The 56,274-nt window shown below is 59.7% G+C and carries 55 protein-coding genes (1 of these 55 only partly in view); 31 read left to right on the forward strand and 24 right to left on the reverse strand.

The features are described from left to right. Positions 1-503 precede the first annotated feature (503 nt). The 4 genes from ACTNBZ_RS07555 to ACTNBZ_RS07570 form a co-directional block, all read right to left on the reverse strand. Positions 504-719, reverse strand: coding sequence for a hypothetical protein (locus ACTNBZ_RS07555; RefSeq protein WP_441209059.1), 216 nt, complete (start codon positions 717-719; stop codon positions 504-506). A 659-nt stretch (positions 720-1,378) separates the two neighbouring features. Beyond that, positions 1,379-1,762, reverse strand: coding sequence for a rhodanese-like domain-containing protein (locus ACTNBZ_RS07560; protein WP_441209060.1), 384 nt, complete (start codon positions 1,760-1,762; stop codon positions 1,379-1,381). Then, on the reverse strand, positions 1,759-2,292 hold the full coding sequence (locus tag ACTNBZ_RS07565) for a GDSL-type esterase/lipase family protein (RefSeq protein ID WP_441209061.1): 534 nt from the start codon (positions 2,290-2,292) through the stop codon (positions 1,759-1,761). The genes ACTNBZ_RS07560 and ACTNBZ_RS07565 overlap by 4 nt, the downstream gene beginning before the upstream one ends. Positions 2,293-2,341: 49 nt before the next feature. Beyond that, positions 2,342-5,071 carry an AAA domain-containing protein gene (locus tag ACTNBZ_RS07570; RefSeq protein ID WP_441209062.1) on the reverse strand — a complete coding sequence of 910 codons (2,730 nt, stop codon included), beginning with the start codon at positions 5,069-5,071 and terminating at the stop codon, positions 2,342-2,344. A 104-nt stretch (positions 5,072-5,175) separates the two neighbouring features. On the opposite strand from ACTNBZ_RS07570, the gene ACTNBZ_RS07575 reads away from it, so the two are divergent. Further along, positions 5,176-7,047 (forward strand): S-layer homology domain-containing protein, encoded by a 1,872-nt coding sequence (locus ACTNBZ_RS07575; RefSeq protein WP_441209063.1) that lies wholly within the window; start codon positions 5,176-5,178, stop codon positions 7,045-7,047. 670 nt (positions 7,048-7,717) lie between these two features. On the opposite strand, the gene ACTNBZ_RS07580 is transcribed toward ACTNBZ_RS07575, so the two are convergent. The 3 genes from ACTNBZ_RS07580 to ACTNBZ_RS07590 are packed head-to-tail and all read right to left on the reverse strand — an operon-like array spanning position 7,718 to position 9,758. Then, on the reverse strand, positions 7,718-8,587 hold the full coding sequence (locus ACTNBZ_RS07580; RefSeq protein ID WP_441209064.1) for an SIR2 family NAD-dependent protein deacylase: 870 nt from the start codon (positions 8,585-8,587) through the stop codon (positions 7,718-7,720). Then, entirely contained in the window at positions 8,517-9,311 is a 795-nt protein-coding gene (locus ACTNBZ_RS07585) for a protein-ADP-ribose hydrolase (protein ID WP_441209065.1), read from the reverse strand. Before ACTNBZ_RS07585 ends, ACTNBZ_RS07580 begins: the two co-directional genes overlap by 71 nt. A 54-nt stretch (positions 9,312-9,365) precedes the next feature. Further along, the gene (locus tag ACTNBZ_RS07590) at positions 9,366-9,758 is read right to left on the reverse strand and encodes a pyridoxamine 5'-phosphate oxidase family protein (RefSeq protein ID WP_441209066.1); all 393 of its coding nucleotides are present in this window, start codon (positions 9,756-9,758) and stop codon (positions 9,366-9,368) included. Positions 9,759-9,892: 134 nt separating this feature from the next. Here ACTNBZ_RS07590 and ACTNBZ_RS07595 point away from each other — a divergent pair, with 134 nt between their 5' ends. The 4 genes from ACTNBZ_RS07595 to ACTNBZ_RS07610 are packed head-to-tail and all read left to right on the forward strand — an operon-like array spanning position 9,893 to position 12,115. Then, positions 9,893-10,207 (forward strand): winged helix-turn-helix transcriptional regulator, encoded by a 315-nt coding sequence (locus ACTNBZ_RS07595; RefSeq protein ID WP_235371231.1) that lies wholly within the window; start codon positions 9,893-9,895, stop codon positions 10,205-10,207. Between the two features lie 11 nt (positions 10,208-10,218). Then, positions 10,219-10,629: a peptide deformylase gene (locus tag ACTNBZ_RS07600; protein ID WP_441209067.1), complete on the forward strand. Its 411-nt coding sequence runs from the start codon at positions 10,219-10,221 to the stop codon at positions 10,627-10,629. After that, positions 10,626-11,354, forward strand: coding sequence for an alpha/beta hydrolase (locus ACTNBZ_RS07605; protein WP_441209068.1), 729 nt, complete (start codon positions 10,626-10,628; stop codon positions 11,352-11,354). Before ACTNBZ_RS07600 ends, ACTNBZ_RS07605 begins: the two co-directional genes overlap by 4 nt. 11 nt (positions 11,355-11,365) lie before the next feature. After that, the gene (locus ACTNBZ_RS07610) at positions 11,366-12,115 is read left to right on the forward strand and encodes an EFR1 family ferrodoxin (protein ID WP_441209069.1); all 750 of its coding nucleotides are present in this window, start codon (positions 11,366-11,368) and stop codon (positions 12,113-12,115) included. A 46-nt stretch (positions 12,116-12,161) separates the two neighbouring features. Here the strand turns inward: ACTNBZ_RS07610 and ACTNBZ_RS07615 are convergent, their stop codons facing one another. Next, on the reverse strand, positions 12,162-12,608 hold the full coding sequence (locus tag ACTNBZ_RS07615) for a MerR family transcriptional regulator (protein ID WP_441209070.1): 447 nt from the start codon (positions 12,606-12,608) through the stop codon (positions 12,162-12,164). Between the two features lie 114 nt (positions 12,609-12,722). Between ACTNBZ_RS07615 and ACTNBZ_RS07620 the strand changes: the two genes are divergently transcribed. Genes ACTNBZ_RS07620 through ACTNBZ_RS07635 form a run of 4 tightly spaced genes read left to right on the forward strand, consistent with a single transcriptional unit; the run spans position 12,723 to position 15,193 of the window. Continuing rightward, positions 12,723-13,262: a flavodoxin family protein gene (locus tag ACTNBZ_RS07620; RefSeq protein ID WP_441209071.1), complete on the forward strand. Its 540-nt coding sequence runs from the start codon at positions 12,723-12,725 to the stop codon at positions 13,260-13,262. 2 nt (positions 13,263-13,264) lie between these two features. After that, a complete protein-coding gene (locus ACTNBZ_RS07625; RefSeq protein ID WP_441209072.1) occupies positions 13,265-14,236 on the forward strand; it encodes an alpha/beta hydrolase in 972 nt (323 codons plus the stop codon). Between the two features lie 41 nt (positions 14,237-14,277). Continuing rightward, entirely contained in the window at positions 14,278-14,718 is a 441-nt protein-coding gene (locus ACTNBZ_RS07630) for a cupin domain-containing protein (protein WP_441209073.1), read from the forward strand. 1 nt (position 14,719) lies between these two features. Then, positions 14,720-15,193 carry a flavodoxin gene (locus ACTNBZ_RS07635; RefSeq protein ID WP_441209074.1) on the forward strand — a complete coding sequence of 158 codons (474 nt, stop codon included), beginning with the start codon at positions 14,720-14,722 and terminating at the stop codon, positions 15,191-15,193. Positions 15,194-15,292: 99 nt separating this feature from the next. On the opposite strand, the gene ACTNBZ_RS07640 is transcribed toward ACTNBZ_RS07635, so the two are convergent. The 8 genes from ACTNBZ_RS07640 to ACTNBZ_RS07675 all read right to left on the reverse strand — a co-directional run bounded on the left by ACTNBZ_RS07640 (position 15,293) and on the right by ACTNBZ_RS07675 (position 22,926). After that, on the reverse strand, positions 15,293-15,586 hold the full coding sequence (locus ACTNBZ_RS07640; protein ID WP_441209075.1) for a hypothetical protein: 294 nt from the start codon (positions 15,584-15,586) through the stop codon (positions 15,293-15,295). An 85-nt stretch (positions 15,587-15,671) separates the two neighbouring features. After that, positions 15,672-17,663, reverse strand: coding sequence for a thioredoxin domain-containing protein (locus ACTNBZ_RS07645; RefSeq protein ID WP_441209076.1), 1,992 nt, complete (start codon positions 17,661-17,663; stop codon positions 15,672-15,674). Further along, a complete protein-coding gene (locus ACTNBZ_RS07650; protein WP_441209077.1) occupies positions 17,641-18,564 on the reverse strand; it encodes a tocopherol cyclase family protein in 924 nt (307 codons plus the stop codon). The genes ACTNBZ_RS07645 and ACTNBZ_RS07650 overlap by 23 nt, the downstream gene beginning before the upstream one ends. Before the next feature lie 30 nt (positions 18,565-18,594). Then, positions 18,595-18,729 carry a hypothetical protein gene (locus ACTNBZ_RS07655; RefSeq protein ID WP_441209078.1) on the reverse strand — a complete coding sequence of 45 codons (135 nt, stop codon included), beginning with the start codon at positions 18,727-18,729 and terminating at the stop codon, positions 18,595-18,597. 18 nt (positions 18,730-18,747) lie between these two features. After that, a complete protein-coding gene (locus ACTNBZ_RS07660; RefSeq protein ID WP_441209079.1) occupies positions 18,748-18,987 on the reverse strand; it encodes a heavy-metal-associated domain-containing protein in 240 nt (79 codons plus the stop codon). Between the two features lie 126 nt (positions 18,988-19,113). After that, positions 19,114-19,824, reverse strand: a complete 711-nt coding sequence (locus tag ACTNBZ_RS07665; protein WP_441209080.1) for a response regulator — start codon at positions 19,822-19,824, stop codon at positions 19,114-19,116. Beyond that, on the reverse strand, positions 19,817-22,507 hold the full coding sequence (locus ACTNBZ_RS07670) for a DUF4118 domain-containing protein (protein ID WP_441209081.1): 2,691 nt from the start codon (positions 22,505-22,507) through the stop codon (positions 19,817-19,819). The genes ACTNBZ_RS07665 and ACTNBZ_RS07670 overlap by 8 nt, the downstream gene beginning before the upstream one ends. A 200-nt stretch (positions 22,508-22,707) precedes the next feature. Beyond that, positions 22,708-22,926: a hypothetical protein gene (locus ACTNBZ_RS07675; protein WP_441209082.1), complete on the reverse strand. Its 219-nt coding sequence runs from the start codon at positions 22,924-22,926 to the stop codon at positions 22,708-22,710. 142 nt (positions 22,927-23,068) lie between these two features. Between ACTNBZ_RS07675 and ACTNBZ_RS07680 the strand changes: the two genes are divergently transcribed. The 6 genes from ACTNBZ_RS07680 (at position 23,069) to ACTNBZ_RS07705 (ending at position 27,872) form a co-directional block, all read left to right on the forward strand. Continuing rightward, positions 23,069-23,365, forward strand: coding sequence for a hypothetical protein (locus ACTNBZ_RS07680; protein ID WP_441209083.1), 297 nt, complete (start codon positions 23,069-23,071; stop codon positions 23,363-23,365). 216 nt (positions 23,366-23,581) lie between these two features. Next, the gene (locus tag ACTNBZ_RS07685) at positions 23,582-24,958 is read left to right on the forward strand and encodes a TrkH family potassium uptake protein (RefSeq protein ID WP_441209084.1); all 1,377 of its coding nucleotides are present in this window, start codon (positions 23,582-23,584) and stop codon (positions 24,956-24,958) included. Positions 24,959-25,010: 52 nt separating this feature from the next. Beyond that, positions 25,011-25,658, forward strand: coding sequence for a potassium channel family protein (locus tag ACTNBZ_RS07690; RefSeq protein ID WP_441209085.1), 648 nt, complete (start codon positions 25,011-25,013; stop codon positions 25,656-25,658). 176 nt (positions 25,659-25,834) lie between these two features. After that, positions 25,835-26,296: a low molecular weight protein-tyrosine-phosphatase gene (locus ACTNBZ_RS07695; protein WP_441209086.1), complete on the forward strand. Its 462-nt coding sequence runs from the start codon at positions 25,835-25,837 to the stop codon at positions 26,294-26,296. Between the two features lie 44 nt (positions 26,297-26,340). Then, complete coding sequence (locus tag ACTNBZ_RS07700) at positions 26,341-27,084, forward strand: metallophosphoesterase family protein (RefSeq protein WP_441209087.1); 744 nt, start codon at positions 26,341-26,343, stop codon at positions 27,082-27,084. Positions 27,085-27,233: 149 nt separating this feature from the next. Next, positions 27,234-27,872, forward strand: coding sequence for a flavodoxin family protein (locus tag ACTNBZ_RS07705; RefSeq protein WP_441209088.1), 639 nt, complete (start codon positions 27,234-27,236; stop codon positions 27,870-27,872). Positions 27,873-28,090: 218 nt separating this feature from the next. Here the strand turns inward: ACTNBZ_RS07705 and ACTNBZ_RS07710 are convergent, their stop codons facing one another. From ACTNBZ_RS07710 to mobA, 5 genes are all read right to left on the reverse strand, one after another. Then, positions 28,091-28,432, reverse strand: coding sequence for a hypothetical protein (locus ACTNBZ_RS07710; protein WP_441209089.1), 342 nt, complete (start codon positions 28,430-28,432; stop codon positions 28,091-28,093). Between the two features lie 137 nt (positions 28,433-28,569). After that, the gene (locus ACTNBZ_RS07715; protein ID WP_441209090.1) at positions 28,570-29,355 is read right to left on the reverse strand and encodes an amino acid ABC transporter ATP-binding protein; all 786 of its coding nucleotides are present in this window, start codon (positions 29,353-29,355) and stop codon (positions 28,570-28,572) included. Positions 29,356-29,367: 12 nt separating this feature from the next. Next, a complete protein-coding gene (locus ACTNBZ_RS07720; protein ID WP_441209091.1) occupies positions 29,368-30,006 on the reverse strand; it encodes an amino acid ABC transporter permease in 639 nt (212 codons plus the stop codon). An 87-nt stretch (positions 30,007-30,093) separates the two neighbouring features. Then, positions 30,094-30,939 carry a transporter substrate-binding domain-containing protein gene (locus tag ACTNBZ_RS07725; RefSeq protein WP_441209092.1) on the reverse strand — a complete coding sequence of 282 codons (846 nt, stop codon included), beginning with the start codon at positions 30,937-30,939 and terminating at the stop codon, positions 30,094-30,096. A 227-nt stretch (positions 30,940-31,166) separates the two neighbouring features. Then, the gene (gene mobA / locus ACTNBZ_RS07730; RefSeq protein ID WP_441209093.1) at positions 31,167-31,760 is read right to left on the reverse strand and encodes a molybdenum cofactor guanylyltransferase; all 594 of its coding nucleotides are present in this window, start codon (positions 31,758-31,760) and stop codon (positions 31,167-31,169) included. A 189-nt stretch (positions 31,761-31,949) separates the two neighbouring features. Here mobA and ACTNBZ_RS07735 point away from each other — a divergent pair, with 189 nt between their 5' ends. The 6 genes from ACTNBZ_RS07735 (at position 31,950) to ACTNBZ_RS07760 (ending at position 42,488) form a co-directional block, all read left to right on the forward strand. After that, positions 31,950-33,080 (forward strand): D-alanyl-D-alanine carboxypeptidase family protein, encoded by a 1,131-nt coding sequence (locus ACTNBZ_RS07735; RefSeq protein ID WP_441209094.1) that lies wholly within the window; start codon positions 31,950-31,952, stop codon positions 33,078-33,080. 244 nt (positions 33,081-33,324) lie between these two features. Further along, the gene (gene glgB, locus ACTNBZ_RS07740; RefSeq protein ID WP_441209095.1) at positions 33,325-35,379 is read left to right on the forward strand and encodes a 1,4-alpha-glucan branching protein GlgB; all 2,055 of its coding nucleotides are present in this window, start codon (positions 33,325-33,327) and stop codon (positions 35,377-35,379) included. Between the two features lie 142 nt (positions 35,380-35,521). After that, positions 35,522-36,736 carry a glucose-1-phosphate adenylyltransferase gene (locus tag ACTNBZ_RS07745; RefSeq protein WP_441209096.1) on the forward strand — a complete coding sequence of 405 codons (1,215 nt, stop codon included), beginning with the start codon at positions 35,522-35,524 and terminating at the stop codon, positions 36,734-36,736. Then, on the forward strand, positions 36,733-37,851 hold the full coding sequence (glgD, locus tag ACTNBZ_RS07750; protein ID WP_441209097.1) for a glucose-1-phosphate adenylyltransferase subunit GlgD: 1,119 nt from the start codon (positions 36,733-36,735) through the stop codon (positions 37,849-37,851). The genes ACTNBZ_RS07745 and glgD overlap by 4 nt, the downstream gene beginning before the upstream one ends. A 175-nt stretch (positions 37,852-38,026) precedes the next feature. Further along, entirely contained in the window at positions 38,027-39,817 is a 1,791-nt protein-coding gene (glgA, locus tag ACTNBZ_RS07755) for a glycogen synthase GlgA (protein WP_441209098.1), read from the forward strand. Between the two features lie 238 nt (positions 39,818-40,055). After that, positions 40,056-42,488 carry a glycogen/starch/alpha-glucan phosphorylase gene (locus ACTNBZ_RS07760; RefSeq protein ID WP_441209099.1) on the forward strand — a complete coding sequence of 811 codons (2,433 nt, stop codon included), beginning with the start codon at positions 40,056-40,058 and terminating at the stop codon, positions 42,486-42,488. Positions 42,489-42,599: 111 nt separating this feature from the next. Here ACTNBZ_RS07760 and rd read toward each other — a convergent pair whose 3' ends face one another. Then, positions 42,600-42,758, reverse strand: a complete 159-nt coding sequence (rd, locus tag ACTNBZ_RS07765; RefSeq protein WP_441209100.1) for a rubredoxin — start codon at positions 42,756-42,758, stop codon at positions 42,600-42,602. 20 nt (positions 42,759-42,778) lie between these two features. Beyond that, positions 42,779-43,963 (reverse strand): FprA family A-type flavoprotein, encoded by a 1,185-nt coding sequence (locus tag ACTNBZ_RS07770; RefSeq protein ID WP_441209101.1) that lies wholly within the window; start codon positions 43,961-43,963, stop codon positions 42,779-42,781. A gap of 156 nt (positions 43,964-44,119) precedes the next feature. Between ACTNBZ_RS07770 and ACTNBZ_RS07775 the strand changes: the two genes are divergently transcribed. From ACTNBZ_RS07775 to rpiB, 10 genes are all read left to right on the forward strand, one after another. Beyond that, positions 44,120-45,253, forward strand: coding sequence for a cysteine desulfurase family protein (locus ACTNBZ_RS07775; protein ID WP_441209102.1), 1,134 nt, complete (start codon positions 44,120-44,122; stop codon positions 45,251-45,253). A gap of 54 nt (positions 45,254-45,307) precedes the next feature. Beyond that, positions 45,308-46,705 carry an MATE family efflux transporter gene (locus tag ACTNBZ_RS07780; RefSeq protein WP_441209103.1) on the forward strand — a complete coding sequence of 466 codons (1,398 nt, stop codon included), beginning with the start codon at positions 45,308-45,310 and terminating at the stop codon, positions 46,703-46,705. A 30-nt stretch (positions 46,706-46,735) separates the two neighbouring features. Beyond that, positions 46,736-47,506 (forward strand): MBL fold metallo-hydrolase, encoded by a 771-nt coding sequence (locus tag ACTNBZ_RS07785; RefSeq protein WP_441209104.1) that lies wholly within the window; start codon positions 46,736-46,738, stop codon positions 47,504-47,506. Positions 47,507-47,680: 174 nt separating this feature from the next. After that, on the forward strand, positions 47,681-48,736 hold the full coding sequence (gene hrcA / locus ACTNBZ_RS07790) for a heat-inducible transcriptional repressor HrcA (protein ID WP_441209105.1): 1,056 nt from the start codon (positions 47,681-47,683) through the stop codon (positions 48,734-48,736). Between the two features lie 15 nt (positions 48,737-48,751). After that, positions 48,752-49,312: a nucleotide exchange factor GrpE gene (grpE, locus tag ACTNBZ_RS07795; protein WP_441209106.1), complete on the forward strand. Its 561-nt coding sequence runs from the start codon at positions 48,752-48,754 to the stop codon at positions 49,310-49,312. A gap of 77 nt (positions 49,313-49,389) precedes the next feature. Further along, positions 49,390-51,246, forward strand: coding sequence for a molecular chaperone DnaK (dnaK, locus tag ACTNBZ_RS07800; RefSeq protein ID WP_441209107.1), 1,857 nt, complete (start codon positions 49,390-49,392; stop codon positions 51,244-51,246). A gap of 135 nt (positions 51,247-51,381) precedes the next feature. Further along, a complete protein-coding gene (gene dnaJ, locus ACTNBZ_RS07805) occupies positions 51,382-52,548 on the forward strand; it encodes a molecular chaperone DnaJ (protein WP_441209108.1) in 1,167 nt (388 codons plus the stop codon). 201 nt (positions 52,549-52,749) lie between these two features. Further along, a complete protein-coding gene (locus tag ACTNBZ_RS07810) occupies positions 52,750-54,732 on the forward strand; it encodes a phospholipid carrier-dependent glycosyltransferase (RefSeq protein ID WP_441209109.1) in 1,983 nt (660 codons plus the stop codon). A 42-nt stretch (positions 54,733-54,774) separates the two neighbouring features. Continuing rightward, positions 54,775-55,569, forward strand: coding sequence for a histidinol-phosphatase HisJ family protein (locus ACTNBZ_RS07815; RefSeq protein ID WP_441209110.1), 795 nt, complete (start codon positions 54,775-54,777; stop codon positions 55,567-55,569). Between the two features lie 52 nt (positions 55,570-55,621). Continuing rightward, on the forward strand, positions 55,622-56,059 hold the full coding sequence (gene rpiB / locus ACTNBZ_RS07820; protein WP_441209111.1) for a ribose 5-phosphate isomerase B: 438 nt from the start codon (positions 55,622-55,624) through the stop codon (positions 56,057-56,059). Positions 56,060-56,131: 72 nt separating this feature from the next. On the opposite strand, the gene ACTNBZ_RS07825 is transcribed toward rpiB, so the two are convergent. Next, on the reverse strand, positions 56,132-56,274 hold the 3' end of the coding sequence (locus tag ACTNBZ_RS07825) for a YjdF family protein (RefSeq protein ID WP_441209112.1). 277 nt of this gene lie beyond the right edge of the window; the window shows 143 of its 420 coding nt (coding positions 278-420); its start codon lies off the right edge, out of view — the gene reads right to left on this strand; it ends in the stop codon at positions 56,132-56,134.

Raw genomic sequence — 56,274 nt, forward strand, 5'->3', positions numbered from 1 at the left:
TGTCTACGCAGCCTGACGGCTGCGGCAACCTCGCTCACGGATAGATCCTGCGGCTCCATCCGTGAGCAAGGTTTTTACCACGGGGTGTCCAACTTGTTATTGCAATTTGCGAGTTTTATTTGAAATAATTCCCTTATAATATATATATTTTTAATATATTTCACGCTGTAACGCCGTATCCGGTTTACAGAGGCGGACAAACGAAAGGCGCGGGCAGACTGAAATACCTGCCCGCATTTTTCAAGTCAGAACCCGCCCATCGTGGGCCGAAGCGTTTCCCTGTTGAAGCTATGCTGATACCGCAGGATGCGTCCAGATACAGCAGCATCCAGTCCTCGCCGCCCGAGCACATAGATAGAAAGGGACAGCTCCGCCTGGGAGCATGGGGATGTCTGCCGGCCGTGAGATGTTGACAGTGGCCTAGATGCAGGGAATGTGGAGGGTGTACTCCCCCGGTCTGAAGTTCCAGTCCGTATATTCGTTCCCGCTGAAGGGCGTGTAGTTCAGGGGTGTGCCGGTGGGCACCGTGCCGTCGTCGGCGGCGGGCGGGCTGCGACGCCGGCCTCCAGCACATAGACGGCGCTCGCCGGGTCCTTGCTGATATCGCAACCGGGTACCACATCGAAATATCGCAGGGCCAGATAAGCGCAGGCATCCAAGGCAGAGGCCAGCAGCGCCATCAGCAGACCGGTGGCCATGGCCTTGAACAATTTCTTCAAGCCCGCTAGCGGCACTTTTCACTGTCGCATAGGGAATCAGGGAATCGCCGGTCTCCTTCTCCGGTCTCCCCCCGTAATATTTCATGCCGGTGATCTCTGCGTCCAGAGGCTCCAGATCGCCAAGCGCAGATTCCAGATCAGCCCGGTATCGCTTTATGGCCAGCCGGTCCGTGGTCACCGCCAAAGTACTCCAATACCAGACGAAGGCCCTCTCCACTTCCACAGAGGGCGCGTGGACGGTCCGCTTTGAGAATATGATTGCCGATGCCCTGAAGCTGGGGCCGCTACGCTGCATGGAACCGGAGCTGCCGGCGGAATTGGCGGCGCGGCTTGAACAGATCCGCCCGGAAGGGCTGCCCTCCAATGTCCTGCATGCCCTGGTTGCCTATTATCTGGCCAACCGGCCAGAGGACAACGATTGGGTGGTGCTTCCTGTGACCAACTTCGACTGCTATTTCGGCAATACCAACTTTGTCCGGAAGTATCTGAACCCCCCCTGCGGAGGTCATCAAACGGAGCAACAGCTTCGGCGTCAGCCGGTATCGGGTGAGAGAAAAATATCTGCCAAAATAAGCGACGAGACTGGCCAATATGGCCAGTCTCGTATTCTTTGTCTATGGCACCGTAGATTCTGTACTGCTTACAGGTTTCCGGTGCCCTTACGGCTCCGTCTCATAAGGCCAGGTGTTGATGCCGCCAAATTCGCAGATGTTGGTGTAGCCCAGTTCAGCCAGCGTGGAAGATGCGGTCTTACTGCGATTTCCGCTGCGGCAGTACACCAGAACTGTGGAGTCCTTTTCGGGAATAACAGCGGCGGCAGTTTCCTCGTCAATGATTCCTACCGGTAATAGCACGGAGCCGGGAATGTGGCCGTTGTCGTATTCGTCCTGCTCCCGCACATCCAGGATGATGACCTCCTGGGTGTCCATCATCTCTTTGGCCTCTTCCTGGGTAATCTGCTGGTAAGAACCGTCCCCAGCACCCCCGCCGCACCCAGTCAGCATCAACAGTAGAGAGAAGAGTAAAGGTACAATCCGTTTCATTTTAGTTCCTCCAGAAGTCCGGCAGCAAAGGCTTTGTGCCCCTGCTCCGTGAAGTGGACACCGTCATAGGCAAGGGAAATGTTCCACTTGCCGGTGTCGACAAAGCGGATGCCCATTTGTTCCGCCAGGGCCTGGCAGCACTTGGCAAAGGTATGGGAGTCGTCAATAAGCTGCTGACTGGGCACCCATTCTCCCAGGGCCACCGGTGGGGGTGCAATCAGCAGAATCTTGCTTCGATCCATAGATATGCCGGAGAGGAATCGTTTCAACTGTCCGGCGGCCTGCCCCGGACTTCTACCCTGGAGCAGATCGTTGGTACCCAACATGACGATCAGCAAATCCGTATCAGCAGGGAAACCGGGGGCAGTGGCAGGAATCTCCCGGCCATTTTGCCCCATATTGCAGACTGTCCAGCCAGTTTCCACGGCCAGGATGTCCGTCCACCGGCTGTCCGCATCATAGCGCCCGCCGAGCCAGGAGCAGGGATCATAGCCGAAGGTATTGGAATCGCCGAAGCAGACAGCTTTCATTTTGTGTTTCCTTTTCTCTGTGTGATGTCGGTATCATTGTCTGAAAGGCTCAACATATGTATTCGTTTTTCGAAACTGCCGCCATCAGCCCCTGCTCAATTTGCTCCTTCTCGCCGCTTCCATCCGTTCGAAGTCGCAACAGTGGGATACCGCACTTTTCAAAAATCCTGTTCTTCTTTTCATCTCTGCTTGCCTGGACGCTTCCGGCGGCGTGGAATGCGGCACCGTCCACCTCTACCGCCAGCAGAGGAGATTTATCCATCCTGCGGAACAAGAGAAAATCTACATGGGTCAGGGGATTTCGGGCGTATGCCGTTTCCTCCTCCGTCAACATCGAATAGTCTTTCACCAGATTGACCAGGGACACATGGGCCGCACAATCCACAAAAGAAAACTCCGCCTTTTGGAGGATGTCCCGGATCACCGCATAGAGAAGATTTTCTGAGTCGTATTCAGAAACTCTCCCATGCTTTTTCAGAAAGGCCCATCGCTGCTCGGCATATCCCTGATAGAGCAGGTCAAAAACGGAATAGACCGCGCTTTCCATCACCGCGCAGTTGTTGTACTCGATATAGCGGGCCAGATCACCGTAGTTGGTCCGGTCATTCTGTGGATCTTGAGAGGTGACGACAGTTAGGGACTTGACCGCCCGGGATACCGCCACATTCAGCATTCTGGGATCATCAACAAATTCTGTAATGACATTATCCACACAGGTCAGAATAATAGCATCCTTCTCCCGCCCCTGGAACTTATGGACAGTAGCCACTTCCAGGTCTTTACTCAGTTGTGTTTGGATTGCTGCCACCTGATCCCGATACGGGGTGATGATGCCGATGCTCTCATAGCCCTGTCTTGCCAGGTTAGGGAGCACCTCCTGCCGGATCACATCGATCTGTCTTTGATTCAGATGGCCACGGGCATGGTTTCCAGGGGCTGTCCGATACATGGTCAGGACATCCGGCTCCTCATGGTCTTCTGTCATGACGATCAGTTTCCCACCGTAGAATTTCTGGTTGCAGAAATTGATGATCTTGGGATGGCAGCGATAGTGTTCCCGCAGGAGGACGGTGGGAACCTCCGGCCATGCTGCGATAGCGGAGGAGAGCAGGCTGTGGGCAGAGAAATGGTAGGCCTCCGGGAGAGAATGCCGGGACCAGACCTCCTCGCTGTCCCGAAGGTTCTTGCTGTCCAGCACATTTGGGAGCTGCTGGAGATCTCCGACAATGACGATATTCCGGGCACTGGCAAAGGCCAGCACACCGGTGGCCAAATCCACCTGGGAGGCCTCGTCCACAATAAGGTAGTCATAGACATGCTCAAAATTCAGGGTGCCCTTGATGGAGTAAGTCGTACTTAAGATCACCGGATACTCCCGGTTAAATTCTCCGGAATTCCCCCGGAAATCCCGCATCTCAAAACATCGACGCGGCTCTTGCCAATGGAACTTTTCACTCAGCTCCGCCTGGAACAGCCGCAGGGATTTTTCGGCCAGTTCGGCCATCTTTTCTTCAAAGGCATACTGCTCCAGTTTCTTCTCCAACTGAGCCTGCTCTTCCGTCAATTCCTGCCGGCGGACCACATAGAATTGCCGCTGGAGGTACGGGATCACCAGTTCCGGTACTTGGAGAAATACTTTCAGGGCACTGCGATTGAAGCGAAACAGGATGGATATTTTCTGAAGCAGACCCAACTTGCTCTCCTGCTGGGCGTGCTGCTCATACTCCAACCAGAGAGACAAAATCTTTTGGGAAGAGAGACCCTTCACCTCATCTCTGGGGGCTTGGGCATAGGTGCTGTAGTACTCACCGAAGTAGTACTGTTCCGGCGTCAACTGGAGAAGTTCCTGCTCAATGGCGGCAATGCGGTTCTTCGCATTGAGCATCTCACTGAGTTCTTTGGAGAGAACTGTCACCTCCTGGTCCAGTTGTGACTTCTCTTCCAGCTCAAGAACCCAGGCGGCCATATTGGGATATTGGCCGGTCTGTGCTTCCAGAAAACGCTCCTTATTGGCGCGGCTCCCCAGAAAAGCTGTCAAAAAAGAGAGACCTTTCTTCTCCAGCTTTTCCGCCACATTCAAGGTGGCGGAGTTGTTGTTGGAGACAATAGCCACTGTCTGGCCGTTGCGAACCGCATTGGAGATGATATTCAGAATGGTCTGCGTCTTTCCGGTACCGGGCGGTCCCTGGATGATGCTGATCTGGGAGGAAAGGGCATTTTCTACCGCTATTTTCTGACTCTGGTTCAGGCCAAAGGGGTAGATGACCGTCTCCAGAAGAGCCCGCGCCGCAGGCTTCTTGGAGAAGTTCAGATAGCAGGACAGCACGGTTGCATCACTGACACTTTTGATTCGCTCATACTGGGTACTCAGGATATTGAGGCCGCCTTCGGCCACCAGGCTGACCGCCGCTGCCGTCTCTTTGAAGTAGCCAAAGATGCCCATCTGCTTTTGATCCGTAAGGCAGTTTTTCTGGAGTTCTACTTGGGCTTTTGGATATGTAAGGGTCTTTTTCCCTGTGCGGAGGAAACGGTAAAAGAGGCCAAAGTCCAGAATCTCATCAACCTGCTGGAGGGTATTCCCGTCCACAGCAATGATGAATTCAGAGGGATTGATCCGGTTTTGTACGTTTAGCAGCTGCACTTTTTCGGCATGATAGCAATAGGGCTTTGAGGAACTGCTATAGACCACCTCGCACATACCACCCTGAAAGCGGAAGCTGGCGACGGAGTCGGTCTTATCTTGGCCGTTGACCAGGAGCATATATTTTTCACTGTCCATCGCAAACCTCCTTCGCCCATTTTTACCGGCCTTTTTCCGTGATTGACCACGTGTTGCTATGTTGATGACTCAAGTGATAAGCCAAGCAGCTGTTTTACGGACATATGGAACCCAACGAAGATACCCTCTATCCCGTCCTCCGCGGCGTCTACCGTGCCGCAGTCAAGGGGGAGGGCGGCGTGACCAGCTACCGCTTTGTGAACCTGGACGAACGGGATTCCAATGCGCCCGTGGCCTCTCTCAGCAAAAATGCTGACGGTACTGCCCTGATCTATGCAGTTGAAAAGTTTGCAAGTGACAGCGACGAGATGACCCAAATCACCAGCATCAGGCTCAATGACCTGGAACTGCTCAAGACCGATGAGAGCGGTTACCGTTTCTCCGGCAGCTATGTCCTGACCCACGGCGGCAGCTATGTTCTGACCGCAACGGATGAGGCCGGAAACAAGGGCGTCAGCGGAGAAGTGGAGGTCGATCCGTTCCCCATCGTCCTGCCGGAAAGCGCCATCTCCATCACCAAGGTGACAGAGACCAGCTCCACGGATGAGAAGGGGCAGACGGTCTATACATCAAACAGCGATGGCAAGGTCACGATCGACCTGAGCCAAATCACCGGCGGCGTCTATGACAGCGAAGCATCCAAGGCTGCCGGAAAGGCAGCCGGCAGCTACGGGTTCGCCCTGCTACCTGTGACCGGAAAAGACACCCCTGTCCCTGATGAGGATACCCAATGGAAGAAGGCCGATCAGCTTACCGGACTGGATGTGGGAGACTATGTCCTCTATGTCCGGGACGCCAATGCCCCCGCTGTCATCACTGGTCCTATTGCCCTTACCATGGAGTTCCTGCGGGTCATCATCCATGATGTGGCGACCACTTATGCACCCAACGGCTCCATTACCGTTACCGCCACCGGCGGAGCCGGCGCTCTGGAGTACGCGATCTACAGCCTGGATCTGGAGGCTTCCGGCAAGCTGACCATCAACGACCAAGGTACCCCGAACGATGACAGCGATGACACCATGGATACCGTTCAGTCGGATGGCACCACCGTTTCCAGGGCCCTGTGGCAGGAGACCAACACCCTTACGAAGCTTCCCTCCGGCAAGTATATCGTTAAAGTACGGGATTCCAACGACCACGCCAACTGCGCGGAACGGGAGGTTCGTGTCCATGTGAGATCCTCCGGGGGCGCCGTCAATTCGGTGACTGTACCGGAGCAACCGGAACATGGTACGATTTCTGTCAGTCCCTCCAGCGCATCCGAAGGCAAGACCGTTACGATCACCATCACCCCGGATGAGGGCTATGGCGTGCAATCTGTCACAGTAACAGGCAAAAACGGCAAAAACATCTCTGTGACCGCGATTGGCAGCGGTAAATACAGCTTTACCATGCCCGGCACCGCAGTCACCATCAAGGCCGAGCTCGTACCGCTGCGTGACATCGTAACCTTTACCGACGTTCCCGCCAATGCCTACTATGCGGACGCGGTGAGTTGGGCGGTGCTCAATGGCGTTACAAAGGGCACATCCGAAACCACTTTCTCTCCCGATGCAAGCTGCACCCGTGCACAGGCCGTCACATTCCTGTGGCGTGCTGCCGGTTCCCCCGCTCCCAAGTCCAGCGCCATGCCCTTCACCGACGTGGATGCTGACGCCTACCACCACGACGCCGTGCTGTGGGCTGTGGAACAGGACATAACCAATGGTACCAGCGATACCACGTTCAGTCCCAACGCAACTTGCACCCGGGCGCAGATTGTCACCTTCCTGTGGCGTTCTCAGGCATCCCCTGCAGCCGGTGCGGTGAATCCTTTCGCCGATGTGGCGGACAATGCCTACTACGCAGAGGCCGTAAAGTGGGCCGTGCTGGAGGGCGTTACTTCAGGTACTACCGCTACCACCTTTAGTCCAAACGATAACTGCACTCGCGCGCAGATCGTTACCTTCCTGTGGAGGCGGTTTGGTGAGTAATTAAGCTGCTGAAGCAACCATCTGCCGCTACATGAAGTAACCTTCAATCCACATAAAACCCCAAAGCGACCAAAGGGGCGGCGGTGTTGAGCCGTCGCCCCTGTCCTGTAATACACAGCAGTGAATACCAGTGAGCATTTACAATGGGACTGGTTAGAATTGCCAAAGGCAGCAATCGGAGAGAAGTGCATCAAAAAGGTCGTGATGACAGTCCGAGACTATGCCCGACAGCAGGTGGTAAAACAGGTACTCGAAGTGGAAAAGCCCGAAATCTTAAGAGTTGGATTACTAAAGGATGAAGAAATCAGAAAACTTATAGAAACTGCCTTCGGAATTACAAACCATATATATTCGGATCGCATAGTTGCTATTGCAGAGGGAAATGCGCGACTGGCTAACGCTCATTGCAATGCCTCCATTTGCTTACCGTGGGATGCTTTTGTATAATTTGAAATGTCGTTCTTTATATCTGAGAGTACAACGCTTTTGACGAATATAATACCATATATGCATAAGACCATCAATGCAGGCAAAAAGAATCGCAAGTGAAATCGACATCTCTCTTTCGATCATAAGTCAGGAAAAGTGGCCCTTTTTCATCAGAACGCCTGAAGTAAAACATATTGCAAACGCTTCCCCATAAGGGAAACGTTTCTTCGTATTCATTCAATTATTTCAGCTCACACAGCACTGTACCAATATCGCCATCGAGCAGAATGGACTGCGCTTCAAGGCCTTTCATTGTGACAGCATCGCCAAGATTAACGCAGGCGTAAGTAGCCTTAGGATTCTGCGCCGTCATACGCAGGAATGGCACTTTGATGATGCCGGGGGTATTGCCGCCGACGCCGAACTCCAGGAACAGGATACGTCCGTTCATGTACCGACGCAGGAAATCTTCATACCGATGCGCTGCGGCGTACCAGCCGTCATCCTGCACGAAAGTATCGTCCGCGCGCAGGTTCATGGTCATGGGCTTGCCGCACTTGGGACAATATGGAATCAGCTCAGAAGGGACACGCATATCCGCCTGCTCTGCGATCATCCGGCGGACAACAGCCTCGTTATCATAAGTCTCCTGATGACACGGCTCGCTGCACTGCCAGAGGCCGTAGTCGCCCTGGGTGTAGAACAGCCGCATCTTATCAAAACCAGCCAACTGAAATTGATGGTCCACATTGGTGGTCAGGACAAAGTAATTCCTGCCCTTGACAAGCTCCAGCAGGTCCATATAGGGCTTTCCGGGTGTCACATCGTAACGGTTGTAGTAGATGTGGCGGCTCCACCAGGCCCAGTATTCCTCCTGAGAGAGAAACGGATAAAAGCCGCCGGAATACATATCGGTGATGCCGTACTTCTCATGGAAGTCGGAGAAGTATTTCAGAAAGCGCTCGCCGCCATAGGTCAGACCGGCTGAGGTGGAAAGCCCGGAGCCCGCGCCGATGAGGATGGCATCGGCGCTTTGCAGCTCAGCCTTCAGACGCTGAATTTTCTGAGAGTAATCGACCGTAGATTTCGAGGTCCAGGTCTTTGAAAACATTGAAAATCACCTTCATTTCGCTGCCGGTTTCTGCCTTAAACTTTCGTACAGTCTCCACGGCAATCTCAGCGGCCCGCTGATTGGGGAAGTGGAACACGCCGGTGGAGATGCAGCAGAACGCAATACTCCTCACGCCGTTTTGCCCGGCCAGTTCCAGACAGGAACGGTAGCAGGAGGCTAGCAGGCGCTCATCCTCCGGGGTCACACGGCCCTGAATGATGGGGCCGACGGTATGCAGCACATAGTCGCAGGGCAGGTTGTAGCCTAAAGTGATTTTGGCCTGTCCGGTAGGCTCCTCATGGCCCTGGTGCTCCATGAGCTCAGCGCAATCCAGCCGGAGCTGGATGCCCGCAAAAGTATGGATGCAGTTGTCGATGCAGGCGTGGCACGGCACATAGCAGCCCGTCATGCCGCTGTTTGCGGCGTTGACAATGGCGCCGCACTCCAGTCGAGTGATGTCGCCCTTCCAGAGGTAGAAATCGCCGCAAACCGGCTCCAAATCGGCCAAGCGGGTGATGCCTGTAGCTTCGATCTCCTGACGCAGGTATTCGTCCTGCACGGTCAGGAATTCGGTGTCGATGGCTTGGGGGCGGCGGATGTTCATCAGGGAGCGCAGCATACGCTTTTGCTCATAGTCGTCCGCCGGGACTTCCATGCCGCGATAACGCCTGTCCTCGTCCAGCAGCCGCTTGATGAGAAATACTCTTCTTTCAGCCTGATTCATATGCTTTTCTCCTACACGAAGATTGCCCGCCCTTTCGCAGAGCGGGCAATCTTTTTAGAATTTGTGGACTTCAGGATCTGCGGTAAAGGAGCTGAAGGTGGCGACGGCATTCTTCAGGTACAGCACCTGAGTATTGCCGTCATTCTCATCGTACATGGCCCGCAGGTTGGTGTAGTCGTCCAACATGGACTTCTTGGCTTCTACGCGGTCATCCTCCACCAGTTCAGCGGCAACGCGGAGCCACACGCCGTCCTTGAAGGCGCAGATCTCGCACTTGGGGTTGGCGGCCAGCTGTTTGGACACGGACTTGGATTTGCCGGTCTGAATATACAGCTTACCCTCGAAGATATGGGCAGTGCCGAAGGGGCGGACGCGGGGCTGATCGCCCTCCACAGTGGCCAGGTAGTATGTACCAGCAGACTTCAGAAATTCGCATACTTTTTCCATGAGAGATACCTCCGTTTATTTGATTGCTTGACGCATCATGGTTTTTCTTATATGATACAGTTAAAAGTTTCTCTTGTAAAGTAGGTACTATTTTGTTATATAGTCACCAAATAGAAACTATTGGAGGATTTATGATGGAACTGCCTGCATGTCCGGTGGAAACTACCCTGATGCTCATCGGGGACAAATGGAAGGTGCTGATCCTGCGGGATCTGATGGACGGCACCAAGCGCTTCGGCGAACTGAAAAAGTCCATCGGTACGGTATCCCAGAAGGTGCTGACTGCCCAACTCCGGGACATGGAGGAGAAGGGACTGCTCACCCGCAAGGTCTATGCTGAGGTGCCGCCAAGGGTGGAGTATACTCTCACCGAGACCGGCTATAGTCTGAAGCCAGTTTTGGACGCCATGGGGACCTGGGGTGCGGACTATCAGGCGAAGAACGGATAAGGAGAACAACAATGGTTCGTGAAATATGCAGAGACGAGGCTTTTCTCGCCCAAAAGGCGGAGCCCGCCACGGTTGACGATCTCGGCGTGGCGCAGGATCTGCTGGAAACATTGGCCGCCCATAAGGATGCCTGCGTGGGTATGGCGGCGAATATGATTGGCGTCAACAAACGCATCATCGCCTTTGACAACGAGGGCGAATACACGGTCATGTTCAATCCCGTCATCATCAAGCAGTCCGGGCTGTATGAGGCCGAGGAGGGCTACCTGTCCCTCATCGGTACACGGCGCACAAAGCGCTTCCAGACCATCAAGGTGCAATGGCAGAACGAGAAGTTTCAAACACGTCTCAAGACCTTCACTGGCTGGACGGCGGAGATCATTCAGCACGAGATCGACCATTGCGAAGGGATCATCGTATGAAGAAAAGGACGAGAAGCATCCTGTCCGCGTGTCTGGCGCTCCTTTTCGTCTTAGGGGTTGGCGGCTATGCCTATGTGTCCGATTATTACCATGCCGATGAGACAGCATTGGAAGCTATGGCCTATCAGACAGACAGTGTGCAGGCGGAGTTGGATGGGAATGTGACCTGGTTTGTCCCGGAAAACCCCGTAGCGGGACTGATTTTCTACCCTGGTGGTAAGGTGGAGAATACGGCCTATGCGCCCCTGATGCGCGCCTGTGCGGAAAACGGTATTCTCTGCGCGCTGGTGCGGATGCCTGGCAATCTGGCTGTCCTGGATGCTAACGCTGCGGATGGACTCCAACAAGAACATCCGGAGATCACAACCTGGTACATAGCCGGACACTCTCTGGGAGGTGCCATGGCAGCGGGCTATGCTGCGGCACACGAGAAGGACTTCGACGGGCTGATTCTGCTGGCCGCCTATTCCACAAAGGATCTCTCACAGACAACCCTGCGGGTGCTCTCTGTCTATGGCTCGGAGGACGGGGTGATGAATCGGGAATCCTATGAAAAGAATCGTTCAAATCTTCCCGCAGATACCACGGAAGTCGTTCTGGACGGCGGTTGCCACGCCCAGTTTGGCAGTTATGGTCCGCAGGATGGTGACGGCGTCCCCACTATTTCGGGCGAGGAACAGGTTCGGCGGACCGCAGGAGTGATTGCAGCTTTCATCGGACAGTAAGGAGGTCCAGTATGGTACTCTATTTCAGCGGTACCGGGAACAGCCGGTACATCGCCCAGCGCATTGCGGAAGCCCTGGGCGACGAGCTTCTCAGCATGAACGACCGCATCAAAGCGGGTGATACTTCGCCGGTCACATCCGATGAGCGACTGGTCATCGTCACGCCCACCAATGCGTGGCGTATCCCGCGCATTGTGCGTGACTGGCTGGTTAAAACGAGCTTTCCGAATGCAAAACAGGCGTGGTTTGTGATGACCTGCGGCAGCGAGATCGGCAATGCCGCCAAATATAACCGCGGGCTCTGCCAGGGGAAACAACTCACCTATATGGGCACGGCGCAGATCATCATGCCGGAGAATTACATTGCCATGTTCAACGCGCCCCAGGCGGAGGAAGCGCGGCAGATCGTTGCCAGGGCGGAGCCGGACATTGACCGTGTGGCCTCCGCCATCGCAGAGAATCAAGCGTTCACACCGCCCCGCAATAATTTCTATGACCGCTTCATGAGCGGCCCAGTGAATCCGATCTTCTATTCTTTCTTCGTCAAAGCGAACGCCTTTACGGCCGGCGATGCCTGCACCGGCTGCGGTCAGTGTGCCAAGCTCTGCCCAACGAACAACATCACGATTCAAAACGGTAAGCCTGTCTGGGACGGCAACTGCACCCACTGCATGGCCTGCATCTGCCGCTGCCCGGCGGAAGCCATCGAGTACGGTAAAAAGAGCCTGGGCAAGCCCAGGTATCATTTCGAGGCGCTTTAAAAAGTGAAAAAGTCCGGAGAGCAAGCTGCTCTCCGGCTTTCTCGTTCTATTCATCCATGCTGTGTGCATGTTCATAAGCCCGCCGGATATCCTCCGGCATTTCCTCCGGCCGCAAACTGGAAAGACGGTCCTCGTTTCCGTCCCGAATCGCCTGTTCATAATACCAGCACTTGAAACGCAGCATATCCAGGACCCGGTTCATCCGCTCGATCTCCGCCTCCACCGCCGCCTTCTGATGGAGGAACAGCTCCCGCCGCTGTGGATAGGTTTCGCTGCCCTGTACGCACCACGCCATGAACTGTTTGATGTCCTTGATCTCCAGGCCGGACTTTTTCAGGCACTCGATCACGCGGAGGGCTTCCAGCTCTTTTTCTCCGAATTTTCGGATGCCGGAATCTCTTTGGATCGTGGGGAACAGTCCTTCCTTGTCATAATACCGCAGTGTGGATATGGGCAGATCAAACATCTCAGACACCTGGCCGATGGTATACATGGAACTCCCTCCAAAAAACTTTCAAAATAATGCTTGACCTAAAGTTAGGTTTAGGTACTATCATGAGTTTATCAGCAAAACAATCACAATGCAAGACACAAAAAGGAGTTTTTTATGAGCAAGAATGTTTTGATTATTTCTTCCAGTCCCCGCAAGGGCGGCAATTCCGAAACGTTGGCTGCATCCTTCGCGAAAGGTGCCGGGGAAGCCGGTCACACGGTAGAAACCGTTTATCTTCGGGAGAAAAATTACGGTTTCTGCAAGGGCTGTCTGGCTTGTCTCAAGGTTGGCCATTGCTTGATCGACGATGACGCGGTGGAGATCGCCGCCAGGATGCACGATGCGGATGTGCTGGTATTTGCCACGCCCGTTTACTATTACAGCGTCAGCGGTCAGCTCAAGACCATGCTGGATCGTGCCAACCCTCTCTTTGACTCCGATTACGCCTTCACCAAGGCATATCTTCTGGCAGCTGCGGCTGAGGATGGGGAAGAAACGGTGGAAGGAACCGTCAAAGCCGTACAGGGCTGGGTGGACTGCTTTGAACGGTGTGAGCTGGCGGGCACCGTCTTTGCCGGCGGCGTCAACGGTGTAGGCGACATTGCCGGACATCCGGCACTGGAGGAAGCCTATCAGATGGGTAAGGAGGTCTGAGTATGGAGCAACTGAATTTGACACAGGAATGGGACAAGACCTTTTCCAAAAGCGAAAAAGTAGACCATCGCAAGGTTACCTTCCATAACCGTTATGGAATCACCCTTGCGGCGGATCTATATATTCCGAAACATGCGGAGGGCAAGCTCCCGGCCCTTGCGGTGAGCGGACCCTTCGGCGCGGTCAAAGAGCAGTCCTCCGGGCTGTACGCACAGGCTATGGCCCAGCGGGGCTTCCTGACCATCGCTTTTGACCCGTCCTTTACGGGGGAGAGCGGCGGCAGTCCCCGGTATGTGGCTTCCCCGGACATCAACACAGAGGACTTCTCCGCGGCGGTGGATTTCCTTTCCGTTCAGGGCAATGTGGACCCGGAGAGGATCGGGATCATCGGTATCTGCGGCTGGGGCGGCATGGCGCTGAACGCGGCGGCCAATGACACCAGGATCAAGGCAACCGTCGCATCCACCATGTATGACATGACTCGGGTGAGCACGAAAGGGTACTTTGACGCAGAAGACAGCGAGGAAGCGCGCTACGAAAAACGCAGGGCCCTGAATGCACAGCGGACGGCCGACTACAAAAGCGGGACCTATGCCCGGGCGGGCGGCGTGGTGGACCCGCTGCCGGAGGACGCGCCCTTCTTTGTGAAAGACTACTACGACTATTATAAGACCAGCCGTGGGTATCACCCGCGGTCGCTGAACTCCAACGAGGGCTGGAATGTCACCTCTGCGTTGCCCTTCCTGAATATGCCGCTTTTGCAGTACAGCCACGAGATCCGCAGCGCGGTACTGCTGATCCACGGAGAGAAGGCACATTCCTGCTACTTCAGCAGGGACGCCTTTGAAAAGCTGACCGGCGACAACAAGGAGCTGCTCCTCATTCCAGGTGCGGTGCATACCGACCTCTATGACCGGTTGGATGTGATCCCCTTTGACAAAATGGAAGCGTTCTTCCGGCAATATATGGGTTGATTGCTTCAGAGATGAAAACAGACGGAAACGAGGCGTACATCATGAAAACAATGGATCAAGAAGTATTTGCGCAGCAAAATGCATTTGGCCTTGGGACGGAGAACACGGCCTATGCCCGGTATTTCAGCGGGCAGTCGTATCTGAATCCGCTGACGAAGCCGGAAAGCGGGCTTTTTTGGGCAAATGTCACTTTTGAGCCGGGATGCCGGAATAACTGGCATATCCACCACGCGAAAAAAGGCGGCGGCCAGCTGCTGATCTGCACCGCCGGTGAGGGGTGGTATCAGGAGGCGGGGAAAGCGCCGGTGCCGCTCACTGCCGGCACGGTCATTACCATCCCGCCCGAAGTCAAGCATTGGCATGGCGCGAAGAAAGACAGCTGGTTCTCCCATATCGCCGCAGAGATCCCCGGAGAGGATACCTCCAACGAGTGGTGCGAACCGGTCAGCGAGGAAGAATATAACGAATTGGAGAAATGCTGAAATGAGCAAGAAACTGGTAGCCTATTTTTCTGCAAGCGGCACGACGAAAGAGGCCGCGGAACGTTTGGCAAAGGTTGCAGGCGCAGACCTGTTTGAGATCAGGCCCGTTGTCCCTTATTCCAAAGCCGACCTGAACTGGATGGACAAAAACAGCCGCAGCAGCGTGGAAATGAATGACCCGGACTCCCGCCCGGAAATCGCCGAAACGATCCCCAACATGGCGGATTACGACACGGTATTCATCGGGTTTCCCATTTGGTGGTATGTTGCGCCCCATATTATCCATACCTTCGTAGAAAGCTATGATTTTTCCGGGAAGACGCTGGTGCCCTTTGCCACCTCCGGCGGCAGTGGCATGGGAAGAACCGTGGACGAGCTGAAAAAGCTCTGCCCGAACGCGGACTGGAAAGCCGGGAAGATGATGAGCGGCGTATCTGACCAGGCGCTTGCTGCCTGGGCGGCTGAGTTTTCATGAAGCGTACAGCCATGTCAGCCTCTATTTCTTTGTTTATTGCCCCGCAAACTTTGCACTGCGCTCCGGGCAGAAAACACTTGAACAATCCCTCAGTCAGAGTTACAATCCAACCAACCTGAAACGCGAAACGCTTCCCGTCCTGAGCCGGTGAAAAGTCACCGGTTTGGGGCGGGAAGCGTTTTTGACCGCATAAATGGCCACAGGCAGCGCCGGAACCTCCCCGGAAAACGCGGCGTCAAAGATCAGATTGCCGTTCACCTGGAAAGGCAGCTGATGGCTCTCGGCGGGGGGCAGTGTGCCTTCATATCCGCGTTGGACTTCAGCACATAGATGTGATCGGCACAGAGCGCCGTGCCGGCGGAAATACGCATTGTAACAATGGCTGAATTCCATAAAAACGGCTCCTTTGAGCCATTTTTATGGAATTGCGCGGCCGCCGCCGCGCGAATAAACCGCAAAGCGGTTTATTCAGTAGACATTATGATATCAACGTTTCCAATTCTTCTATGGTCTCCACCGGGCTGGCGCAGGCCTTTCCCCGGCACAGGAAGTACCGGGCCCCTGCCGCCGGGATGGGATATGCCGCGGTAAAGGGGGCCAGCGCGGCAAGCCGCGCTTTGTCCGCCGGCGTTTTCACCAGGACCGTGAGACCAGGCCGGGGCTTTTCCCGCAGAAAGGCCGCCAGCTCCGGCGGCGTCCGCTCTGCTGCGCAGACCAGCTCCGCTGTGGGCCAAAGCTCCTCCAGCAGCGTCAGAAGGGCAACGCTGTGCCCCGCCGGGTATCCCCGGACGGCCCCCGCCAGCCAGGAGAGCTGGAGGTCCGCCGCCTCCCGCCAACGGGCCTCCCCGGTCAGCCGCGCCAGCCGGGAGAGCACCAGCGCCGCCGCAGCGTTTCCCGAGGGCATGGCCCCGTCATAGGCTTCTTTGGTACGGGTGATGAGCTGCTCTCCGTCCTTGGCGTAGGGATAAAAGCCCCCCTGTTCCCGGTCAAAAAAGAGTTCCAGCAGCAGCCCCGCCAGCGCGTGGGTCTCCTCCAGAAAATCGATACGGAAAGTCGCCCCGTAAAGCTCCAGCAGCCCCCAGATATAAAAGGCGTAGTCCTCCAGCTTGCCGGGGTGGGCCGCCTCTCCCTCCCGCCAGCGGGCCAGCAGGCGGCCATTACCATCCTTCAGGTGCTTCCCAATGAAGCCCGCCGCCCGTCCGGCGGCCTCCAGATAGCGTGGCTCATCCAGGACCAGTCCCGCCCGGGCCAGGGCCGCGATCATCAGGCCGTTCCAGGCGGTGAGCACCTTGTCGTCCCGGTGCAGGCTCGTCCGGTCTTTCCGGTAGACGCAGAGCCGTTCCCGCAGCTCTTTGATCTCCTCCGGCTCCTGCTCCCAGCCGGTCTCGGAAATCAGATTGGGGATGCTCTTTCCCTCAAAATTGCCCTCCGCCGTGACGCCGAACCGGCGGCAGAAGGCCTCCGCCCCTTCCCGGCCCAGGACTTCCGACACCTCCTCCGGGGAAAAGACATAGTACTTGCCCTCCACTCCATCGCTGTCCGCGTCCTGCCCGCAGTAAAAGCCGCCCAGGGGGTCCGTCAGCTCCCCGAGTACATAGTCCAGGGTGCGCCGGACCACCTCCCGGCAGTAATCCCGCCGGGTCTGCTGCCAGGCCTCCGTATAGGCAAGAGCCAGCAGGGCGTTATCATAGAGCATCTTTTCAAAATGGGGCACCAGCCACTGCCGGTCGGTGGAGTACCGGGAGAACCCTCCGCCCACATGGTCAAAGAGCCCGCCCCGGTACATCCGCTCCAGAGTCAGCTCCGCCATCTCGCCGGCCTGATGGTCCCCGGTCAGCCGGGCGTACCGCAGAAGGAACAGCAGGTTGTGGGCGGCAGGAAACTTGGGCGCCTGTCCAAAGCCGCCCCATTGCCGGTCAAAGGTCCGGGCAAACAGAGACACGCCCTCCTCCACCAGAGCCCGGTCCGGAATGTCCGGCTGTACCCGCTCCTCCCGGCGGAGATGCTCGGTCAGCGCGTTCCCCGCCCGGGCCAGCGCCTCCGGGTCATCCCGCCATTGACGGGCCGCCTGCCCCAGCAGCGAGAGCAGCTGCCGTCTGGGCAGATAGGTCCCCGCCCAGAAGGGCTTCTGATCGGGGGTCAGGAGCACGGTGAGGGGCCAGCCGCCCGAGCCATTCATGGCAACGCAGGCCGCCATATAGGCCGCGTCCACATCGGGGCGCTCCTCCCGGTCCACCTTCACGGGGATGAAGTCGCGGTTGAGCACTGCCGCCACATCCTCCGACTCAAAGGATTCGTGGGCCATGACATGGCACCAGTGGCAGGTGGAATAGCCGATGCTCAGAAAGATGGGCTTATCCTCCCGCTGTGCTTCTTCCAGGGCTTGGGCTCCCCAGGGGTGCCAGTCCACGGGATTCTCCGCGTGCTGGAGCAGATAGGGAGATTTTTCACGTTGCAGCTGATTTGGCATGATGATTCCTTTCGTCCGCGTATTCAAAGCTGGCGCGGCAGTCCGTGTGTTCAAACAGGAGCGTTCCCCCGGACCAAAAGCGGTAGCGCATGTCTGTGCAGAGGCTTTCGTGGATGGTGCGGCCCATGCTGCCCTCCGCGGGGGCCCGCAAGGGATGCCCCTCCCCTCTCAGCCGCTGGGCTGTCAGGCGGTACTTTCCCTGCCGGATCGCCGCGCCGGCGGCGGACCAGTGTTCCACCCGGGCGCCCCGGTAGGTGGCCAGGCGGTATTCCCGCCCACCGTAAAGCACCGCGCAGATGCAGCCGGTAAAATGCCCCGCCGCCAGAGGGATGGTGGCGATGGAGAGCATCAGGCTGCCGCGCTGCGGCTCCCGCCAGGCGCACTGGGTCCAGAGGTAGGCGCCGGGAAAGGAGCGGCCCCGGTCAGTCTCAATATATCCCATACCATCGGAAAAGTCCATCCGCTTCCCGTTCAGATCCAGCATTCCCTCCAACGAGTGTCCCATGCTGATGACTCCATGGGAACACTCCATGCCGGGAAGGAAGCGAAACGGGCCCATGATGTCCGACCTGAGGGGGGCAAACGGTCCATAGCACAGCACACCATGGAGCGAAAGCCCATCCTGCTCCACATTCAGGCATGCTTCTCCGCGCCCGAAAAGGCTCTCTCCCAGTTGGATTTGGAATATCCGTTCAGAGGCGCGAAATTCTGTGTCCGGATATTCCACCCACCATGTGCGCCCCTCTGTGATGACCTGAAGCGAGGCACTGCGCCGCCCGCCGCGGTCGATATGAACGGCCGGGATCAGGGCAAGGGCTCCGCCCTCCCCTGCCTGTTGCTTCAGGTACCATCCCTCGAAGTATGGTCCGCGCTTTCCTGCGCCATGATAATACGTTGTCATCTGCTCACCCGGGCAGTCCGCATACCGCCGCTACACGTCGTTGTTCCGGATCGACTGTTTTTTTGCGTTCCGGTTCTGATTCTGGTTTTCACGGGTCAGGGGCGTCTGCCCGTTCGCTTTTTCACGTCTGACTTCCTTGGGATCGGGCTGGCTGTCCTTCGGCATCCCTCTGCCTCCTTTACATTACATGATATGGTTTTCCACTTTGGAATCGAGGATCTGATACCCCATTTTTTCAAGCTGTTTTCCGATACGGCTGCTCTCAACGCCCGTAGTGTCAAAATCCACGGCGACGCGGCCGGAGCTTCCGCTGATGCTGACGGAAAGCACGCCCGGCAGAGCGTCCAGTTCCCGCTTGATCTCCCTGCTGTCGTGCTGATCCTTGATGTGGCCCAGTGTAAAATAGGCGCTTGCTTTTGCCATTACGCTCACCTCCCCGTTAGTATGAGCAAAATGGCCCCGTTTATGAGAAATGGCCTCCCCCGCAAATGAAAAATGCGCTCCCCATGACTGGGGAGCGCGCTTTTTTACCGTTTTCGGTCCGGAACGTTACATTTGACGGATCATCCGGTATCCCACGCCGATATGGGTCTGGATGTACCGGGGATGGGCGGCGTCCGGCTCCAATTTCTTGCGCAGCGTGGCCATAAAGACCCGCAGGGAGGGCAGCTCAGTGGACATGTCGGCGGAGGAGAGGCCCCAGATCTCGCTGATGATATAGTTATGAGTCAGCACTTTTCCGGTATTCTTGGCCAGCAGGCACAGCAGCTTGTATTCAATGGGGGTCAGATGCAGCTCCTGACCATCCCGGTAGGCGCACCCGGCGGCGTAATCGATGACCAGGCCGCCGTTCTCATAGCGGGCCGCTTCATCGCTGGTCTTCTGTCCGTCGTACCGCACCCGGCGCAGGGCCACCCGCAGCCGGGCCAGCAGCTCCTCCACCGAGAAAGGCTTGGTCAGATAGTCATCCGCTCCCGCGTCCAGAGCCGCCACCTTGTCCCGGTCATCAGACCGGGCGGATACCACGATGATGGGCATATTGCTCCAGGAGCGTATCTTTTTGATGATCTCGATGCCGTCCATGTCGGGCAGTCCCAGATCCAGCAGCATTACATCCGGCCGGTAGGACAGGGCGTCCATCACCGCCTGGCTGCCGTTTTTGGCCCGGTGGAACTGGTAATTCTGAGTTTCCAGTGTTGTGGCGATCAGATTGCCCACGGCGGTATCGTCCTCCACAAACAGGATCTGCGGTTTATTCATACGGTTTTACCTCCGATGCCCGCAAGGTAAAGCGAAAGATCGTTCCTTGGGGATGATTGTCAGCTACCTCGATTTTTCCTCCGTGGGCGGTCACGATGGATTTGCAGAGGGAGAGTCCCAGGCCCAGGCCCCGGCGGCCGTCTCCCCGCTCGTTGTTAGCCGTATAGAACATATCGAAGAGCTTCTCCTTGGCTTCGTCCGAAATCCCCGGTCCGTCGTCGGAGATCTCCACCACCACCAGCTGATTGGACTTTCTGGCCGCCAGGGTGATATGAGAGCCCTCCGGCGTGTATTTGATGGCGTTGTTCACAATGTTGATGACCACCTGCACCATCAGCCGGGCGTCCATATCCGCCATAAGCATGTCGTCGGGCAGCTCGGTCCGGATATGGTGTTTGCCGGCGTTCCGGTCCAGATGGGACAGAGCCTCGGCGAAAATATCCTCCAGCAGCTCCGGCTCGATATTCATGTTGATGCGGTTGTCCTCTATTTTGGTGATGGAGAGCAGGTTCTCCACCAGATTGATCAGCCACATGGCATCGTCGTAGATGGCGGTAAAGAGACTTTGCCGCTTTTCCGGCTCCAGCCGGTCCGCGCGCTCCATCAGGATGTTGGCGTTGCCGGAGATGCTGGTCAGCGGGGTGCGCAGATCGTGGGAGATGGCACGCAGCAGGTTGGCGCGCAGCGCCTCCTGATCCGCCTGTGCCTCCACCCTCTGCTTTTCCCGCATGGTGATCTCCTTCTCCAGCGCCAGCCCGCACTCATCCAAAAGCGCCACCATCAGGTTTTTCTCAAACGAGAGCAGGGGGTGGCTCCCCTCCGCGGCGATCCCCACCACGGCCAGGGCGCCTCCGGTGCCCCGGATGGACAGGTACAGGCATTTCGCATTGGGCAGGGTATTGGTGGTGGCACCGGCATGCTTATTGTTTTTCAGCACCCACTCCGCCACCGCCTCTTCAGAGGGAGTCAAAAGCGGAGAGAGGTCGGTCTCCTCCGCAAAGGGAAAGCGCATGGCCGGCAGAAGCCCGCCCTGCCCGTCCGCCTGGTAGACCACCAGATCCCGCTCCAGCAGATGGCCCAGCTGCTGGGCCGCAACGGTCAAAATGGCCTCCGCCCCCTCGGCGGTCTGCAGCTTATGGCTGGATTCCAGCAGGATAGCGGTGCGGTAGGCCTTGTCCGCGTTCATCTTCGCCTGTGTCTTGACCCGGATGGTCAGGGAACTGCTGAGAAGGGCCACCAAAAACATGATGCCGAAGGTGGCGATATAGCTGGGATCGCTCCGCAGGGTGAAATAGGGCGCCGTGAAAAAGAAATTGAAGATCAGTACCGAGAGTAGCGACGAGAGCAGGCTGTAGCTGCGTCCGGTCGTGACCATGGAGATCACCAGGACCCCCAGCAGATACAGCAGGATGATGTTGGTATCGGATATCCCAAGGGAACTGAAAAAGTATCCGCCCAGAGTACACAGGACCAGAATGGCCAGTGTTTTCAGCAGATCCCAGGCAGAAAACCGCTCCTGCGCCGCACGGCGCCGCTCCCGCCGGGAGGCTCCCCCGCCGCCGTACTGGTCCGGAATGATGTAGATATCCAGATCAGGGGCCAGCTCGTTGAGCCGGTCTACCAGATTTTTATCCAGCCGCAGGCCCCAGCGCCTGGGGCTGCGGCCCAGCACGATCTTGGAAATGCCGCTGATGCGGGCGTATTCCGCGATCTGCACCGCAGGGTCGTCCCCGTAGGTAGTGGTGATCCTGGCGCCCAGCTCTTCCGCCAGATGCACATTGGCGCTGATCCGCCTCCGGTCCGCCTCGGATAGGCCGGCAAACTCCGGCGTCTCCACAAAGAGGGCCGTAAACGCGCCGTGAAAAGCCTTGGCCATCCGGGCGGCGGTCCGGATGACCTTGGCGTTGGAGGGAGAGCCGGACAGGCAGATCAGGATATGCTCCCCGGCTTTCGGCTTTTCACCCCCCTCAAACCAGGGTGCCGCGTCCAGACGGTCCGCCGTACGCCGCAGGGCGATCTCCCGGAGGGAAGCCAGGTTTTTGTTGGTAAAAAAGTTGCCCATGGCCCGGGCAGCCTGGTTTTTCCGGTAGATCTTTCCCTCCCGCAGCCGTTCCAGCAGATCGGCCGGCTCCAGATCCACCAGTTCCACCTGGTCGGCGGAGTCAAACACGCTGTCCGGGATACGCTCTGCCACCGAGATACCGGTGATGGAAGCCACCATATCATTCAGACTCTCCAGATGCTGAACATTGACGGTGGTATAGACGTCGATCCCCGCCCGCAGCAGCTCCTGCACGTCCTGATACCGCTTGATATGGCGGCTGCCCACGGTGTTGGTATGGGCCAGCTCGTCCACCAGGATGAGCTGGGGACGCCGCGCCAGCGCCGCGTCCAGGTCGAATTCCCGCAGCTTGATCCCCTTATACGGAATGACCTTGACAGGGAGCTGTTCCAGCCCATCCAGCAGCGCCATGGTCTCCGGGCGGGTGTGGGGCTCGATGTAGCCCGCCACTACGTCCACCCCGGCGGCTTTGGCACGGCGGGCCGCCTCCAGCATGGCGTAGGTCTTGCCCACCCCGGCGGCATAGCCAAAAAAGATCTTCAGTTTTCCTCTTCCGGAATCCCCGGCCTGCTTCAGGCTGCGCAGCAGCTGGCCGGAATCCGGGCGACAGTCGTCCGGCATGGGAGGCCCCCCTTAGATCTGAGATATTTCTGCTGTCACAATACGTTCCGATGGAGCGCTGCGGCGCTCCACCGGAAATACGAATCGCAGCAATGTCTGAATACAGTCAGAAGTGCTGAAAACGGTCCTTTGACTGCATATCGAATCGTGCGGCAGCTGCCGCATGAACAGACCGTAAAGCCATTGATTCAGCGACATTATCATAGCACATTTCTGCCTGAAGTATCGCAATAATCTTGTTTTTTACAGACACCCGCCTCTGTGGGGGCCCCTTTTTTCTGCCCGGCGGCCCCTTTTTCTTCTTCATCCCCGTCAGGAGTGATACCGACCTCACTCAAAAAGCGATCCAGGCGGTCAATGGCAAAATAACCTGCCACGATGGCAAACACAACGCCGCCGATCAATACCACAGCTTCCATATCCATCCCTCCCGGAGGCATATATCCGCTTATCCTGTTTCCATTATAAGAGAAAACACCTATGGGTGAGATTTGCATTTTTACCGGGGCATTAAGATTGTATAAACGCCGGTTTGTTCTTAATCTCTTTGGTTTTATTGTGATGCTGATCCTGCTGTACCGGGATGCGGTCTGCCTGGACCGGGACATCATCGACAGCGTCGGTACCCTGTCCGCCAGAGTGAACCAGGAGATGCCGCTGTGCTTCTTCGGCACCATCGATGCCCGGGAGACGGCGGAGCTCACCCTCCGGATGGATGACGGTGGGGCCGGAGCGGCGGTTCGATTTCACCCGGGGCGGCTCGGCGGAAAAGCTCTTTCTGAAGCTGCTTTTTCCCGTGGACGCCCGCTCATGGCCGGTCTGTCCTTAACGGGCCGGTCTGTCCGACAGATCCCCTGATGGGAAAAGGACCCGGAGGCAGTCTCCGGGTCTTTTTTTCTGCCTGCCGCCACAGAGTGTACCGCCCGCGCCCGCTCTGCTCAGCCCGGGGCTCTTTCTTAATGCAATCTTAACGCCCCGCAGAGAACCCTAACAAAGTTCTCATCCTTTCAATGCTATAATAATATCAATCTTTATACTTTCTTATGGTCGTCTTTCAGAGGAGGCCTTGCCCCTGTGTTAAAGGAAAAGCTTCAGACGGCGTTTGTGCCCTTTTGGAAAAGTGACCGGGTGTCCCCCGCCCGTGTCATCATCATCGGTTTTCTTCTTCTGATCCTGTTTGGAACGGCGCTGCTGATGCTCCCGTTCGCCACACGGGAATGGGGCGGCGCGTCTTTCTTCGACGCTCTGTTCACCGCCACCTCCGCCACCTGCGTCACCGGGCTGGTGATCCACGACACGGTACGCTACTGGTCCGGATTTGGCCAGCTGGTCATTTTGTTTTTGATCCAGGTGGGCGGCATGGGCGTAGTGACCATGGCTGTCGCCATCTTTATCTTTTCCGGAAAACGGATCGGACTGAAACAGCGCTGGGTCATGCAGGAATCCATCTCCGCGCCCCAGGTGGGCGGTATCGTCCGTATGACCGGCTTCATTTTAAAGACCGCCTTTGCCATTGAAGGGCTGGGCGCCGCCATTCTGGCGCTCCGGTTCTGCCCCCGGTTCGGCCCGTGGCGCGGCCTGTGGTACGCGGTATTTCACGCGGTCTCCGCCTTCTGCAACGCCGGATTTGACCTGATGGGGCGTGAGGCTCCTTTTTCTTCCCTGACCGCCTATGTAGGGGATCCCGCCGTCAATCTGGTGGTCATGCTGCTGATCGTGGTGGGCGGCCTGGGCTTTTTGACCTGGCAGGACATCGCCTCCCACCGCTTCCGCTTCAAGGAATACAGGCTGCAGAGCAAGCTCATCCTGGTCACCACCGCCGCTCTGCTGCTGTCCGGTTTTCTCTTTTTCCTGTTTTATGAGTTCCGTCTGCCTCAATGGAGCGGATTGTCCCGTGGTGAGAAGGCGCTGGCAGCGCTGTTCCAGTCCGTTACGCCCAGGACTGCCGGTTTCAATACGGTGGATCTGTCGCAGCTGTCCGAACCCAGCCAGCTGCTCACCATCCTGCTGATGCTCACCGGCGGCTCACCCGGCTCCACTGCCGGCGGCTTCAAGACCACTACCCTGGCGGTACTGCTGCTCAGTGCCGCCGCGGTGTTCCAGCGGCGGCGCAGCGCCCAGTGCTTTGGGCGCCGGGTCCAGGAGTCCGCGCTCCAGAGCGCCTGCGCCATTTTTCTCCTGTATCTCCTGCTTTTCCTCGCGGGCGGTATGCTGATCTGCTGTATCGACCGCGTTCCTCTGATGGACGCCCTGTTCGAAGCGGCGTCCGCCATTGGCACCGTTGGCCTGTCTATCGGGGGCACTGCGCGTTTCTCCACGGGATCCAGATTGATCCTGATCTTTCTCATGTATTTTGGCCGCGTGGGCGGCCTTACCCTCATCTATGCCGTCACGGCTGGGGGCGGAACATCTGCCTCCCAGTTCCCCCAGGAACAGGTAACTGTGGGATAAGACAAGCTGCCAGGAACGCCTGTTTCCTGTTGAAACAGAAAGGAATCTGTATATGAAATCTGTACTTTTGATCGGACTGGGCCGCTTTGGGCGGCACATGGCCGGAAAACTGCGGGAACTGCACCACGAGGTACTGGCTGTGGACCGGAACGAACAGCGGGTCAACGATATCCTGCCTCTGGTGACCAACGCCCAGATCGGAGACAGCACCAACGAGCAGTTCATCGCATCGCTGGGCGTACGGAACTTCGACCTGTGCGTGGTGGCCATCGGCGATGATTTTCAGAGCTCGCTGGAGACCACCGCCCTGCTGAAGGAGCATGGCGCTCCCTTCGTATTGGCCCGGGCCGCCCGGGACGTGCATGCCAAATTTCTGCTGCGCAACGGCGCTGACGATGTGATCTACCCGGAAAAACAGATGGCCTCCTGGGCCGCGGTTCGGTACAGCGCCGACCACATTTTCGACTACATTGAATTGACGGACAACCACTCTATTTTTGAGACGGCGGTCCCCGCCTCCTGGGTGGGAAAGACCATCGTGGAGCTGGCGGTCCGCCAAAAGTATCACATCAATGTTCTGGCGACCAAGCACAACAGCAATCTGGAGCCTCTGCCCGGCCCTACGCACTGCTTCAGGCCGGATGAAACGATCTTTATTCTGGGCAGCAACCGTGACGCCCAGAAATTCCTGAACCTGTAACAAAAGGCCAGACGGTATGCGCGTCAACTCCGGCGGGCACACCGTCTGGCCTTTTGTCAGCTCTGCCGCAAAACGCAATGGCAAAACAAGTGCCGGCATGATAGAATGGTCTTGCCCGCTCCCCATCGGAGTCGGGTAAAACAGGGCCCGCGCGGGCCCGAAATGAGGCTACTGCTATGATAAAAATACTTTTCGTGTGCCACGGCAACATCTGCCGCAGCCCGATGGCGGAATTTCTAATGAAGGATCTGGTGAAAAAAGCCGGGCTGGAGGACTGTTTTTCCATCGCCTCCGCCGCCACCAGCACGGAGGAGATCGGCAATCCGGTCTATCCTCCCGCCCGCCGCAAACTGGCCGAGCACGGCATCAGCTGCGCCGGCAAGACGGCCCGGCAGATGACCCGCCCGGACTACGACGCCTATGACCTGCTCATCGGCATGGACGGCGCCAACCTGCGCAATATGCGCCGCCTCTCCGGGGGCGACCCGGCGGGAAAGTGCTCCCTGCTGCTGGACCACACCGGCCGCCCCGGCGATGTGGCCGACCCCTGGTATACCGGGGATTTCGACGCCACCTGGCGGGACGTGCTTTCCGGATGCCGCGCCCTGCTGGAGGAGCTGGCCCCAGGGCAGGCCTGACCCGCGCCTGTTTTTCCACCCCGCCCCGAAAGGATGTGTACACCGTGATCTACGCCACAGGAGATACCCACGGCTGCTTTCAGCGCTTCTCCACGCGGAACTTTCCCGAGCAGCGCTCCATGAGCCGGGAGGACTATGTCCTTGTGCTGGGTGATTTCGGCGGTCTGTGGGACAACTCTCCCGAGTCCCGGCACTGGCTGGACTGGCTGGAGAAGAAGCCCTTCACGCTCCTTTTCGTGTGCGGGAACCACGAGAATTACGACCTGCTGTATGCCCTCCCTACAGAGGAATGGCACGGCGGCCTGGTGCGCCGTGTGCGGGAAAACGTCCTCCACCTGGCCCGGGGGCAGGTGTTCTCCATCGAGGGGCACACCTTTTTCACCATGGGCGGCGCCCGGAGCCACGACATCAAAGACGGCGTCCTCTCCCCCGACCGCCCGGACTTCCGCCGGGAAAAGCGGCGGCTGGACCGGCTGCGGGCCGAGTACCGCGTGGAGCACCAGAGCTGGTGGAAGGAGGAGATGCCCTCCCCCGCCGAATATGACGCCGCCAGGAAGGCGCTGGAAGCGCGTGACTGGAGCGTTGATTACATCCTCACCCACTGCGCTCCTACCAGCGTGGCCAAAGCCATCTGTCCGGACTATGAGGCGGATGAGCTCACCGGCTTTCTGGAGGAGGTCCGCGGGCGGGCCCGTTTCCGGTATTGGCTCTTCGGCCATTACCATGACAATCGCTCTCTGGATGGGAAATACATCCTCCTCTGGGAGCAGATCGTCCGGGTGTTGTGATTCGGGATCCCATCCGCGCATTGTCATAAGTGCTGAATTTTTCGAATCAGAGCTTGCTTTTTTTGCTCCCGTGTCGTATACTCTTCTTAAGACTTTGGCGGCTCTCCCCCGCCGCCGGTATCGGAGCTTGAGAAAGGAAGGTATCCCTTATGGAGAAAACGAAGATCCTGCTGATTTGCGGCAGTCCCCGTCCCAAGAGCAAATCCGCTACTTACGCCGGCCTGCAGGCCGCCATGGAGGGCGCCCAGGCCGTGGAGGGCGTGGAGGTGGAGCTGGTGGAGCTCTTCCGCCGTAAGATCGCCCCCTGCATCCACTGCAACAAGTGCCTGCGGGACGATTCCGACCGCTGCACCGTGTTCCACGACGACATGGACGAACTTTACGACAAGTTCTTCCAGGCCGACGGCATCATCATCGGCTGCCCGGTGTACGACATGAACGTCACCGCCCAGCTGGCCCAGTTCTACAGCCGCTTCCGCTCCTCCTGGAAGCTGAGCGTTGATGATCCCACCTTCTTCCAGTACAAGGTGGGCGCCGCCCTCACCGTGGGCGGTACCCGCAACGGCGGCCAGGAGAACGTGATCCGCTCCATCACCAACATCTTCGCCACTCACGGCATCAACATCTGCACCTGCGGCGGCGGCGTGTACGGCGGCGCCATGCTGTGGAGCCCCGGCGACGGCTCCGGCATCATGGATGACCCCACCGGCATCGCCAACTGCAAGGCTTTGGGTGAGAAGGTGGCCCAGGTGGCCAAGGCCCTGAAGGCCGGCCGGCCCAGCGTCTGATCCGATTGAATAAAGCAACGCGCGTCCGCCGTGCAAAAACGGCGGACGCGCTCTTTTTCCGTTTGATACTGATTTCAAATAAAATGCTTTATTTGAAATCCCGTGTGCTGCGCACGCTCGTGGCGCACATGCGTGCGTCACGGCGTCTCATAAAACCCGACGCGCTTTGCGCTATAAAAAGCTTTTCAAGCTTTTTAACAGGTTTTAGTATGAACGGTCTATTTGTCTCCGTCTCCGTCTCCGGCCTTCTCTGCTTCTTTCTGCCGGAGCACTGCGTCCCGCATGGCGATGGTCTCCTCCAGCGTCCGGGCCGGGCGGGCGTTGATGCGGGCGCTCCACTCCTCTGCCCAGCAGGCGATCTCCTTCAGTCCCTCCTCGCTGAGGGGGAAATACCGCTTCTCCTCCACGGTGCTGAATTCATAGCCCCAGGGACCCTCCCAGACCTGGGCCGCCAGGTTGTCCTCCTCCGGGTCCACCCGGTAGCGCATCCGCCCGTCGCTGGCCGTCCAGAAGTTCCCGTTCTGAAAATGGGAGAGGACCGGTAAATAAAGCTCCGCCATGTCCGCCACTCCTTTGTTCCTGTTTACTGAGATGATACCATATTGGCTGCCAAAAAACAATGCGCCGGTCTGGGCCGGCACATACAGAACATCCCCGGCGGCTACGGCCGCCGGGGACCTTGTTCTTTCACGAATGCTCAGTTCTCCGCATAGCGGGAGAGGAACTGGCGGGTCCGCTCCTCCCGGGGGTGCTCGATGACCTGCCGGGCGGGACCCTGCTCCACGATGACGCCGCCGTCCATAAAGATGACCTGGTCGGCCACATCCCGGGCAAAGGCCATCTCGTGGGTGACGATGACCATGGTGGTCTTTTTCTCAGCCAGGCTGCGGATGACCCGCAGCACCTCGCCGGTGAGCTCCGGGTCCAGCGCCGAGGTGGGCTCGTCAAAGCAGAGCACATCCGGATGCATGGCCAGGGCCCGGGCAATGGCTACCCGTTGCTGCTGGCCGCCGGAGAGCTGGTGGGGATAGTGGTCGGCACGGTCGGACAGCCCCATCTGGGCGAGGAGCTCTCTGGCCTGCTTCTCGATCTCCGCCAGGATCTGCTTCCGGTTGGCCTTATAATCAGGCCGCTCCTGGGCCAGCAGCTCGCTGGCCAGGGTCACGTTCTTCAGCGCCGTATACTGGGGAAAGAGATTGAAGGACTGAAAGACCAGCCCGAAGTGGAGCCGCTTCCGCCGCACCTCGGCGTCCCGCTGGGTGGCCGGGTCGGCAGCGTCAAAGAGCAGCTCGTTTTTCACCGAGATGGTGCCCGCGTCCGGGGCCTCCAGGAAATTCAGACAGCGCAGCAGCGTGGTCTTGCCCGAGCCGGAGGAGCCGATGATGGCCAGGGCCTGCCCCTCCTCCAGGGTAAAGCTGATATCCTCCAGCACCCGGGTGGCGCCAAAATGCTTTTCGATATGGGATACTTCCAGAACAGACATGTCAGCGCCTCCTTACTTAAAATAGTCCAGCTTCTTCTCGAACCAGCCGAAGAGCAGGGTGAGAAGGCCGTTGACCACCAGATAGAACACGGCGGTGTAGAACAGGGGCCAGATCATGCCTTTTTTGATAAAGGACTCGCCCATCCAGATGATCTCGTAAACCGAGATGACCCGCACCAGGGCGGTATCCTTTACCAGAGTGATGAACTCGTTGGACATGGGGGGCACGATGCGCTTGATGACCTGGAGCAAAGTGATTTTAAAGAAGATCTGGCTTCTGGTCATGCCCAGGACCTGGCCGGCCTCATACTGCCCCCGGGGCACGCTCTGGATGCCGCCCCGGAAGATCTCGGAGAAATAGCAGGCGTAGTTGATGACGAAGGACACCAGCGCCGCCGTAAACCGGGGCAGGAGAGGCAGATGGAACAGAAGTCCGGGGCCGTAGAAGATGATGAGGATCTGGATCATCAGAGGCGTACCACGGATGACCCATACCACCGTCTTCACCAGCGCCCGCAGCGGGGTGAAGCGGCTCATGGAACCGAAGCTGATCACCAGGCCCAGGGGCAGGGCGAATACCAGCGTCAGCGCAAAGAGCTCCAGCGTGGTCACCAGGCCCTTCAGAAGAGTGAGCGTAACAGTCGCAAGCATGGCGGACACCTTTCTTATATCCGGGAAAAGGCAGAGAGCGTCTGGGCTCTCTGCCTGTTTATTTCCCCGAAAATGATCGTTCGGTCTTTACTTCTCGATGACAGACTCCTGCACGCCGTAGGTGGTGGCGGTCTCCATCACGGTACCGGCGTCATAGGCTTCCTTCCAGAAGCTGTTGAAGGCATCCGCCAGATCGGAGCCCTTGCGGAAGGCCACGCCGTACTCCTCGCTGTTGAGCTGCACGGTGTAGGTCAGGTCAGGATAGCTGGTGCCCTCGCCGATCATGGCGCCGGCCATCAGCAGGTCGATGACACAGGCGTCGGAGGCGCCGGAGGCCACTTCCATCAGGGCGTCGGCCTGGGTCTGCTTGGCCACGTAGGGCAGATTGAGTTCGTCCAGCTGCTTGGCGCCGGCGGAGCCGTTCTCCACGGCGAAGCTCAGGCCGCTCAGGCTCTCCACGGTCTGGTAATCAGCGGCCCTGTCGGCGGCCACCACCACCACCTGGCCATTGTTGCAGTAAGGCTCAGAGGTGGCGGCGCCGGCCTTCACCTCTTCGGTGAGGGTCATGCCGTTCCACACGCAGTCAATGCCCTTGGTCTCCAGCTCCATCAGCTTGTTGTCCCAGTTGATCTCCAGGAACTCCACCTGGACGCCCAGGCTCTCAGCGAAGGCCCTGGCCATGTCTGCGTCAAAGCCGATCCACTCGCCGGCGTCATTCTTGTAGTCCATGGGCTCGAAGTCGGTCATACCCACCACCAGGGTGCCCTTGTCCTTCACATAGGCCACATCGCTGTCAGTGACCTTGATATCGGTAGGGGCGTCGGTACCGCCGATAGGCGCTTCACTGGGCTTGGCAGCCTGACCGCCGGAGCAGGCGGCCAGCGAGAGCCCCATAGCCCACGCCAGGGCCAGGGCAAGCAGTTTCTTCTTCATATGCGATTCCTCCGTAAGTACATGTTAATGCGGCTCACTGCCGCGGCGTTGCTTTAGTATATTAACATATTGAAGAGGTTTTGTGAAGGGGGAACCGCGATTTTTTCAATTTCTTTTTTTCCGCGGGACTCCATCTCATTTTTTTGCCGGAAAACCGCATCCTGCAGGACACAGGACATACCTTTAAAAACAGAAAGCGGAGCGCTCCGCCGCTCCGCTTTCTGTCCTTACTCTTCTTTCAGCAGCGTCCGGGCCTTCTCCCACTCCTCGGGACGGTTGGCGTTAAAGAGGGACCGCTCCAGGTCGAAGCCGGTCAGCTCTCCCTCGTCCACATAGGCCACGGTCACAAAAGGAAACAGCCCCTTGACAAAGGAGCGCCGTCCCTCCTCCAGGCTTCTGGTGACCACAGGCAGGCAGGTCCTCCGGTACAGGGCGAAAAGGGGCTCCACCCGTCCGTCGGTCCGGCGGATGATGCACACGTCGGCCTCTCCCATTCGTCCGGCCAGGAGCCGGGCCAGTCCCTCGTCACCGAAGGGCATGTCCACCGCCGTCAGGAACACCGCGTCTCCCTTCAGGGCGGTAAGGGCGGCTTCCAGCCCTGCCATGGGGCCGGCGCCGGGATGGAGGTCGAACAGGGCAGGTACCCCTGCCGGCAGGGGCCGCTCCTCCGTCCCCACCGCCACGGCCACGCCGCCAAACACGTTCCGCCAGCGCTCTACGCCCCGCTCCAGCAACGTACCGCCCTCCACCGGCAGAGTGCCTTTATCTCTTCCCATCCGGCTGGATCTTCCGCCGGTAAGGATCACTGTCGTAACATTCAATCCCGGGACCTCCTTGTCCGCGCACCCTCTGTACCGGGAGGGCAGCGTCTGTCTGCGCTATCCCCATTTTAACAGACCCCGCCGGGACTGGCAAGTTTTTCCCCCCGAATAGAACCCCCGTTTTTTCCATATCCTCTACATTGTAAAACACAGCGATTCAACCTTTGTACTTGTACTGGAGGAACTGCCATGAAAAAACTGGCCGCGGCCCTGCTGGCCGCTTCCCTGTTGGTCCTCCCCGCCGCCGCGGTGGCCGGCGCCCCTCAGGTGGAGGCGGGCGCCGCCGTGCTGATGGAGAAGGAAACCGGCGCCATCCTCTATGAGGATCACGCCCACGACAAGCTGGAACCCGCCAGCGTCACCAAGGTGATGACCCTGCTGCTGGTCATGGAGGCCGTGGACAGCGGCCGCCTTTCTCTGGACGATATGGTGACAGTATCGACCCATGCCGCCTCCATGGGCGGTTCTCAGGTCTATCTGAAGGAAAACGAGCAGATGTCGGTCAATGACATGCTCAAGGCCGTCACCGTGGTGTCGGGCAACGATGCCGCCGTGGCCCTGGCCGAGCATCTCTGCGGCAGCGAGGAGGGCTTTGTGGACAAGATGAACCAGCGTGCCGCCCAGCTGGGCATGGCGGACACCTGCTTCGTCAACTGTACCGGCCTGCCCGCCCCCGGACACCTTACCTCGGCCCACGATATCGCTGTTATGAGCCGTGAGCTCCTGTGCCATCCCAAGATCAAGAAGTACTCCACCATCTGGATGGACTCCATCCGGGACGGGGCTTTCCAGCTTTCCAATACCAACAAGCTCATCCGTTTCTACGAGGGGGCCACCGGGCTCAAAACCGGCTCCACCGACGCGGCGGGCTACTGCCTCTCGGCCACCGCGGAGCGGGACGGCATGGAGCTCATCGCCGTGGTGCTCAAATCCCCCACCTCCGCCCAGCGCTTTGAGAGCGCCAAAAGCCTCCTGAATTTCGGCTTTGCCAATTACACTCTGATGGATGTGTGTCCCGCCCAGGCCCTGCCCCCCGTCCAAGTGCTGCTGGGACAACGGGAGACAGTCCAGCCCCGGCTGTCCCAGTCCAGCCGCATTCTGGTGGAACGGGACCAGGTCAATGCGGTGACCACCGAGCTGGAGCTGTGTGAGGACGTGGAAGCCCCGGTGGAGGAGGGGCAGATCCTGGGCCGGATGGTGGTCCGCGTTGGAGAAGAGGAGCGGCAGACCATTCCCATCGTCGCGGAGGAAGCCGTTGCCCGCATCACCATACCGGGTATTTTTTTACAATTTCTTTCCCATCTCTTTATGGCAGCCTGATTCTCGGGGAGAGAGCGTCTTATTTCGCTCTCTCCCCAGCTTTTTGCCCACTTTTTTCTCTCTTTTGTCCCCTTAAGTGTTTTATAGAAGAGACAGTGCCACGGCCTTGACGCTCCCAAATTTATGTTGTATAATTTATACAAATAGGTGAGAAAGACTCCTATTGCTTATTATCACCTATGACAACAAAAAACATCCCTTTTCTACTTTATCCGGGTGTTTTTTTGCCAAGGAGAGAATGCCTATGAATCAGCCCTCAATGCTTCCCCCCGCCTTGACCTCTTTTCTGAATGGACAATCCGTCCGTGCGCAGGAATATCTGGGGTCTCACGCCGAATGCCGGGATGGTACGGACGGTTATGTGTTCCGGGTGTGGGCGCCCCGTGCGGAATCGGTGGCCGTCATGGGAGATTTCAACGAGTGGAATGTTTCCGACCATCCCATGTCTCCCATCGGCGGCGGCGTGTGGGAGGGGTTCGTGCCCGGCCTGCAGCGGTTTGATACTTATAAATACGCCGTCCATACCCGGGATGGCCGGGTCCTGGCCAAGGCCGATCCCTATGCCTTCCACGCCGAGACCCGTCCCGGCACCGCCTCCAAGCTCTATGAACTGGGCAGCTACCAGTGGGGCGACGACGGCTGGCTGGCGTGGCGCAAAAAGAACCCTGTTTACCACCGCCCGCTGAATATCTATGAAGTCCACCTGGGCTCCTGGCGCCGCACAGGCGAGGACGAGTTCCTCAGCTACCGGGAGATGGCCCGGTATCTGGTGCCCTATGTGAAGGAGATGGGCTTCACCCATGTGGAGCTGCTCCCCGTCACCGAGCATCCGCTGGACGCCTCCTGGGGTTACCAGTGCACCGGTTATTTCGCGGCCACCAGCCGCTTCGGCACCCCTGACGACTTCATGTATCTGGTGGACCAGCTCCATCAGGCCGGCATCGGCGTCATTCTGGACTGGGTGCCCGCCCACTTCCCCAAGGACGCCTTCGGCCTGTATGAATTTGACGGTACCCCCTGCTATGAGTACGCCGACCCCCGCAAGGGCGAGCACGCCGACTGGGGCACCCGGGTCTTTGACTACGGCCGCAACGAGGTCCGCTCCTTTCTTTTCTCCTCTGCCCTGTTCTGGCTGGAGCAGTACCATATCGACGGCCTGCGGGTGGACGCGGTGGCTTCCATGCTCTATCTGGACTACGGCCGCAGCGGCGGCGCATGGTGCCCCAACGTGTTCGGCGGACATGAGAACCTGGAGGCGGTGGACTTCCTCCAGAAACTCAACGGGCACATCTTCCTGGACCACCCCGACGTAATGATGATCGCCGAGGAGTCCACCGCCTGGCCCCGGGTATCCCACCCGGTGGGCGAGGGCGGCCTGGAGGGCGGCCTGGGCTTCAACCTGAAGTGGAACATGGGCTGGATGAACGACATCACCCACTACATGAAGCTGGACCCCTATTTCCGGCAGTTCAACCACAGGGACATCACCTTCTCCCTGATGTACGCCTTTTCCGAGAATTTCGTGCTCCCCCTCTCCCATGATGAGGTGGTGCATATGAAGGGCTCCCTCATCGGCAAGATGCCGGGCACCGACGAGGAAAAATTCCCCGCCGTGCGGGCCTTCTATACTTATATGCTCACTCACCCGGGCAAGAAGCTGATCTTCATGGGCTCCGAGTTCGGCCAGTTCCACGAGTGGAAGTTCGACCACTCCCTGGACTGGCACCTGCTGGACCCGGAGCAGGATTACGCCCAGCGCCACATCCGGCTTCAGGGCTTCTTCCGCTCGGCCAACCAGTTCTACCTGGCCCACCCCGAGCTGTGGGAGCTGGATTTCTCCTGGGAGGGCTTCCAGTGGGTCTGCGCCGATGACAACCAGGCCAACTGCGCCTCCTTCCTCCGCAAGGACAAAAAGGGACATTTCCTTCTGACCATCTGCAACTTCTCTCCCATCCACCGGGAAGGCTACCGCCTGGGCGTGCCCGACCCCGGCCGGTATGAGGTGGTCTTCAACACCGACGACGAGGCCTTCGGCGGAGCCGGTCTGGGCGACCGCAAGCCCATCAAGTCGGAGTATGTTCCCTGCCACGGCATGGAGCAGTCCATCACCATTGACCTGCCTCCCATGAGCGCGGTCATCCTGCGCTGTGTCAAGAAGTTCCCCCGCCGCCGCAAAAAGGAGGATATTGCCCTCAAGGAAAAGCCCGCGGCCAAGACGGCCAAGGCGGCCAAAAAGCCCGCCAAAACAGCTGCCGGGAAAACCGCCAAAAAGGCCGCCCCCAAGAAAGAAAAAGCCTGAGGATTCCCCAGGCAATATAGAACCGCTGACAGAAGAGAGGAGTTGTGTATCCGCTGACAAAGCCGGGCCGCGGCGCGGCCCGGTCTGGCCGGGAGAGGGATCTGGCCAGGCAAGTACAAATAACGCTAGAGGTGAACGTGTTATGAAAAAGGAATGTGTCGCCATGCTTCTGGCTGGCGGGCAGGGCAGCCGTCTCTATGCTCTGACCAGCCACGTGGCCAAGCCCGCCGTACCTTTCGGCGGAAAGTACCGTATCATCGACTTCCCGCTGTCCAATTGCGTCAACTCCGGTATCGACACCGTGGGCGTGCTGACCCAGTACCGCCCCCTGGAACTCAACGCCTATCTGGGCAACGGCCAGCCCTGGGACCTGGACCGTTCAGACGGCGGCGTCCATATCCTCCCGCCCTACATGCGGGAGGGCGAGCAGGGCACCTGGTACAAGGGCACTGCCAACGCCATCTATCAGAACATGGGCTTTATCGAGCTCTATGACCCGGACTATGTGGTCATATTGTCGGGCGACCACATCTACAAGATGGACTATTCCAAGATGCTGGCCCAGCACAAGGCCACCGGCGCCGCCTGCACCATCTCGGTGCTGGAGGTCACGCTGGAGGAAGCCACCCGCTTCGGCATCATGAACGTGGACGAGAACGACGTCATCTACGAGTTCGAGGAGAAGCCCAAGCATCCCAAGAGCACCCTGGCCTCCATGGGCATCTACATCTTCACCTGGTCCAAGCTGAAGGAATACCTGATCGCCGACGAGGCCGATGAGAAGAGCTCCAACGACTTCGGCAAGAACATCATCCCCGCCATGCTGAATAACCAGGAGAAGCTGGTGGCCTACCGCTTCAAGGGCTACTGGAAGGACGTGGGCACCATCGACTCCCTGTGGGACGCCAACATGGATATGCTCTCCCCCGACAACGGCATCGACCTGTATGATACCGAGTGGCCCATCTTTGCCCGTACGCCCACCAAGCCGCCCCACTTCACCAGCCCCAACGCCAGGGTATCCCACGCCATGGTCACCGGCGGCTGCGAGGTCTACGGCAATGTGGAAAACTCGGTACTCTTCCACTCGGTCATCGTGGAGGAGGGCGCCAACGTGCGCTACTCCATTCTCATGCCCGGCACTGTGGTCAAGGCAGGGGCCGTAGTGGAGTACGCAATCGTGGCGGAAAATACCGTCATCGGCCGGAATGCCCGGGTGGGTACGCCGCCCACACCGGAGAGCGCCGGCCAGTGGGGCGTTGCCGTCATCGCCCAGAACCTGGAGATCGGTGACGGTGCGGTGGTCCCCGCCAAAGCCATGATCACCACCAATGTGAAAGGAGGCGATGAGAGATGACCAACAGCCTGCACGGCATCATCTTTGCCTATCGCTCCAATCCCGACCTGCGTGAGCTGACCCAGCCCCGCAACACCTGCTCCGTCCCTTACGGCGGGCGCTACCGCGTGGTGGATTTCATGCTCTCCAATTTTGTCAACGCCGGAATCACCGACGTGGGCCTCATCGCTCACGCCAATTATCAGTCCCTGCTGGACCATGTAGGTTCCGGCAAGGATTGGGATCTTTCCCGCAAGCACGGCGGCCTGCGCATCCTGCCCCCCTTCAGCTATGCCGACAAGCGGGGCGACGGCAATTACCACGGCCGCATGGACGCCCTGGCCGGTGTCTATTCCTACCTCCAGAACATCCGGCAGGAGTATGTGGTGCTGGCCGGAGGCGACCTGGCCGTCAACCTGCCCCTTGCCGATATCTTTGAGTCCCACATCCAGAGCGGCGCCGACGTCACCGCCGTGTGCACCTCGGTTCTGAAGGGCCAGCCCCGCAGCTGCGACTACTTCACTGCGGACGCCGACGGGTTCGCCACCGACGTGGCCGTTCATCCCACCGAGGCCGCCGGCCTGGAGTCCCTGGAAGTGTACATCATGAGCAAGAAGCTGCTTCTGAGCCTGGTGGACCACTGTGCCGCCCACAATATCTCCTCCTTCAGCCACGGTGTGCTCCAGTCCATCATCCACACCCACAGGATCCATATCTACCAGTTCGACGGTTATGCCGCCCGGCTGCAGTCGGTCTCCGGCTATTTTGCCCGCAGCATGGAGCTGCTGGACCCCGCTGTCCGCGCCCAGCTCTTTGTGGATGACCGGCCCATCAAGACCAAGGACCAGTCCAACCCGTCCACCTATTACGGCCCTGACGCCAAGTCCATCAACTCCCTGGTGGCCGATGGCTGCGTCATCGAGGGCGAGGTGGAAAACTGCATCCTCTTCCGCGGCGTGCGGGTGGAGAAGGGCGCCCGGGTGTCTCACTGTGTGCTCATGCAGGGCACTGTCATCCAGGAAAATGCCGTACTCAAGTACACCATTACCGATAAAAACGTCCGCGTGACCCCCGAACGGATGCTTATGGGTCACTCCACCTATCCTTTAGCCATTGCCAAGAACGAAATCGTATAGGAATTTGACATTATATCCTGCATGAAGCGAGAGACGAAGCTGTTTTTTCAACACTTCGTCTCTCGCCCTACCCGGAACCTTCTGTTATACTGGAGATACATCTCTTCTCATTCATTTTAACCACGCGCTTAAAATGAATGTGCACTGTACTGTGTGAAAGGAGCGTCCCCCCTTTATGAATATTTTCTTTGCTTCTTCTGAGGTAGCCCCCTTCATCAAGACCGGCGGACTGGCCGATGTGGCCGGCAGCCTGCCCAAGGCCCTGGCTGCCCTGGGCCATGACGTGCGTGTCATCCTGCCCCTCTATGAGGGCGTCAGCCAGGAGTGGCGCGACCAGATGACCTATCTGTTCCATTTCCATGTCACCCTGGCCTGGCGCACCCCCTACTGCGGCATCTTCGAGCTGAAGAAGGACGGCGTGACCTATTACTTCGTGGACAACGAATACTACTTCAAGCGTGCCGGCCTGTACGGCCACTATGATGACGCAGAGCGCTTCGCCTTCTTCTCCCGCGCCGTGGTGGAGACTCCCGCCCATCTGGACTGGCACCCCGATGTGCTCCACTGCAACGACTGGCAGACCGCCCTGTCCACCATCTACCTGCTGGAGGAGCGGACCCGGGTGCCTCAGCTCTATGGTACCAAGTCGGTCTTTACCATCCACAACATCGAGTACCAGGGCCGCTACGGCCGGGACCTGATGGTAGACCTCTTCGGCCTCAACGAGGGCTATTTCAACGAGCACATGCTGGCCTACCACGGCGATATCAACCTGATGAAGGGCGCCATCTACGCCTCCGATTATGTGACTACCGTGTCCCCCACCTATGCCGTGGAGCTCCAGTATCCCTTCTATGCCCACGGCCTGGAGGGCGTCATCGGCGACAACCGGCACAAGATCCGCGGCATCCTCAACGGCATCGACACCGCCCTCTACGATCCCGCCGCTGACCAGGGGCTGGCCGCTCCCTTCTCCGCTGACGACCTGAGCGGCAAGGCCGCCTGCAAGACCGCCCTGCAGCGGGCTGTGGGTCTGCGTGAGGACCCCAATGTTCCCATCATCGCCTGCGTCTCCCGCCTGGTCAAGCACAAGGGCTTTGACATGGTCACTGCCGCCATCCACGACATCATGGCCATGAATGTACAGATGGTGGTCCTGGGCACCGGCGACTGGAATTATGAGGAGGCTTTCCGTCACGCCCAGGCCCAGTATCCCGGCCGCTTCTCGGCCAACATCATGTATTCCGGCGCGCTGTCCACCGCCATCTACGGCGGCGCCGACCTATTCCTTATGCCCAGCGAGGCCGAGCCCTGCGGCCTGAGCCAGATGATCTCCATGCGCTATGGCACCCTGCCCGTGGTGCGTGAGACCGGCGGCCTGAAGGATTCGGTCCGTCCCAACGGTGTGGCGGGAGCCACCGGCTTCACCTTCGCCGATATCAATGCCCATGACATGGTGTGGGTCCTGAACTCCGCTGTGGACCTCTACTACAACAACAAAGAGGCCTGGAAGTCCATCCAGCACACTGCCATGACTGCCGACTTCTCCTGGAACCACTCCGCTCAGGACTACCTCCAGGTCTACCGCTGGGTCACCAACTACGAGGAAAGCGTCCCTTTTGAGGAGCCGGCTCCGGCGCAGGAAATCCCTGCCGCGGAGCCTGTGGCTGAGCCCGTCGCCGGGCCTGTGGCCGAAACCGCCGATGCTCCCGTCGAGCCCGAGGCGGCGCCTGTGGCCGAAACCGCTGATGCTCCCGTCGAGCCCGAGGCGGCGCCTGTGGCCGAGGCCGGGCCCGCCGCGAAAAAGCCCGCTGCCAAGCGCACCGCCAAAAAGGCCCCGGCAGAGAAGGCCGCCGCTCCCAAGCGGACCAGCAAAAAGGCTCCTGCCAAGAAGGACGCGGCCGAAAAGAAGCCCCGCGTTCCCCGCAAAACCGCCGCAAAAAAGAAACCAGAAGCGGAAAAATAAATTTTATACTGGCGATTTTACGAATTTTCTCCTGTTTATCCCCTGTTCCGTACATTTTGTACAGTCAGAATGTGGAAGAAACCATTGACCTGAGCGCCAGCACGTGATAAACTGTGAGCCCGCGGCCGGGATCTCCCCCGCCCGCGGGTTCTTTCTCCGTACTCCGGCGGCGTCCGGACAGCCATTCCCCGTGCCCGGCAAACGCCCTGCACTACAAATTCTTGGAGGTCGATCTCCCATGCATCAATATACAAAAAAAGAGCTTATGGACCTGATCACAGGCAAGCTGCGCCGGAATTTCGGCCGTGATGTGGATGAGGCCACCACCCAGCACATGTTCAAGGCCTGCGCTCTGGTCCTGCGCGATATCATCTCCGAGCGCCAGATGAGGACCCAGGACATGGTGGAGAATACCCATGCCCGCCAGGTCCACTATCTGTCGCTGGAATTCCTGATGGGCCGCTCCCTGATGAAAAACGCATACAACCTGGGGGTGGTGGAGCCCCTGAGAGAGGCTATCGAGGGTCTGGGCTTCTCCGCCTCCGACCTCTTCGAGGCCGAGCCCGACGCCGGCCTGGGCAACGGCGGCCTGGGCCGTCTGGCCGCCTGCTATCTGGACTCCATGACCACTCTGGGCATCCCCGCCACCGGCTATTCCATCTGCTACGAGCTGGGCATCTTCAAACAGAAGATCGTGGACGGACAGCAGGTGGAGCTGGCCGACAACTGGTTGGGCCTGGGCGACGCCTGGCTCATCCCCAAAATGGATGAGGTGGAGGAGGTCCGCTTCGGCGGCCGGATCGAGGATGTGTGGGACGGCCACGGCAATCATTCCATCCAGCATACGGGCTACACCTCCGTGCTGGCCGTGCCCAAGGATATGGAGATCGCCGGCTTCCGCACCGAACACGCCAATACCCTCCGCCTGTGGGACGCCAAGAGCCCCACGCCGGTGGATATGTCCCTCTTCTCCCGGGGCGAGTACCTCAAGGCGGTGGAACAGCAGGCCATGGCCGAGACCATCTCCAAGATCCTCTACCCCGAGGACAATCACTACGAGGGCAAGTCCCTGCGCCTCAAGCAGCAGTATTTCTTCGTGTCCGCCACCGTGCAGTCCATCGTGCGCAAGCACCGGGCCCAGTACGGCACCCTGCGGAATTTCCACCTCAAACACGTCATCCAGATCAATGACACCCACCCCACCCTGGTCATCCCTGAGCTCATGCGCATCCTGCTGGACGAGGAGGGCTACAGCTGGGAGGACGCCTGGTATATCGTCACCCACACCGTGGCCTATACCAACCACACCGTGCTGGCCGAGGCCCTGGAGCACTGGCCCCAGCAGCTCATCATCGACCTGCTGCCCCGGGTGTGGCAGATCATCGTGGAGATCAGCAACCGCTACCAGACCCAGCTCACCGCCTATTTCCACGGCGACATGAGCAAGGTAGAACGGATGGCCATCATCTGGGGCGGCGACGTGCGCATGGCCAACCTGTGCATCTGCGCCTGCTATGCCGTCAACGGCGTGTCCGCCCTTCACTCCGATATTCTCAAGCGGGAAGTCTTCCACGACGCCTATGTCCGCACCCCCGACAAGTTCAAGAACGTGACCAACGGCATCGACCACCGCCGCTGGCTCTCCGAGTGCAACCCCAAGCTGGACGCCCTCATCCGGGACTGCACCGGCGGCGACCGCTATCTGCTCTATCCCGACGCCCTGCGGGACCTGGAAAAGTACAAGGACGATTCCTCGGTGCTGGAGCAGCTGGACGCCATCAAGCAGGAGAACAAGCGCGCCTTCGCCTCCTATATTGCCCGGGAGAGCGGCATCGTCCTCAACACCGACGCCATGTTCGACGTGCAGGTCAAGCGCCTGCACGAGTACAAGCGCCAGCTCCTCAACGTGCTGCACATCATCTACGAGTACCAGCACCTGAAGGATGACCCCAACTTCATGATCACCCCCAAGGTCTACCTCTTCGGCGCCAAGGCCGCTCCCGGCTACGCCGTAGCCAAGCAGATCATCCACCTCATCAACTCCCTGGCCGCCACCGTGAATGCCGACCCCGTCTGCAAGGATAAGCTGCAGGTGGTCTTTTTGGAGAATTACCGGGTCTCCCTGGCAGAGAAACTCATGCCCGCCAGCGAGCTCAGTGAGCAGATCTCCACCGCCGGCAAGGAGGCCAGCGGCACCGGCAATATGAAGTTCATGATGAACGGCGCCGTTACCATCGGCACCCTGGACGGCGCCAACGTGGAGATGCACGAGGTCCTGGGCGACGAGAACATCTTCCTCTTCGGCCTGAAGGCCCACGAGGTCTCCGAACTCAAGACCAAGGGCTACAAGTCCTATGAGTACTATATGCACAACGGCGACCTGCGTGCCGTCATCGACAATCTCTCCCGGGGCTTTGACGACGGCGTAAGCTACGACGACCTGACCAAGCGGCTGCTCTTCGGCAACGGCTGTCCTCCCGACGAGTATCTGCTGCTGGCTGACTTCGACAGCTACCGCAACGCCCACAAGCGCGCCGCCGAGGCCTATCTGGACCGCCGGCACTGGAACCAGATGTCCCTTATCAATGTGGCCCGGTCCGGCATCTTTGCCGCCGACCGCTCCATCCGGGACTACGCCCGCGACATCTGGAACGTGCCCGTGCGCGAGTGACCCCCCGCACATCCCCAATCAAAACAGCCCCGCCGGGCTTTGTCCGGCGGGGCTGTTCCCATAAACAGGCGGCCCGCCGGGCGAAGGTCCGGCGGGCCGCTCATGTGCGCATTATTCCTTGCTGAAAATATCCTTGCCCAGGCCGCACAGGGGGCAGACCCAGTCCTCGGGGAGCTCCTCAAAAGGAGTGCCCGGCGCGATACCGTGGTCAGGATCGCCCACAGCGGGGTCATACACATAACCACAGGCGTCACAGACATACTTATCCATATTACAGCACCTCAATTCGTTTATTTCACCAGTCCGGCCACGCTCCGGGCGTAGCCGGCCATAGCGTTCAGATCCTCCTCCGTGGGAGTGAAAAGTACCCGGAAGGCCTCGCCGGGCTGGGCGAACTTGAGCTGGCCCAGGCGGGTATGGAGCATACCGGGGGCCTCGCCGCTCCAGCCGTAGGCGCCGAAGGCTCCGGCGGCCCGGCCCTTGGTGTTGACCGCGTCGATGGAGGAGAGCACATCCCACACGGCCTTGGGAGCGTCCCGGTTGATGGTGGGCGCGCCCACCAGGAGTACGTCAGCCTCATTGGCGGCGGCGGCGCAGGACGCCAGACCCTCACGGGTTACATCCAGACAGACGGACTTGAACCCAGCCTCCTCCAGCGCGGCGGCAGCGGCGGCGGCCAGCTTCCCGGTGCAGCCATAGGCCGAAGCGTAGATAATGGCGGCCGTCCGTCCCTCCTTCGGCGCGGGGGTACTCCACTGGCGGTAGAGGGTCTTGGCCTTCTCCAGCCCGGTGGTGAGCACAGGTCCGTGGCTGGGGCAGACCATATCCGCTTCGGCGGGCAGCTTGTCCAGTCCGGCCAGCACAAAGGGCTTGAAGGGCCCGAAAATGCCCTCGTAATAATAGGCGAACTCACCCTCGTAGGCGGCATAGTCGTGGATATTCCGGTCCAGCATGGTGGGCTCGCAGAAGTGGCAGCCCAGGAAGTCGCAGGTGAAGGCCGTCCGGCTCTCCTCGTCCCAGGTGAACATGGAGTCCGCCCAGTGGAGCATGGGAGCGGGAATGAAGGCCAGCTTCTTATTGCCCATATCCAGCGTGTCGCCGGCCTTGACCACCTGTACGGGGAAGGTCCGGTTGGTAATGTCCTCCAGATGCTTCTTGCCCGCGGCGGTGCAGAACACCTTCAGCCCGGGACATACCTCCAGCAGCCTGGCCACGCTGCCCGAATGGTCGGGCTCGTTGTGGTTCATAATGAGATAGTCCACCTGCTCCACCGGGATCACCTGGCGTATGTTATCCAGATATTCCTCAAAATAGTCGGCGTGGACGGTCTCGATCAGCACGTTTTTCTCGCCGGTCAGCAGATAGGCGTTATAGGAGGTACCGTATTTGGCCTCCATGACGATATCGAATACCCGCAGAGAGGGATTCAGGACGCCTACCGACCAGATCCCCTCTTTCAGTTGAATGGCACTCATGGATCACACCTTCTTTCTTATGATACAGTATAGTAACACACATGGTAGACTGTCAAGTCCGACTATTGGCGGCCTTTTGCGTCCTTTCTTGACTTTCCTCTGTTCCGGCGATACAATGTTTTGATACTGTATGAAAATGAGGGGGATCACCTCTGTATGTTTGCATATCTTGATAACGCCGCCACCACCCCCGTCTGCCTGGAAGCCGCCCAGTCCGCCACCTTTGAAATGGTGGCCGGTTACGGAAATCCCTCCGCCCGCTACGCCTTCGGCCAGAACGCCGCCAAACGTCTCCAGGAAAACCGGACCACTGTGGCCCGGGCCCTGGGCTGCCTGCCGGAGGAGCTCTATTTCACCTCCTGCGGCACCGAGGGGGACAACTGGGCCATCCAGGGCGCCGTGGAGTACGGCCGCCGCCGGGGCAGGCACATCATCACCACCGCCATCGAGCACTCCGCCGTGCTGGAGCCTCTGAAGGCCCTGGAGGCCAAGGGGTACACCGTCACCCGGCTCAAGCCTGACCGCAGCGGCCACGTCTCCCCCGAGGACCTGCGCGCCGCTCTGCGGGAGGACACGGTGCTGGTGTCCATGATGCTGGTCAACAACGAGCTGGGCACCCTCCAGCCGGTGGCCGAGTGCGCCCGCATCACCAAGGCTTACTGCCCCGACATTCTTTTCCACACCGATGCGGTGCAGGCCTTCCTCAAGGTCCCCTTCACCCCGAAAGAGCTGGGAGTGGACCTGCTCACCATCAGCGGGCACAAGGTGCGTGCCCCCAAGGGCATCGGAGCCCAGTATATCCGCAAGGGGCTGAAACTCCCGCCCCTGCTGCGGGGCGGCGGGCAGGAGGGGGCCATGCGTCCCGGCACCGAGCCCACCGCCCAGATCGCGGCCCTGGCCTCGGCCTGCTCGTCCTGGTATGACCAGTCCGAAGAGTACAACGCCCGCCTGTCTGACCTGAAGAACTACGCGCTGGAACAGCTCCAGGCCAATGTGCCGGGGCTGGAGGTGGTCAGCCGGGGGGACGCGCCCCACATCTGCGCCGTCTCCCTGCCCGGCTATCCCAGTGAAATGCTGGTGCGGGAGCTCAGCGACCGGGGGGTCTGTGTCTCCTCTGGTTCGGCCTGCCACAAGGGCAAGCCTAGCCATGTGTTTGCCGCCCTGGGCCTCCCAAAGCGTACCCTGATGGGGGTGCTCCGGATCTCCTTCTCTCCCGCCACCGTCCAGGAAGAAGTAGACGCCCTGGTGGACGGCCTGCAGGAGATCCAGTCCAGCCGGGTAGGCGCGTAAACACCGCCCGGACCATTACCATGAAAAGAAAGGCGCCGGCGGGCATCGCCGCGTATGGGTCCATCCGATATGTTCTCCTGTCTCAACCGGGGCAGGGCCTTTTACCGGGACGTGATCTCCCTGGCCCTGCCCATCCTGCTCCAGAACCTGATCACCACCTCTCTGGGGCTCATCGACACCTTTATGGTAGGCAGCCTGGGAGAAGCGCCTCTGGCCGCTGTGTCCCAGGCCAATATTCCGGTATTCATCATCCAGCTGGTGTTCTTCGGCATGCAGAGCGGCTCCTCCGTCCTCATCAGCCAGTACTGGGGCAGGGAGGATACCGACAGCATCAACCGGGTCATGGGCATCGGCTTCTATCTGGCCGGCGGGCTCTCCGTTCTCTTCGCCCTGGTCATGTTCTTCCTGCCCGTCCCCCTGATGGGTCTGCTCACCGACAACGCCGAGCTCATCCCCCTGGCCGCCCGCTATGCCCGCATCGTGGGCTTTTCCTACCTTTTTAACAGTGTTACCAGCATTTACGTGGGGGCCCACCGCAGCATGGAGAACCCCAAGCTGGGCCTCTTCGTCTTTACCGCCTCCATGCTCACCAACACCTTTCTCAACTGGGTCCTCATCTTCGGCAACCTGGGCGCGCCCCGGCTGGAGGTGGAGGGCGCCGCCATCGCCACCCTTACCTCCCGTGTGGTCGAATTCGTCATCGTGGTGGTGTACGCGGCGGTGAACCGGCGCTTCCGGCTCAAGCCCGCCCTGATGCTCCGCCCCGACCCCGCCCTGGTGCGGAAATTCTTCCGCTTCGCCACTCCCGTCATCCTCAACGAAACGCTGTGGAGCACCGGTACCTCCATGTATAAGGTCATCATGGGCCATATGGAGGGCAGCAAGCACATCCTGGCGGCCCGGGCCCTGGCAGGCAATATCGACGATCTCTGCGCCGTGTCCATCTTCGCCATCGCCGGTACCGCTGCCATCATCGTGGGACGGGAGATCGGCGCCGGCCGCCGCTCCACCGTGTACGACGTGGCCGCCGCGCTGGATGTGCTCTCCTGCCTGTGCGGCGCCGTGGTGGGAGCAGGACTGCTACTGTGCACCTACTTCTGGTTCCCCCAGGCCATCTATCCCCTCTTCCACCTGACACCCGAGGCCAGCAGCACCGCCACGCTGATCCTCACCTTCATCGCCGTTCCCATGCCCCTGCGGGCCTTTGACACCACCAACACCGTGGGCGTGCTCCGGGGCGGCGGCGACAGCCGCATGGCCGCCATCATCGACGTGTCCGCCATGTGGCTGGTGGCCATCCCCCTGGCCGCCTTTTTCGCCCTGGTCCTCCGGTGGGGCATCTTCTGGGTGTATATTGCCATCTCCACCGAGCAGCTGGTCAAGACCGCCCTGGGCGTCCACCGCTTCCGCTCCCGGGCCTGGATCAACGACATCACCCGGGCCGGCTCCTGAACCTCCCGCTTCGCAGAAAGGAATGACAGTATGCTGAAGATCACCGTACTCATCGAGAACTTCGCCCCCGACCACCTGATCTGCGAGCACGGCCTCTCCCTCCATCTGGAGTACAACGGCCATTTCTACCTGCTGGACGGGGGCACCACCGGCATCTTTACCGAGAACGCCCGCCGCCTGGGCATCGACCTGACCCGGGTGGAGGGAGCCGCCCTCTCCCACGGCCACGACGACCACGGCGACGGCCTGGGGGCCTTTTTCCGGTGCAATCCCGGCGTGCGGGTATGCGCCCGCCCGGCGGCTGTGGAGCCAAGGTACATGGAGGATGACCAGGGCAACCCCTTTTATGTGGGCGTCAGCCAGGAGCTGCTGCACGCCTGCATGGACCGCTTCGACCTGGATGACGGTCCCCGGCTGCTGGCCCCCGGCCTCCACCTCATTCCCGACAGCGTGGATCACGAGCAGTCTCTGGTGGCCGAGACGGATCACGGCCTGGTGGTGATGAACTCCTGCTGCCACGCCGGGGTGGACCATATCGTCCGGGACATTCTGGACCGCTTCCCCGGCCAGCGGGTGTACGCGGTGGTGGGCGGCTTCCACCTGGTGGGCAAGCACGGCATGGGTTCTCTTGGCGTAGAACCCGGGACGGTGACCGCCCTCTCCCGCCGCCTGGTGGAGGAGCTGGGCGTGGAGCGCATCTACACCGGCCACTGCACCGGTCTGCCCGCCCGGCGGCTCCTCTCCGACGCGGAGCCCGGCCACGTGTTCCCCCTCCGCACCGGCGATGTGCTGGTCTTTTAAAAACCGCTGTTTTAGCACATTCTCCCGTCCTCTGAAAACAGAGGGCGGGACTTTTTTCTTTCCCCTGTTCACATTTAATTTACAACCCCCCTATTGACATTTATTTGGGGTGGTGGTACATTATCTTTAGCACTCAGGGTATATGAGTGCTAAACCAAAAGGAAGGTGAGAGGCATGGATTTGACGGAACGCAAAAAAAAGATCCTCCGTGCCATCATCGAGAGCTACATTGCCACCGCCGAGCCTGTGGGCTCCAAGGCCATTGCCGAGCACCTGGGCCGGTCCATCTCATCGGCCACCATCCGCAACGACATGGCCGATCTGGAGGCCATGGGCCTGCTGGAAAAACCCCACACCTCCGCCGGGCGCATCCCCTCGCCCCAGGGCTACCGGCTCTACGTCAACGAGCTGATGGAGGAGCACAAGCTGTCGGTCCAGGAGACCGAGCGCATCAACAGCGCCCTGCGCCTCAAGATGCAGGAGCTGGATCGGGTCATCCTGGAGGCAGGCCGGGTGGTCTCCCGTCTGACCAATTATCCCGCCTTCGCCCTGTCTGCCGGCATGGAGCGGGTGACCATCCAGCGCTTCGACCTGCTGATGGTCCAGCGCAACGCCTTCATCATCGTGGTCATGACCGACACCAACCTGGTGCGCAACAAGCTGGTCCAGCTCCCCAGCGACCTGACCCAGGCTCAATTGCAGATGCTCAACACCCTGCTCAACACCACCTTCACCGGCCTGACCCTGGACGAGATCACGCCCGAGCTGATGCGGGTGGCCCAGCATGCCGCCGGAGAGGCCTATGGACTCATCAGCCTGGTGGTCTCCTTCGCCATGGAGGTGCTGGAGAGCCTGGAGCACCGGCGGGTGCACACCGCCGGCCTGGCCCACCTGCTGGAGCTGCCTGAGTATCAGAACCTGGAACGGGCCCAGCCTCTGATGAGCTACCTGTCCGAGGATCAGGACGCCGCCCGCTTCCCCGTCCCCGAAAACGGCCCCATGCGTATCCTCATCGGCCCGGAAAATGTGGCCGATGCGCTGAAGGATACCAGCGTGGTCATGGCCAGCTATGACATCGGCGACGGCATGAGGGGCGTCATCGGCGTGGTAGGCCCCACACGGATGGATTACGCGAAGATCACCGCCCGCCTGTCCTACTTTGCCGAAGGACTCACCCGGCTGTTCGGCCAGGGCGAGCTCCCCGACGGCAGGAACGGCGGCGAGGAATAATGAGGAGGTAACCTCTTGAACACGAACGAAAAAGAAACGACCGCCCGGCAGGAAGAGGACGCAGTCCAGACGCCCGCGGCGGAGGATACCGTGCCCCAGGCCGATACCCCCGGCAGCGAGGCCCCCGATCCCCTTCTGACCGAGCTGGAGAATCTGAAAGACACCCTGGCCAAGAAGGAGGATCAGTACCTCCGTCTGGCCGCCGAGTACGACAATTACCGCAAGCGCAGCCAGAAGGAAAAGACCGACGCGTACCAGAACGCCAAGTCCGATGCGGTGCTGGCTTTCCTCCCGGTGTATGACAATCTGGAGCGTGCCCTGAAGCAGTCCACCGCCGATGAAGCCTACAAAAAAGGCGTGGAGATGACCATGGCCGGACTGAAAGAGGTCCTGGCCAAACAGGGCGTGGAGGAAATTCCCGCGCTGGGCCAGCCTTTCGATCCCAATGTCCACAACGCCGTGATGCACGTGGAGGACGAGAGCGCCGGCGAGAACACGGTGGTGGAGGTCTTCCAGACCGGCTTCCGGTCGGGCGAGAAGATCATCCGCTTCGCCATGGTCAAGGTTGCCAATTAAGGCCTCAGGAGAATAAAAACAGCATATTCCAAATTTCTTTGTTAAAAATAATCTTTTTTATATTGGAGGAATCATTTATGTCCAAGATTATCGGTATCGATCTCGGTACGACCAATAGCTGTGTGGCTGTCATGGAGGGCGGCGAAGCCGTCGTCATCCCCAATGCGGAAGGCAACCGCACCACTCCCTCCGTGGTGGCCTTCTCCAAGGACGGCGAGCGTATGGTAGGCCAGGTGGCCAAGCGCCAGGCCATCACCAACCCCGACCGCACCGTCTCTTCCATTAAGCGTGAGATGGGCTCCAACTACAAGGTCAACATTGACGGCAAGGCCTACACCCCTCAGGAGATCAGCGCCATGATCCTGCAGAAGCTGAAGGCCGACGCCGAGGCCTATCTGGGTCAGAGCGTTACTGAGGCCGTCATCACCGTGCCCGCCTACTTCACCGACGCCCAGCGCCAGGCCACCAAGGACGCCGGCCGTATCGCCGGTCTGGACGTGAAGCGCATCATCAACGAGCCCACCGCCGCCGCCGTGGCCTACGGCGTGGATAAGGAGACCGCTCAGAAGGTCATGGTATACGACCTGGGCGGCGGCACCTTCGACGTGTCCATCCTGGATATCGACGACGGCGTCATCGAGGTGCTGGCCACCGCCGGCAACAACCGCCTGGGCGGCGACGACTTCGACAAGTGCATCATGGACTGGATGGCCGCCGAGTTCAAGAAGGAGAACGGCATCGACCTGACCGGCGACAAGGTGGCCATGCAGCGCCTGAAAGAGGCCGCCGAGAAGGCCAAGATCGAGCTCTCCGGCGTCACCTCCACCAACATCAACCTGCCCTATATCACCGCCGATGCTACCGGCCCCAAGCATCTGGACCTGACTCTGACCCGCGCCAAGTTCAACGAGCTGACCCACCACCTGGTGGACGCCACCAGCGGCCCCGTGCGCCAGGCCATGAGCGATGCCGGCCTCTCCGGCAGCGATATCTCCAAGGTCCTGCTGGTGGGCGGCTCCAGCCGTATCCCCGCCGTGCAGGAGATGGTCAAGAAGCTCACCGGCAAGGAGGGCTTCAAGGGCATCAACCCCGATGAGTGCGTGGCTCTGGGCGCCGCGCTCCAGGGCGGCGTGTTCACCGGCGACGTGAAGGGCCTGCTGCTGCTGGACGTCACCCCCCTGTCCCTGGGCATCGAGACCATGGGCGGCGTGATGACCAAGCTCATCGAGCGCAACACCACCATCCCCGTGAAGAAGAGCCAGGTCTTCACCACCGCCGCCGACAACCAGACCTCCGTTGAGGTCCACGTGCTGCAGGGCGAGCGTGAGATGGCCCAGTACAACAAGACTCTGGGCCGCTTCAACCTGGACGGCATCGCTCCCGCCCGCCGGGGCGTGCCTCAGATCGAGGTCACCTTCGATATCGACGCCAACGGCATCGTGAACGTCTCCGCCAAGGACCTGGGTACCGGCAAGGAGCAGCACATCACCATCACCTCCTCCACCAACATGTCCAAGGAGGACATCGACAAGGCCGTCAAGGAGGCCGAGCAGTTCGCCGCCGAGGATGCCAAGCGCAAGGAAGAGGTGGACGTCCGCAACCAGGGCGATCAGGTGGTCTATCAGACCGAGAAGGCCCTGGAGGAGATGGGCGACAAGATCGACGCCGCCGACAAGGCCAGCGTCCAGGCCGCTGTGGATAAGCTGAAGGAGGCCCTGAAGGGCTCCGACACCGAGGCCATCAAGTCCGCCACCGAGGCGGCCACCAAGGCCTTCTACCCCATTGCCGAGAAGATGTATGCCCAGAGCAACCCCCAGGGCGGCCAGGCCGGCCCCGACATGGGCGCCAACTTCGGCGGCCAGGCCGGCGGCGCCGACTCCGACCCCAATGTGGTGGACGCCGACTACACCGTTATGGACGACGACAAGAAATAATCGACAGCAATGAATTGACAATTGACCGTCGAGGACGGGGGTCACGGCCTGCTCCGGGCTCCCGTCCTTCGTCCCGTCCGCGGCGGGTCCGTCAGTTGTCAATTTTCCTTGTCCATTTGATTCGAGGTGAGCAATATGCCTGAACAGAAAAGAGATTTTTACGAGGTGCTTGGCGTCAGCAAGGGCGCTTCGGATGAAGAGCTGAAGAAAGCCTACCGCAAGCTGGCCAAGAAATACCACCCCGACCTGAATCCCGGCGACAAGGAGGCCGAAGCCAAGTTCAAGGAGGTCAACGAGGCCTACGAGATCCTCTCCGACAAGGAGAAGCGCGCCCGTTACGACCAGTTCGGCCACGCAGGCGTGGATCCCAACTACAACCCGGGCGGCGGCTTCGGCGGCTTTGGCGGCGCCGATTTCGGCGATATCGACCTGGGCGACCTCTTCGGCTCCTTCTTCGGCGGCGGCTTCGGCGGCGGAGGCGGCGGCTCCCGCCGCAGCGGTCCCGTAAAGGGCGATACCCTGCGTTCCTCGGTCTCCATCAGCTTTGAGGAGGCCGCCTTCGGCTGCGAGAAGGAGATCAGCCTGACCCGCAGCGAGGCGTGCGACGACTGCAAGGGCACCGGCTGCGCTCCCGGCACCACCGCCGAGATCTGCCCCGACTGCCGGGGCAGCGGCGTGGTACGCATCCAGCGGGGCGGCGGGGCCTTCTCCTTCGCCACCACCGCCCAGTGCCCCAAGTGCGGCGGCACCGGCAAGATCATCCACACCCCCTGCAAGAGCTGCGGCGGCTCGGGCAGCGTCCGCCGCCAGCGGAAGATCACCGTCAAGATCCCCGCCGGCATCGACAACGGCCAGGTCATCTCCCTCCGGGGCCAGGGCGGCGCAGGCAGAAACGGCGGTCCCGCCGGCGACCTGATCATCAGCGTCACCGTGCGTCCCCATCCCCAGTTCAAGCGGGACGGCGTCCACGTCTATCTGGACCAGAAGGTCTCCTTCCTCCAGGCCGCGCTGGGCGCGGAGTTGGAGATCCCCACCATCGACGGCAAGGTCAAGTGGAACCTGCCTGAGGGCACCCAGCCCGGCGCCACCTTCCGTCTGAAGGGCAAGGGCATCCCCAGCGTCAACGGCCGGGGCCGGGGCGACCAGTACATCACCGTACTGGTGGACGTGCCCCGGAACCTGACCCACGAGCAGAAGGCTGCCCTGCGCGGCTTCGGCCGGGCCATGGGCGAGCTTCCCGCCGACGATGAGGAGGAAGAGGGGCTCAAAGGATTTTTTGACAAAATGAAGAAAAAGAAATAAAATAAAGGGCGGACATTGTCCGCCCTTTATTGCTATGCAACAGCATAGCAATAACATAAAATGCACCAATTCCTCGCCCCTGTGGGGCAACCGGAATAGATGCGCAGAACCTTCATGCGTCCACGTGGTTTTGTATTTCCCGCGGCGCGTACAGACACATGAAGGTTTTGCCCCGATCACATCCCATTCAGGAGGCCCGTTATGGCTGCTGTGCTGTCCTATCTTACCCCCACTCTTCTGCTGCCCATCGCCCTTGTGGCCGCGCTGCTCTGCTTTTTCGGCCGGTACTGGCAAATCGTCCGGGGACCGGGCAGCGTCCACGAGCATATTCTGCGCCAGTCCGGCCAGGCGGCTCAATCCGTCTCCAGGCCCCGCTGCACCTTCGCGGGCACATGCCACCCCCTGGAGCGGGCCGACGCGGCGCTCATGCTGCTCCTTACCGCAGTCTATGCCTGCACCGCCTTTTTCCAGCTGGGTTCCACCACCAACCCCCAATCCTTCCAGGACTTCAGCCAGACCAAAACAGTGGAGCTCCGCCTCTCCCAGCCGGTGACCGTCAGCTCCTTCTGGTATTACCCCGGGCTGGGCACCGGAGATTATAATGTGGAAGTCTCCGCCGACGGTGTGACCTGGTCCACCCTTTGGGCCCGTAAGGACAATGACAACAAGATCACCGGCTACTACTGGGCCGACGCGGCGGATTACGCCCCCAGTTACGCCCTGCCCCAGCACTATGCCGACCTCTTCAAATGGCTGGAGATCGAGCCGGAGAACAAAACCGAGTTTCAATACCTGCGTATTACCGGCAAGTCCAATAAATCCCCCATGGAGCTGGGGGAGCTGGCCCTGTTCGACAGTCAGGGGCAGCGTATCGACACAGCTTCCCTGCTGGCCGAGCCCACCGCCCTCTTTGACGAGCAGGACGTCGTGCCTGAAAAGCCCTACTGGACCAACTCCACTTATTTTGACGAGATCTATCACGCCCGCACCGCCTACGAGAATATCCGGGGCATCTATCCCTACGAGATCTCCCATCCCCCGCTGGGCAAGCTGATCCTCAGCCTGGGCATCCGCATGTTCGGCATGACCCCCTTCGGCTGGCGGTTCATGGGCACCCTCTTCGGTGTGCTGATGCTGCCGGTGCTCTACGCCTTTCTGAAAAACCTTTTTGGCAAGACGGCGGTGGCCTTCTGCGGCACGGCCCTCTTCGCCTTTGACTTCATGCACCTGACTCAGACCCGCATTGCCACCATTGACACCTACGGCGTCTTTTTCATCCTGCTGATGTACTACTTTATGTACCGCTACCTGACCCTTCCGGCAGGGACCCCCTTCCGGAAGGGAGCACCCTGGCTGCTGCTGTCCGGCCTCTTCTGGGGCATCGGCGCAGCCTGCAAGTGGACGGTGATCTACGGCGGGGTGGGCCTTGCGCTGCTCTACTTCATCGGGCTGTGGTTCAAGCTCCGGGACTGGCCCCGCACCGAGGACGGTACGGGCCGCGCCGTTCCCCTGGGCCCCTGGCTGGCGGCGACGCTGGCCTTCTCAGTGCTCTGCTTCGTGATCATCCCGGTGTGTATCTACACCCTGTCCTACTGGCCCTACGCCTCGGCCGCCGGGGACACCAGCCTTTCCAATCTGGTGAAGGAGATGTGGAACAACCAGGTCTATATGCTCACCTACCACCAGGGCGTTCACGATCCCCATCCCTATGAGTCCCGCTGGTACCAGTGGGTGGTGGACGCGCGGCCCATCCTGTACTATCTGGACTACGAGGTGGGCGAGGGCATGAAGTCCGCCTTCGGCGCTTTCTCCAATCCGGTGGTATGCTGGGGCGGGTTGCTTGCCATCCTGTCAGTGGCGGTCCAGTTTTTCCGCCGCCGCTGCGGCAAGGCACTCTTCATTCTCATCGCCTATTTCTCCCAGCTGGCCCCCTGGTTCGCCATCGGTCGCACCACCTTTGAGTATCACTACTTCCCCTCCATCCTCTTCCTGTGCTTTGCCCTGGCCTATGTGTTCAACGACCTCTTCGAGATGGGTCCGCCCCGGGCCCGGCGGCAGGTCTACGCCCTGACCGGCTGCGCTGCGGTCCTGTACGCCGCCTTCTATCCCGTGCTCACCGGCCTGGCGGTGCCCCGGTGGTACACCACCAACCTACTCCAGTGGCTCCCCTCCTGGCCCTTCTGATCTTGACCTCTTTTGAACTTTCTTGATTACAGGAGCAGCATCATGTATTACACCGATTATCACACCCACACCATCCTCTCCCCCGACGGCCACGCTCCCCTGGAGGACATGGCCGCCACCGCCGTGGAGGCCGGACTGTCCGAGCTGTGCGTCACCGACCACTACGACCGCATCCTGGAGCACGGCGGCTTCGCCCCCGACTATGACTGGGGCCCCGCGCTGGAGCAGTTCCGCGCCGCCCGGGCCCGGTTCGAGGGCAGGCTCGTCCTCCGTCTGGGCGTGGAGTACGGCAGCGCCCCCTTTGACCCGGATTACGCCCGTCGGATGCTCTCCCTGCCCGAGCTGGACTTCGTCATCGGCTCCCTTCACAACATGAGCCCCCAGCGGGGCGGCGAGGACTTTTACTTCCTCACCTACGACCGGCCCGAGACCTGCTATGCCGCCCTGGACGACTACTTCGCCTCCATGGAGCGCCTGGCGGAGCTGCCCGAGACCTTCGACGTGCTGGGCCATGTGATCTACCCCCTGCGCTATATGCCCGAGACCATCTCTCTGGAGCGGTATATGGAGCAGATCGACGCCATTCTCAAGCGCGTGGCCGAGAGCGGCCGGGGCATGGAGGTCAACACTTACTGCGGCAAGACTATTGCCCCCTGGGCCCCCATCCTGGAGCGGTTCCGCGCCCACGGCGGCGAGCTAATCACCATCGGCTCCGACGCCCACTTCCCCGGGCGGGTGGGCCTGGGCGTCCCGGCGGCCTGCGACCTGCTGAAGGTCTGCGGCTTCCGGTATGTAGCCGTCTATGAAAAACACCGTCCCAAACTGATGGCGCTGTAAGGCGCCCCCACTCCCGTCCACTTTCATTTCTATTGTTTTTGGAGGTATTGCAATGAAGATCTCTCTGGGCTGTGACCACGGCGGATTCGCCATGAAGGAGCACATCAAGACCTGGCTGGAGGGCCACGGCTATCAGGTGGAGGATTGCGGCTGCTATTCCACCGACAGCGTGGACTACCCCATCTACGGCAAGGCCGCCGCCGAGGCGGTGGCCTCCGGCGCGTGCCAGCGGGGCATCGTGGTGTGCACCACCGGCATCGGCATCTCCATCTCGGCCAACAAGGTCAAGGGCATCCGCTGCGCGCTGTGCCATGAGCCCCTCTCCGCCGAGATGACCCGCCGCCACAACGACGCCAACATGCTGGCCATCGGCGGCGGCATGATCGGCCCCAACATGGCCGACCGGATCGTGGAGGCCTTCCTCACCACCGAGTTCGAGGGCGGCCGTCACCAGCGCCGTGTGGACCTGATCTCCGATATCGAGGGCTGAGCCCGGCGCCCCCTGTAATCAAAAGACCTCCTGCCCGCGGGCAGGAGGTCTTTTCGTGTTTTTACGGGGCCGTCATCTGCCCCGGTGCTTTTCCTTCCGTTTCTGCTGCCGGAGCGCAAAGCGCCGCTGCGCTTCCGCTTCCCGCCGCTCCCGGGTGAGTATCTTCCGCTCAGTCTTGTTCTGCTCCTGCTGGAGCTTCAGCGCCTGCTGCGCCT

It is taken from the genome of Pseudoflavonifractor sp. HCP28S3_F10 (genome assembly GCF_052065415.1).
Classification (GTDB): domain Bacteria; phylum Bacillota; class Clostridia; order Oscillospirales; family Oscillospiraceae; genus Pseudoflavonifractor_A.

Excerpts from the sequence above, each read along its gene's own strand:
- ACTNBZ_RS07560 (WP_441209060.1), bottom strand. The coding sequence starts at position 1,762 with ATGAAACGGATTGTACCTTTACTCTTCTCTCTACTGTTGATGCTGACT.
- ACTNBZ_RS07565 (WP_441209061.1), bottom strand. The coding sequence starts at position 2,292 with ATGAAAGCTGTCTGCTTCGGCGATTCCAATACCTTCGGCTATGATCCC.
- ACTNBZ_RS07570 (WP_441209062.1), bottom strand. The coding sequence starts at position 5,071 with ATGGACAGTGAAAAATATATGCTCCTGGTCAACGGCCAAGATAAGACC.
- ACTNBZ_RS07575 (WP_441209063.1), top strand. The coding sequence starts at position 5,176 with ATGGAACCCAACGAAGATACCCTCTATCCCGTCCTCCGCGGCGTCTAC.
- ACTNBZ_RS07580 (WP_441209064.1), bottom strand. The coding sequence starts at position 8,587 with ATGTTTTCAAAGACCTGGACCTCGAAATCTACGGTCGATTACTCTCAG.
- ACTNBZ_RS07585 (WP_441209065.1), bottom strand. The coding sequence starts at position 9,311 with ATGAATCAGGCTGAAAGAAGAGTATTTCTCATCAAGCGGCTGCTGGAC.
- ACTNBZ_RS07590 (WP_441209066.1), bottom strand. The coding sequence starts at position 9,758 with ATGGAAAAAGTATGCGAATTTCTGAAGTCTGCTGGTACATACTACCTG.
- ACTNBZ_RS07595 (WP_235371231.1), top strand. The coding sequence starts at position 9,893 with ATGGAACTGCCTGCATGTCCGGTGGAAACTACCCTGATGCTCATCGGG.
- ACTNBZ_RS07600 (WP_441209067.1), top strand. The coding sequence starts at position 10,219 with ATGGTTCGTGAAATATGCAGAGACGAGGCTTTTCTCGCCCAAAAGGCG.
- ACTNBZ_RS07605 (WP_441209068.1), top strand. The coding sequence starts at position 10,626 with ATGAAGAAAAGGACGAGAAGCATCCTGTCCGCGTGTCTGGCGCTCCTT.
- ACTNBZ_RS07610 (WP_441209069.1), top strand. The coding sequence starts at position 11,366 with ATGGTACTCTATTTCAGCGGTACCGGGAACAGCCGGTACATCGCCCAG.
- ACTNBZ_RS07615 (WP_441209070.1), bottom strand. The coding sequence starts at position 12,608 with ATGTATACCATCGGCCAGGTGTCTGAGATGTTTGATCTGCCCATATCC.
- ACTNBZ_RS07620 (WP_441209071.1), top strand. The coding sequence starts at position 12,723 with ATGAGCAAGAATGTTTTGATTATTTCTTCCAGTCCCCGCAAGGGCGGC.
- ACTNBZ_RS07625 (WP_441209072.1), top strand. The coding sequence starts at position 13,265 with ATGGAGCAACTGAATTTGACACAGGAATGGGACAAGACCTTTTCCAAA.
- ACTNBZ_RS07630 (WP_441209073.1), top strand. The coding sequence starts at position 14,278 with ATGAAAACAATGGATCAAGAAGTATTTGCGCAGCAAAATGCATTTGGC.
- ACTNBZ_RS07635 (WP_441209074.1), top strand. The coding sequence starts at position 14,720 with ATGAGCAAGAAACTGGTAGCCTATTTTTCTGCAAGCGGCACGACGAAA.
- ACTNBZ_RS07640 (WP_441209075.1), bottom strand. The coding sequence starts at position 15,586 with ATGGAATTCAGCCATTGTTACAATGCGTATTTCCGCCGGCACGGCGCT.
- ACTNBZ_RS07645 (WP_441209076.1), bottom strand. The coding sequence starts at position 17,663 with ATGCCAAATCAGCTGCAACGTGAAAAATCTCCCTATCTGCTCCAGCAC.
- ACTNBZ_RS07650 (WP_441209077.1), bottom strand. The coding sequence starts at position 18,564 with ATGACAACGTATTATCATGGCGCAGGAAAGCGCGGACCATACTTCGAG.
- ACTNBZ_RS07655 (WP_441209078.1), bottom strand. The coding sequence starts at position 18,729 with ATGCCGAAGGACAGCCAGCCCGATCCCAAGGAAGTCAGACGTGAAAAA.
- ACTNBZ_RS07660 (WP_441209079.1), bottom strand. The coding sequence starts at position 18,987 with ATGGCAAAAGCAAGCGCCTATTTTACACTGGGCCACATCAAGGATCAG.
- ACTNBZ_RS07665 (WP_441209080.1), bottom strand. The coding sequence starts at position 19,824 with ATGAATAAACCGCAGATCCTGTTTGTGGAGGACGATACCGCCGTGGGC.
- ACTNBZ_RS07670 (WP_441209081.1), bottom strand. The coding sequence starts at position 22,507 with ATGCCGGACGACTGTCGCCCGGATTCCGGCCAGCTGCTGCGCAGCCTG.
- ACTNBZ_RS07675 (WP_441209082.1), bottom strand. The coding sequence starts at position 22,926 with ATGGAAGCTGTGGTATTGATCGGCGGCGTTGTGTTTGCCATCGTGGCA.
- ACTNBZ_RS07680 (WP_441209083.1), top strand. The coding sequence starts at position 23,069 with ATGCTGATCCTGCTGTACCGGGATGCGGTCTGCCTGGACCGGGACATC.
- ACTNBZ_RS07690 (WP_441209085.1), top strand. The coding sequence starts at position 25,011 with ATGAAATCTGTACTTTTGATCGGACTGGGCCGCTTTGGGCGGCACATG.
- ACTNBZ_RS07695 (WP_441209086.1), top strand. The coding sequence starts at position 25,835 with ATGATAAAAATACTTTTCGTGTGCCACGGCAACATCTGCCGCAGCCCG.
- ACTNBZ_RS07705 (WP_441209088.1), top strand. The coding sequence starts at position 27,234 with ATGGAGAAAACGAAGATCCTGCTGATTTGCGGCAGTCCCCGTCCCAAG.
- ACTNBZ_RS07710 (WP_441209089.1), bottom strand. The coding sequence starts at position 28,432 with ATGGCGGAGCTTTATTTACCGGTCCTCTCCCATTTTCAGAACGGGAAC.
- ACTNBZ_RS07715 (WP_441209090.1), bottom strand. The coding sequence starts at position 29,355 with ATGTCTGTTCTGGAAGTATCCCATATCGAAAAGCATTTTGGCGCCACC.
- ACTNBZ_RS07720 (WP_441209091.1), bottom strand. The coding sequence starts at position 30,006 with ATGCTTGCGACTGTTACGCTCACTCTTCTGAAGGGCCTGGTGACCACG.
- ACTNBZ_RS07725 (WP_441209092.1), bottom strand. The coding sequence starts at position 30,939 with ATGAAGAAGAAACTGCTTGCCCTGGCCCTGGCGTGGGCTATGGGGCTC.
- ACTNBZ_RS07735 (WP_441209094.1), top strand. The coding sequence starts at position 31,950 with ATGAAAAAACTGGCCGCGGCCCTGCTGGCCGCTTCCCTGTTGGTCCTC.
- glgB (WP_441209095.1), top strand. The coding sequence starts at position 33,325 with ATGAATCAGCCCTCAATGCTTCCCCCCGCCTTGACCTCTTTTCTGAAT.
- ACTNBZ_RS07745 (WP_441209096.1), top strand. The coding sequence starts at position 35,522 with ATGAAAAAGGAATGTGTCGCCATGCTTCTGGCTGGCGGGCAGGGCAGC.
- glgD (WP_441209097.1), top strand. The coding sequence starts at position 36,733 with ATGACCAACAGCCTGCACGGCATCATCTTTGCCTATCGCTCCAATCCC.
- glgA (WP_441209098.1), top strand. The coding sequence starts at position 38,027 with ATGAATATTTTCTTTGCTTCTTCTGAGGTAGCCCCCTTCATCAAGACC.
- ACTNBZ_RS07760 (WP_441209099.1), top strand. The coding sequence starts at position 40,056 with ATGCATCAATATACAAAAAAAGAGCTTATGGACCTGATCACAGGCAAG.
- rd (WP_441209100.1), bottom strand. The coding sequence starts at position 42,758 with ATGGATAAGTATGTCTGTGACGCCTGTGGTTATGTGTATGACCCCGCT.
- ACTNBZ_RS07770 (WP_441209101.1), bottom strand. The coding sequence starts at position 43,963 with ATGAGTGCCATTCAACTGAAAGAGGGGATCTGGTCGGTAGGCGTCCTG.
- ACTNBZ_RS07775 (WP_441209102.1), top strand. The coding sequence starts at position 44,120 with ATGTTTGCATATCTTGATAACGCCGCCACCACCCCCGTCTGCCTGGAA.
- ACTNBZ_RS07780 (WP_441209103.1), top strand. The coding sequence starts at position 45,308 with ATGGGTCCATCCGATATGTTCTCCTGTCTCAACCGGGGCAGGGCCTTT.
- ACTNBZ_RS07785 (WP_441209104.1), top strand. The coding sequence starts at position 46,736 with ATGCTGAAGATCACCGTACTCATCGAGAACTTCGCCCCCGACCACCTG.
- hrcA (WP_441209105.1), top strand. The coding sequence starts at position 47,681 with ATGGATTTGACGGAACGCAAAAAAAAGATCCTCCGTGCCATCATCGAG.
- dnaK (WP_441209107.1), top strand. The coding sequence starts at position 49,390 with ATGTCCAAGATTATCGGTATCGATCTCGGTACGACCAATAGCTGTGTG.
- dnaJ (WP_441209108.1), top strand. The coding sequence starts at position 51,382 with ATGCCTGAACAGAAAAGAGATTTTTACGAGGTGCTTGGCGTCAGCAAG.
- ACTNBZ_RS07810 (WP_441209109.1), top strand. The coding sequence starts at position 52,750 with ATGGCTGCTGTGCTGTCCTATCTTACCCCCACTCTTCTGCTGCCCATC.
- ACTNBZ_RS07815 (WP_441209110.1), top strand. The coding sequence starts at position 54,775 with ATGTATTACACCGATTATCACACCCACACCATCCTCTCCCCCGACGGC.
- rpiB (WP_441209111.1), top strand. The coding sequence starts at position 55,622 with ATGAAGATCTCTCTGGGCTGTGACCACGGCGGATTCGCCATGAAGGAG.